This window comes from Fischerella sp., from assembly GCF_013388695.1.
Lineage (GTDB): Bacteria > Cyanobacteriota > Cyanobacteriia > Cyanobacteriales > Nostocaceae > PCC9605.
In genome coordinates this window covers 57,672-101,992 of record NZ_JACAEU010000007.1, presented here as the reverse complement: position 1 = coordinate 101,992, position 44,321 = coordinate 57,672, and the positions used below count along the sequence as shown (strand labels likewise).

The window sequence follows — 44,321 nt, the reverse complement described above, 5'->3', positions numbered from 1 at the left end:
CCCACCAGTACTTCTGGCCCTACTCCCAAACTCTGTAAGTAGTGTGCCAGTTGGTTCGCCTCTTGGTTTAACTGCCTGTAGGTAAGTTGTTCATCTTCAAATACTACCGCCACTGCATCAGGTGTGCGTTCAACTTGCTTTTCAAAAATTTCATGCACGCACAGATGTTTAGTATATGCATGGCTGTCATTCCACTCCTGTTGGATCTGAGATTTGTTGCTCTGAGTCTGACTATGAATCGAATAATTTTGATGATTGTATGAGTTACTATTTTTTATTTGCATATTTATTGATATTAATAGAATTACTCACTATATAAATCGACTGAGTCACCAAATTTCACAGAATGAATACTAGTGCAGAATGGCGGAAATAAAACTACCATTTAAAATAGCAAAAAAGTCCAGAATACAATTCTTCTAAATGCGTGACTATTGACTTACTCGGTAGCGGTACTAGTTACTGAAATTCACAGTCACTTTATAATTAAACATCAGCTGATTACAGCTTATTACGCTGGTTGTGGAAGCAATACTAATTATACATAAGTCTGTAATAAATCAACTTCTTGATGAGTTATATCAAATCCGTTTGATTAGTTATCGTATCTGCCCTCACCCCTCTCTCCCAACTTGGGAGAGGGGCAGGAGTGAGGGTTTTTAATGAACATGAATTAGCCGGACTTGATATTAGATGCTCTCGTGCTAGTATCAGCTCTTGATGCACTTTTTTTAGCTGGCTCTCATCTTTAATCTCATGCTCAAAATACTTTAAATAACTTTCAAGAAATTGAATACGTAAATGTGGTTCTTCCATATTGATGAGAAAAGGTAAATCACTTTCGACCATAAAGCGGATAGCCAACATAGGAATAGGACTTCGGAGTGGACGGAACTTAGAATTATGCAGTCCTGGGCTTTCAGTACGCTTATGAAATTCTCCTAGCATCAACCCTAATTCCACAAAAGAGGGTTTAAGTTTTTTTTGGACACTATCGATGAATTTGCAAGTATCATCGAGAGTAATATCAGGAAATATCAGTAAAAATGTTTTGTACAAAGCAGCTTGTTTTTCACGCGGTTCTGTTTCTAGAAAAAGCTGTCGGTGCTGGATCACAATTTCTTCAATTTGTTGTGGTTCTAAATCTTTTGTATGAATAACTTTAAAGTGAATGTTATTGGACTTGAGCGATTGCGGCACAAAAGGGCAAACAGGGCCAGTTCTACCTAAATCTGGATGATGTTTTGCTAAAAAACTTTTAACCCATTGCATTATTTCAATTAAATAGGGAAGGTCTTGTTGGAACTGCTCAATTTCTATTAGCGTATATAGTCGCATAGTGTTCAGATTATTTGCAGTTACTTGGGTAGTGACTTTACAGTAGTTTACTAGCGACGCGGTATCTGGTTAAACATCTACTAAAAGACAAAATTTATGCTTGTTTTAGTAGTTTTTCTCGGTTTCTATTTAGGGCTATCTACAGAAAGAGACTGTACACATAAGTCGAATGTCGGCATCTTAATTTATTAAATAAATAACCTGAATTATTTAAATTTTATTTATTTAATAATTTAATGCTAATCATCTGAAAACTTGACTAGTAGTTTATATCATTAATTTATGAGGAGCTAAAAATACCCCAAAGTACGTAAAACTCAGAATATGGAAATCAAGTTACTCTTCATCATTAATGACATACTCCAGTGGCTCACCAAATAAATTTTGCGAGATGATTTGGTTTTTTATAACCTCTTTATTCAAAGAAACTCAGTTTATTTGAATCTGGAAGATTTTTATGAAATGTCCACTTGGCTATTAACACCCCTTGTGTAAGAGTTGTTTCTCTTACACTGCAAATTTGTAAATTATATATGTGCTTAATATTATTCTGAACTTGTTTATCCAAAATTTTTATGATATTTAGGTTTAAATACGCACTCTTTTTATCAAGATTGTATAAAACGGCTCTTTTGATTTCAAAAATATATTATAATAATTAATTTTTTGTAGTATCATTTGAGAATTATTGCTTAAACATCGATACTAATTAAATCAGCCAAACACACCCTCAAACAGCCAGCGTTCTTACGTGCCATTAATCTGCCGAGAATTGAGTCGTAAATAAAATGCCAGCTGCGATCGCAAACTTCAATTTGGTTTTGAATCACTTCATTCTGTACATAAGCAAGCTGTTTTTGACTGATATCCCCACTCAATTTCAGGACAATTCTGCAAAACTTCAAACCAGTCGCTTGGTGTCCACATCTGTGGGTTATCTGGAGCCTTTCCAGCTTCGATCGTGAGAATACTTATACCTGAGTCACGAGCGGCAAGTTTTGAGGCAACTATGCTTCCCGCCGATCCCGCACCAACAACAATATAGTCATAATAAACTCTTTTTTCCATCTCGCATAACTCCTTCACACCTAATGCTTATAGATAACTGAAGTTTTGACTGTTTGCAGGCGATCGCCTTTTTCAATCTCTGCGGATGTTTAAAACAAAATTAACTCTATACCTTATAACCACGTACTTATATCTTAAGAGGTACATACGCTACGCTAAGCATAGCCACCATAAAAGACGGAAGTCTTGAGGAAAAATGCTATGGCTACTACTTTATCTGTACCAAGTTCTATCGAATCCTTGTTAGGTCAAGAAGCAGAAGACCTGCTGACCTATAAAGCCAAAGTTTCTAAAGATTTACTACACCTACCAGGCCCCGACTTTGTGGATCGAGTCTGGGTAAACAGCGATCGCCATCCCCAAGTTTTGCGTAATCTCCAGCTACTTTATTCCACAGGCAGACTTGCCAACACTGGTTATCTTTCCATTCTGCCAGTAGACCAAGGGATTGAACATTCTGCGGGTGCATCTTTCGCGCCTAATCCCATGTACTTTGACCCAGAAAATATTGTTAAGTTGGCGATCGCCGCAGGTTGTAATGCTGTTGCCACAACTTTAGGAGTATTGGGAGCAGTTTCACGCAAATATGCCCACAAAATCCCCTTTATTGTCAAACTTAACCATAACGAACTCCTGACTTATCCCAATCAATTTGACCAAATTATGTTCGCCTCCGTCGAACAAGCTTGGAATTTAGGCGCTGTAGCAGTAGGTGCGACAATTTATTTTGGTTCAGAACAATCTTCCCGACAAATTCAGGAAGTCAGCCAAGCTTTTAAACGCGCCCATGAACTGGGAATGGTGACAATCCTGTGGTGCTATCTGCGTAACAGTGCTTTCAAGCAAGATAAAGACTATCACATTGCCGCTGATCTCACGGGGCAAGCAAATCATTTGGGCGTGACGATTGAAGCTGACATTATTAAACAAAAATTACCAGAAAATAACAATGGTTATGGAGCAGTAGCCCAAGCAACTGGTACCAGTTACGGTAAAACCGACAAACGGGTTTATTCAGATTTGACAACAGATCACCCAATTGATTTAACTCGTTACCAAGTGCTGAATTGTTACTGCGGACGTGCAGGGTTGATTAATTCTGGTGGCGCTTCTGGTAAAAACGACTTTGCAGAAGCAGTTCGCACCGCAGTAATTAACAAACGCGCTGGCGGTACAGGATTAATTTCCGGACGCAAAACCTTTCAGCGTCCTTTTGAAGAAGGCGTGAAATTATTCCAAGCTATTCAAGATGTTTATCTGTCAAAAGATGTAACTATTGCTTAGACTGGATTTTTGAGGAGGGTTTAACCCTCCTTAATTTCAGCCAGATATCAATTAGTTCTTGCTTATAACAAAACTCTCTTTCGTCAATCTGCCATGCTTAGCACTTTTTCGGTGAAATCGGATGAGGGGTGATATCCCCTAATTCATGAAATCATGACAAGACGTCAAATTCTCGATCGGGATTCTGAGATATTCTGGAATAGTTGAGAACTTGATCGCAAGAAATCTTGTATTTCAATCGCTCATAGGGATTTGGCTCCCTTAGCTGAATGTATTTTACACCTATTTACGGATAATTTTAGTGACAATGAAGCTGGCAGGACGAGTAAGTCAAGTAACACCCTCTATCACCTTAGCCATCGCAGCGAAAGCAAAGGCAATGAAGGGCGAAGGAATAGATGTTTGTAGTTTCAGTGCTGGCGAACCAGATTTTGATACTCCAGCGCACATCAAAGCTGCTGCACAAAAAGCATTGGATGAAGGCAAGACTAAGTATGGTGCTGCTGCTGGTGAACCAAAGTTAAGAGAAGCGATCGCCAAGAAACTAAAAACCGAGAATGATCTAAATTATAAAGCCGAAAATGTTATTGTCACCAACGGTGGTAAACATTCCCTGTTTAACTTAATGCTGGCAGCGATCGAACCTGGTGACGAGGTAATTATCCCTGCTCCCTATTGGTTAAGTTATCCGGAAATGGTAACGCTCGCTGGTGGTGTTTCCGTAATTGTTCCTACAACTGCATCCACAGGGTATAAAATAACGCCTGAGCAATTGCGACAGTCAATTACTCCCAAGACCAAATTATTTATCCTCAACTCACCGTCTAACCCTACAGGTATGGTGTACACGCCAGAGGAAATTAAAGCCCTAGCAGAAATTATAGTTGAAGCAGATATCTTTGTTGTCTCTGATGAAATTTACGAAAAGATTCTCTATGACGGTGCAAAGCACCTCACCATTGGTTCGCTGGGAGACGAAATATTTGCTCGTACAATTATCAGCAACGGTTTTGCCAAAGCTTACTCAATGACAGGATGGCGGATTGGTTATTTGGCAGGGCCAGTTGACGTAATTAAAGCCACAACTACCATCCAAAGTCACAGTACCTCAAATATATGTACCTTTGCCCAATATGGGGCGATCGCAGCTTTGGAAGATTCCCAAGACTGTGTAGAAAAAATGCGTCAAGCTTTTGCCAAACGCCGCCAGGTAATGCTAGAAAGACTCAACGCCATACCCGGATTGAGTTGTCCCAAACCAGACGGCGCATTTTATCTATTTCCTGATATCAGCAAAACTGGACTAAAATCTTTAGATTTTAGTGATGCTTTACTAGAAGAACAGCAAGTGGCAGTAATTCCCGGTATTGCTTTTGGTGCTGATGACAACATTCGCCTTTCCTACGCTACCGATATGGCAACGATTGAAAAGGGAATGGATCGGTTAGAGAAGTTTGTCAAGTCCCGGATTTAGTCTTTACTTGGTGTCTTAGTGTCTTGGTGGTTTAAACACAAAGACGCTAAGACACCAAGTGCGATCGCGCTTATGAATTACTGACGCGGCTATTTACTGGGATTAGCTTGTTTGTTGAGGAATTTTGGGGTGTTATCAGGTTCTAGGAATCTCACTGCTCGTAAAACAGGTTTAATGATGTTTTTAACTGGCTGAGGGAATGTTCTTTTAACAAATCGAAAAATGGGGCCACGTTTAATTTGTGCAGAATGAACCTTTTTCGGTTCATGCTCAGGAATTTCTGCTTGGGGAGATTGGTTTGTGATTGGTGAAGACAGCACTCTCACAGGTTGACTTTTAATCGCCACATAAGTTTTGCGATCGCTGTGGTAGTTATTTGGCATTACCGGGATATGGCACTCATAAAATGAGGTAAAACCAACACTAGCAATTAAATTGCAGAGGGAAGGCTCGGTCATCCAAAAACTACTGACATTATTGATCGAAGCCCATAAATCTCGTTTCTTATCCTCCTCAGTTGCACCTTCGGCATGTTCCCAATAATCTAAGCCCCAGTAGGTTTTACCTTCAAATTCAACACTCTTGTCATCTCTGATACTGATAAAAGTATCAAACAGAACCAATCTGTCACAGACTTTGTAGATGTTTTTAACAAACTCAAACACATCAGGCGGTTGGAGATGGTAGAGGATTCCCGAGCAAATTACCACGTCAAAGGAGCCGTATTTCTCTTTGCTGAGATTGCGTACGTCATCTTGATAGAAATGAAGATTGTTGAGATTGAGGTGATGTTTGACAAACCGAGCTTTTTCAAGGTTGGCTTCACGGATTTCGATACCTACTACCTCAGCACCGTGCTGGGCAAACTCAATACCATAATGACCTTCGAGGCAGGCAAGATCGAGTACGCGCAGCTGATCCAGCGATTTGCCAACTAAGTCTGAGGTGATCTGAACTAGACGGCGAAGCCGATAATCAACTTGAGGAGGCATCAAGGTGTATTTATCGTTACCAAGGTAAATGGACATAGCAGTCCATTCACCATAGCGCTCCACAACCCGATCTATTGAAACTGATTCATTTAAGTTGGATTCAGACATTTGCACCCTCTTTCAAGGTTTTTATGGGGCATTCTCGACAATATAGAGTTGAAGCTTTGATTTTTACAAGTTTTTTCTTTTGTCAACCAATATTTTAACAGTAGTGTATAAACTGTATAAATGATGTTTTTTGCTGTATTGACATGTGCGGGCAAAAAATCTGCAATTTTTTACCCGTACCGCACCCACGTATAGCCGCAATAGTTTTTGTTTGCATCAGTGCGTGTATGGCGTAGCGATCGCAGTACTTCAGATTGTTAGGCGATCGCCAATTGTTAAAGATTCTTGCTGTGAAACCCTCCCTGCACCTTTAATAAAATCGGCTGCTTTTTCGCCAATCATAATGGTGGGTGTATTAGTGTTTACCGTAGTGAGGATTGGCATAATTGATGCATCAACAACACGCAATCCATCAACACCATATAATCGTATTGAGCCATGAAATTCTCCTTTTGTACTTCTGCTATCTGTAGTTGATTAACCTGAGTCAGGAATGAACGGGAATTGATTGGTTTAACAAGCGATCGCTAAAAAACTTCTGATTCATTCGCTCATAGTGCTGGCAGAGATTCGACAGCTGCAAAATATACTCTACAATTGGGCTTCCATAAGGTGGCTTAATGAAATTGCCAATATATGCATAGGCAGTTGCATCTAAAGTTGTGGGTTCCTCTCCCATAAAAAATGGTTTATCTGCCAGGAAATCTGAGAGTACTTGGAAATCAGCACAGATAATCTGGACGATTTCCTCATTGCTATGACGACCCATCCCATGAGCATACAACTGAGAGAGAATATTGTCGTGGAACCCTTCGAGAAATGGTTCCCATTCTGCTGTCGGAGCATCAGGGAAGAGAATATTTGCTATCACTTCTCGATAGTGTCGCCAGTTTTCTGCCATGTTGTAGCGAATGTGAACTCCTCCCCAGTAAGTGTTTTCTTTGAGCATTCGGCGAAAAGCAAGGGAAATGGCTCGTTCGGCAGAAGTTAAGTTTGCATCAAGATCGATCCCTTCTTTTTCCTTCAGCATCTCGATGATTAAAGTGGAATCGCCGACAAGTTTTCCTTGATAGTCAATGAACGGAACCTTGCCCTTTGGTGCTGCTGCAAACTCTTGGACTGTAGTGATTTCAGCTTTATAAGGAAGCTTTGCCATCCGCAGCCAGGTTTCGAGCTTCATACAGGCTGGGCTAATGCTGGGTAGCCCCCATAGAGACGGTGCGGTGTATAAAGTAATCATCATGATGTTAATTCTGTGTTCTAATTGTCACCAGCTACAAAACAGGTAAAAGAGCAATATTTCCAGAGAGATTTAATGTTCAACCAAGCAAAGTTGATTTGCTTGACTATTAGTAAAGGCAAGCGCATAAGCAGCAAATTTGTCCTTAGCGTAAAACGGAAACTGAATTATTTCGCCGACATCGGGTAGAACAGTCATCTTAGTGGTATATAAATCAGAGGATCGCTTTTGGAGTGCGATCGCTAAATAATGTTACTTCATAACCCGCATCAACAAGACCAATTCCTAAGTGTAGACCTGCTTGACCTGCTCCTATAATTGTAATTCGTCGCATGTTGCCCTCTCCTATAGATTATGTGTAGTTTGTTGTGTGTTATTTTTGAATTTTGAGTATCATTTGCTTTACATGAAACTTCAGCAACTCATAGTCAAGTTCAACCATAGTCCAAAATTCAGCTCCGCAAACACGAGGAATATTCGTGCTTGAAAATGTCCAACTACCACCCGTGCAAAAAGCTGCTGCAAAAAGTCGGTGCTGATGAAGCTCTAATTCACGCCTCGCTCTGGGTACTTGACTTCCCGTGAGTGTGTTGCGCTGTGTCTTAATCTGCACAAACACAGGCAATCCTTTCGCTCTGCACAGAAGAATCGAGTCGATTCCAGTAATCTTAAGCCCAAAATCTTTCTCTGGGCTTACTGCTATGTTTTATTAAAATTACACCGAAAAAGATACACACGTAAAAATCTTTTTAAGCAAGGATTTCAGCCTTACCCCCACAAATCAGGCTGCAACAGGGGCATTTGCTAACTTGCCATCTTCCATGTAAACAATGCGATCGGCTATATCTAAAATCCGGTTGTCATGAGTCACTAAAAGAATCGTACAGCCTTGCTCTTTTGCAAGTTTTTGCATCAGGTTGACCACATCTCGACCAGATTTACTATCCAAAGCGGCGGTAGGTTCATCCGCAAGGACTATTTTAGGATGACTCACCAATGCCCGAGCGATCGCCACCCGTTGTTTTTGTCCACCCGATAAGTCATCTGGGTAATAATTGAGACGATTCTCCAATCCCACCATTTCTAATATCTCGGCGGCGCGGGCGTGCATTTCTTTGGGAGAAAGACTATCGTGCAGTTCTAACCCCATTTTGACGTTTTGCACAGCTGTCAAGCTACCGTGTAGGTTGTGTGCTTGGAAAATATAACCATTACTGCGTCGCGCCAGAGTCAGCGCTTTGTCATTTGCACCGCAGAGTTCTCTTCCCAACACTCGCAAACTCCCTTCTTGGGCAGAACGCAATCCACCTACTAAGGTAAGTAATGTAGTCTTGCCAGAGCCAGACGGGCCTGTCATAATCACAATCTCACCAGCGTTTATCTCTAAGTTGATATCAAATAGGGCTTGTTTACGGAGTTGCCCTTTACCGAAGTAATGATTGAGATTTTGGATAGAAATGACCATAATGGTTAGTAGTTAGTGGTTAGTAGTTAGTGGTTCATAACTAATGACCAATGACAAATGACCAAGTTAAAACATATCTGCGGGGTCAGCGGCTAAGACTTTGCGAGTTGCGATCGCCCCCGAAATCATACACATAATTACGGTCAGTATCTGTACCTGAAATGCTCGTGCTAGGGTCATATATAGTGGCAAATTAGTGGCACTCCGCGTTAGAGCGTAGAGTCCCATAGATATAGTAAATCCCGGTATAAAACCTAACACTGCCATAATAATTGCTTCTTCAAATACCACACCCAGCAAATAGCGGCTGCGATAGCCCATTGCTCTGAAAGTGGCGTATTCTTTCATATGGGCATTTACATCAGTGGAGAGAACTTGATAAACAATAATCACCCCTACTATGAATCCCATTGATACACCCAGACTGAAGATAAAACCGATCGCGGTGTTGGTTTGCCAGTAATATTCTTCAAATTTGATAAATTCTTCCTTGGTCAGAACTTTGACATCTTTTTCATTGCTAAGATAAGTTCTTAAGGCTGTTGCTACCTGCTGGGGGTCATAGCCTGGTTGGATTTGAATCAATCCTAGATTGATACTGCTTGCTTCTCGTCTGGGAAACAATCGCAAAAAGTTTTGATCGCTGGTAATCAAGCTACCATCAGCAATAAAGGAAGCCCCGACTTTAAATAAGCCGCTAACGGTAATTGTGCGGCGTTCGATTTCAGTGGTAACGGTTTTACCCTGGTCAATTTGCGCGATCCTATCCAACCGCACTTTTTGACCGGGACGCACTTTGTTGACGTCACTTTGGTAAACTTCTACAACTGCATACATCTGACCGGTTTGCCCAATCTCGGCGATGCCGTCATTAGACACCAATTCACCCGGACGGGTATATATTTTGAAAACCTGACCAGCTTGGGGCGATCGCACATAAGCCTGTTGCAAATTCGCGTCTGCTCTTTTCACCGCAGCTGTAGCTTTATTCACTTCAGCTTGGGCTGCTGCTACATCCACCGGACGTACTTCGGCGATGCGATTTAAGGTGGCTTTGCCTTCTTCTATTTGTTTTTCTCCGGTTGTTTGGATACGTTCTAGGTTAGCTTTCGCCTCTGCTAGTTGCTCTTGGCGGGATGCTTGAATGCGTTTGAGGTTAGCTTTTGCCTCTGCTAATTGTTGTTGTGCCGTTTGCAAAGTCAAACGCTTACTGTCTTGTGAGGATGCAGAAATCGCACCTTCTTGATACAGGCTTTGATAGCGTTGGTATTCTGCTTGAGCATTATCTAGCTCTGCTTGCAACTTCGCAATAGTTGCTTTTTGTGCCTCGATTTCTGTATTTTTTTCTGCTTCTAGACGAGCGATGGTTGCTTTTTGGGCTACTATTTCTGTACCTCGTTGTGCTTGGAGGCGGTCAACCTGCGCTGTTTGGGCGGCAATTTCGCCCTGTTTAGCCCCTGCTTTCACTTGCTGAAGATTCGCCTTGGCTACTTGCACGGCTTCTTTGGCTTCTTCTAAGGCAGCACCCAAGCGATCGCGACTGTCTAAAATCGCCACTACTTGCCCTGCTTTCACCGTATCTCCTTCTTTCACCAGTAATTGTTCGACTCGGCTTCCTTCTGCCGATGCTGGTGCAGATAATTTAATTACTTCTCCCTTTGGCTCTAATCTGCCCAAGGCTGTGACTGTTTTTACTTGTGGCACTTGAATTACTTGTTGCTGCGCCTTCTTCAATTCCCCACTCCGCGATTGCTGCACAGTATAAACACTGATTCCACCTACAGCGAAAGCTGCAAGCATGGCGATCGCGATCGATGGACAGAAAATTGATTGTGGGGAAAAAGCACCTTCCGATTTCAAGTGTTGCAGCATAGCATCCCTTTTTTGAAAAACTAAACTGTTTAGTTTTATATTACTACTAAACTAAACCGACTAGTTCAGTTTTGCAAGTACTATAATATAAACAAAACTAAACTGTATAGTTTAGTCATGCTCCTTGTAGTTTTCTTTGCCAAACACGGCACGATATCCTCATCGTGCCCGTGTTTCTCCCTTGGGCATGGCAGAATAATGGAAAAACTTTCCCCTACACCCCCATACCCTTATACTCTTAGTGAAGAAAAATTTGCTGGGTGAAGCATAAAGATAAAAGAAATCAGGAATATAAGTTTTATAGATTTTTCTTGATAGTCCTGGATATTAAAGAAAGAGTGTGAAGTGTGCCAACAATTGGTAGATAGCAGGAAACAGTAAAAATGGTACGTGCAAAAGTAAGTGATATAGACCGTGATAATTCAGCCGAGAAAGTTGAACAAATTCTTCAAGGAGCAATGCAGGAGTTCTTGGCGCATGGCTTTGCCGGTACAAGCATGGATAGGGTAGCGGCGGCGGCGGGTGTTTCTAAAGCTACTGTCTACAGCCATTTTGCAGATAAAGAAGGATTGTTTAAAGCCTTGGTTGAACGGCTCGCGCGTAAGAAATTTGAGTCTATCTTTGGTAGTGAATCTCTCGAAGGAGAACCTTCTCAAGTACTGCGTCAGTTAGGAACTAAAGCTTTGCAACTGATGCATGTTGACCAAGAGCATCGTGCATTTATGCGCGTGTTAATTGGAGAGTCTGGTCGTTTTCCAGAGTTGGCTCAGGTTTGTGTTCGTGCCATGCATAAACCTGTGTTGGAGACTCTCACTCAATATATAGCATCTCATCCAGAACTGAAAATAGCTGATCCAGAGGCAATAGCAAGAATTCTAGTTGGCTCGTTAGTGCATTTCCATATTACTCAGGATGTACTGCATGGTAAGGATATCGTACCGATGGAGAGCGATCGCATCATTGATGCATTGATGAACATGATTGTGAAATCTGCTCAATAATTAGAGATGGCACGATCTACAGCGTTAATTTGTTTTCTCTTGTAATGGCGCGATCGCATGGGATGATGTCGGCGATCGCACCACTGCAATGCGATATTTACCAAAGCACCACCAACCTGTATTAGACTGACACTCAAGATATCAAAAGCGTAGATAAAAACCTAAATTTTACCTGAGTTATAAGTGCTTCAGGATAGATTCGGCGTCACGCATTTCCTCATCTGTACCATTTACTATGACTAGATAGTCACCACGGAAGACGCACTGACTATAAACCCTAGCTTGTTCTACTGAAATCCCTGCGTTCATCAAAGCCTCAAGTAAGCCACCACTGGCTACACCAATACCAAAGCCAGCTAGAGATGCGGTTAGTACGGCTTGAGAACTCCCAATTGCTAATACAGCAGATCCAACTCCAGGTACCATTATCAGTCCCAACCCTACTAAGCAGCCGCATATAGCACCAAGCATACTACCTGTAATCGCTGCATATCCTTTTGGTGGAGCTTGGTAGCTAAAAAAATCATTCGTACCAAATTCGTCAAAATGATTAATATCCGATTCGTTAACAACGATAGAAATCTGAGATGTGGAGAACCCGGCATTTATCAGTTCATTCAGCATCCCTTCGGCATCTTGGCGGCTAGAAAATATAGCAACAGCATGTCTATTTTGACTTGATACCATTTTTTCCTCCTTTGAAAGCCCATTCATTGCTCACTTTTCAAAAACACAGCACCCAGATTAGTAGCAGCTAGATCCAGTCCTCCATTTCTGTATTCGTTGGAAAGCAGGAATTGGCAACATTCAGAAACGTCGCGGGGGTGCGGGTTACATCAGGGGCAAACAGCATAATGGATTGAATATGCCCTCTAAAATTCAGATTAAGGGTACGACCTGCAAATTTATTCTCACCTTTAATATTGTTAATAAATGTAGGGAAAATCGAAGTACTCTTAGTTCTGATTGAAGTAATGTCTTTACCAACAATCTGAGTCTGTGCAGGTCTAAAACATAGAAATTTAGTTAGCAGCAGATTCGTTGAGGAGCATCGAAATTGAACAGCGTGTTGGTATAGAAGCGTACTATCTCTGAAACGATATCGATAACTTCCGGTTTGAAGAGATTGTTAATTTAACTCAACTTTAGTCAATCGATTTTAGGTTGACTCTTAACTAAAGGTATCAATTCCGGTTTTCCTGTAGTGGGATTGCGTACTACTTTGACTAAATGGATAGTTGATTCTTGGCGATCGCCATCTTTTTCAAAAGTAAGCTATTCCACATTTAAATTACATGATCTGGGCGGGCAAGTTTCTGGATCGCGTTGTTCTTGCCATGCCTTCTCTAGCAAATTAACAGCAAGTTGGTAATTACCCTCCGGCAAAGGCATTTACTCCTTCCTGCTTTTCTAATATTGTAGAAGTATTCAACAAAACTTCTTCTCCACAGTTCATATCATTGCCTGTTGGAAAATTCCTGATCCAAATCTTTGTACATCCATATTAAAATTTTGATTCGATGACATTAATATATATTATTTACTAATAAAATAATATTTTTGATACCTATATATTTTAATGTATAATAAATTTTTAGTGGTTTTAAACTGCATTTACAACTCATTTTTGCTTTGGCGAAAGTCAGGCCTGGCAAACTCCGCTTCAGCGGACTGAATAAAAAAAGAGATTAATGAAACCAGATTTGGTCTCGGTAATAATTTTGACTTATCACTATTTTCTAGGTTTCACACCCGAAGCTATTTTTCACTCTTTGTTTTATGTCCAAATCTGCAATTACAGTTACCGTTAAATTGTTTGCTGCCTATCAAGAGGTTTATGGAGTGCCGGAACTGGTGCTGGAATTTCCTGAACATACACCAGTTGCCGCAGTTCGCGATCGCCTCATCGCCGAACATCCCGAACTGACTCAATGGCGGGATGTGACGCGGTTTGGGGTTAACTTGATATTTGTCGAACCAGATACGATATTGCAAGACGGTGATGAGGTAGTGTTAATTCCCCCTGTCAGCGGCGGGTGAGATGGGGTGATGGGGAGACAAACAACCACCAACTACCAACTACCAACTAACCACTAACCACTAACCACTAACCACTAACCACTAACCACTAACCACTAACCACTAACTGCCTGTACACTTAGCCAAATATCCGTAATACTACTGTTTCTTTTGTATATGTATACGTATACAAATAAGGAGAGATATACAGTAAGAGCGTTAGCCTGAAACAAAGGAGGATGATGCATGACTAAGGTTAGATACCTGGTTTATGCTCCCTCCTAATTTCTTTTTTTATGTATAAAAAAATAATGCAACATCTATAATATGTGTTGCATTGCATCTATTCAGAGCCTTAAATCCTGTTTATAAATGTGGTTATTTCACCCGTCCACGGAAGCGAATGAAACCATAGGAATTAGTGGGTGTACCGGAAACAGTCGCATTGGGTAAGTCTCCTAAATTGACGACTACTGCACCATTGATATTGGCACCACCACAGTCAACATTAGGATAAAATATTGTCGGATCTTCGCCAGGGGGGAAATACTGCGCGACATCTCCATCTTTGGTGTTGGTAAGAGATTCGGTGTTACCGTTGTACTGCCAGATAATTCCTCGGTCAGCGTTTTGTAAGCCGGCGTTGTTTTTGGTGGCAAAGCTATTAAAGGCGGTGGGTAAGAAAGTGACATTGTTAGGAACGCGATCGCACATCAGTACTTTAGGGGCAGTTGCATCACCTGCGGAGAGGAAGTAAATGGTGTACTCAATTTGATCGTTAGGACGAACTGTACCACCATTGAGTAGACCTTGTAGGTAATTACTAGGCCAATTGGCGTTGTTGTCGTCAGTATCATGAGGTGCTGGTACGTAGTTGGGGGAGTTGGTGTCATTTACTCCGTCGATGAGGTTGGTAAATGATGTTCCATTAATGGCAGTGATCCGCTTCACTAAAAGTAAATCGGGATTGCTGGCAACAGGTTTATCAAACCCAAAGTTTTGATTGTTAACAGAGTTATTAGAGACAGTCACAGCTAAGTTATTGGGTGTACCCAAAGTGTAACCAGGTGGGATATCAGCATCGCTGGTATCGACTTGGATTTTGTAATTGCCGTTGGTGACGTTGGTGAAGATGTAGATTCCATTCGCTGCTGTGGTGGTAGTAGCAACAACGTTATTGTTGGAATCAAGTAGCTTGATGGTGATATTTGCAGGCAAAGTGGATTCCCCACTGTCAAAGTCGTTCCCACCGTCAGTATCTTCATAAAGAGTACCGGAGATGCTGTAAGTGGGTGCAGGCGGGTCAAATCCAAAATTTTGACCTGTAACTAGACTACCGGAGACAGTAACCGCTAAATTATTGGATGTACCTAAGGTATAACCAGCAGGAATATCAGTATCGCTGGTATCGACTTGAATTTTGTAGTTACCGTTGGTAACATTGGTGAAGGTGTAGGTTCCATTTGCTGCTGTGGTGGTAGTAGCAACTACATTATTATTAGTGTCAAGCAGTTTGACAGTGATATTTGCAGGCAAAGTAGTTTCACCATTGTCAAAGTCATCCCCACCATCAGTATCTTCGTAGAGAGTACCAGAAATTGTGGTAGTGGTTGGAGCGATGGTTATCTGGTAATCCTCAACCTCACCATCACTGTTGCTGTAACCCGAAGCCGCAACTCCCGTTGTTGTGGTAAACCGGAATCGCATATATGAAGTTCCACCGCTTGCACTCGCAGGAATAGTGATGGGTACGGAGGTGGTCGAGACGGTGTTACTGGTAATATTGCGATCGCTAATCACCTTCTCACCTACATCGTTAAAATCTCCATCACGATTCAAGTCAATCCAGCCGCTCAAGTAACCCGTACCAAAGGTGGTAATATCTAAATTGCTTGTGTTGCCAGCTGGGAGCGTTTGACCATTCAAAGCTTGACTATTGTATTTAACACCATCCTCGTCATCATACTTGATTGAACTCGCTCCGTCATTATCATCGCTATCCGCATTGGTGGATGCTTGATGAGCTGTTTCATGATCGGGTACTAGTCCATACCCTAAGACAATATTAGAACCGACTGAATGTCCCGTTGAGCCGTAACTGTTCGGGGTATCTCCGTAATCGCTATTATTAGTGACTATTTCATCAAACTTAGAAATCTCAAACGATAATTGCAATAGCCTGTGTGAACTTGTACCAGAAGCCTGACCGTAGGCATTGTCATTTTGAAGCCTGACAGTGACGCTGGAAACTTTATTTACACCATTACTACCATTGATATAGATTGCTCCTCCACGACAGGATACATCAGTAGTAGTTGCTCCATCATCACAATTTCTCGTGCTTGTCCCCTTTAATTTCGCCTGATATTGACCACTGAAAAAAGAACCTTCGCTGTACTGCACTTCGCTATTACTACTGGTATAAACACCATCGGGTAATTTCAGATAGATATCATCTGTGTCAGTACCGCCACCGGGATTAATATCCAAGTCAAAGCCAGTGATTGTCAGCCTATCCACCTCAACAGGCGTTGTTGTATTTTTTTCAACTACCGTAATTTTCAGTTCCATGTAGGCAACATTGTCACCTGCATCGTTATCTCTTAAACGTACTGAAAGTACATTTGAACTTGCGTCAATACATTGACCACCTTGGTACTCGTTATCTTCACTGAGGACTTCCACCAGTAAGTCAAGTTGCTTGCCGTTGAAGGTAGTATTCGTACTGAAACGATAGGTAGCAATGCCGCAATCTGTCCCGCTCAGAACAGTTCGAGTTCCATTCATTTGGATGCTGACTGCCCGCGCATTATTGGTAAAAAAGGGGGATAATAACAGAAGCGGTACCAGCAAGCTAGCGCGTGATAGATGTCTCCAGTTCAATCTGAGAAAATTTTTCATGATAAATTCTTTGCTGACTGTTTGAGCCAGTAATCCAACTTCCGATTTCCACCATTTATCCTGATGGTGTGTTCTTTCTTGAGACTGTGAAACTGTTTGTTGGATGGTGTGTAACTTTCGAGGATGCTTATGTTTCCGTTGGATAAAATTTTTCATCGTTTATATCCTATAAATATCAATGGTGAGTTTCATTAATGTGGTAAATAAATTTACAAATGACAATAGTTTGCTGGAAACACAAGCATCTTCATCAGCCGGATAGTGAATAATACATTGGCGATCGCACTTAGGCTTTCTCCAGTCTTTATATTTCCCAATTTGTACGCAAATCTACCACCTTCACCAACATTTACTGTGGCGATCGCTCTTAGATACTTAAATAAATATTTCATTGCTCAATTTCGGAAAGATGTATTCGTAAAAATTTATGTTTACGTAAAATTACAGTATTTGCTCTCATGAACCTATCTGTTGTAGAGACGTTGCATTGCAACGTCTCTACATTCGGGGGTGTGGGTATCACATCCATAAATTTGCAGGGTTATTTTTGTCTTCTTCCCATTTGGCAGGATTATTAATGATGTATTCGCGAATGCGGTCTAAAGAACCATCAGCACGAATGATGTGGTCGTAGAATCGTGATTGCCAAGCAAAATGGTTATGACCGTTTTCCCGACACCAACGGGTGACAACAGATTTGTATGATCGTGCGATCGCACCTAACGAACCTGGTTTAGGGGAGATGTCAGACATGAATTGACGTTGGATGATGTCGCATGGTGCATCATGTTGTGTAGAGACGTTGCACTGCAACGTCTCTACATTTTTGGGACAGTCGATAACCACAATGCCGTGAACATGATTCGGCATAATGACGTATGCATCTATGTAGGTATCATTAAAATGATTGGGAATATCTGTCCAGAATTGCTGAGCGATTTCTCCAATGGCTGATAGCTGCACCTCACCTGCAATAACATCGCCAAAGAAATGGATGCGATCGCGTGTACAAATGGTAATGAAATACGAACCGTTGGCAGCATAATTGCGGTTTGGCAAACGGGTTGATTCGACTCGGTATTTACCCTTAAATTTCGGTAGGGTCATGGTTACAATTCCATATTTGCGTTGGTAATTCCTCTTGTAGAGACGTTGCAGTGCAACGTCTCTACATTGAATTGGGAATTTCATATCTCACCCCTTTGCACCCCCGTTGTCGCCCTCTTCAATTTCTCCATCAAAGTGTTCACCCCTGATTTTTGTTGCTGACGCGCTATAGGTTTTTGCAATCCAAAACCATCCCACAGTTCGTTAAGTTTGAGTGCTAAACCCAAATAGAGTCCGCCTGCGGAACGAGTACCCGAAAAATCGCGGTCATCAACTTTGCCAAAGGCATAGCCAGCACTTAAGCGCAGATTCGGACTGAGATAGTAACCTGCTTCGACTACAAAGCCCGTTTCAGTGTAATCACTTTGACTAATCACACGCGCTTCACCGACTACATCCATGCTGTATCCCAAGCGATAGGTAGCCCGTAATTGCCCTAAATTTACTGTGCTAGTTCCAACTAAATCTTTAGCTAGGTAAGAGTTACTGTTACGCACGGCAAACTTACCATAAAATTCCCATTGCCAATTGGGGGCGTAGATAGCTTCTACCGCAAAGGTATGATCCTCTGAACCCGTACCACTTCCTAACAGGACTGTGTCAGGAATAGTGGCGGGATTTTTGCGATATTCATAACGCAACAAGGCGTTAAACTTGTCGCTGTGCGGATCGCGATAGGCTAAACCCATTTTGAGACTAGCTGTATCTCCCAGTCCTGTTAGTTTTTGATTGGAAGAATTTGCTTGTTGATAGCGTACCAAGGCTGTGAGTGCAGGCGAAATTTTACCTGTAGCACCAGCGGAAATTACGGTATTGGAACCGCTTGAGGAACTGCGATGTTCATAGCGGGCGCTGGCTTGGAATTTGGGATTATCGGTGTATTCTAGCCCAACGCTGTAGCTATCACCACTGCCAAACCCCAACGAGTAGCCACTTTGACCAACGGCAAAGGGTTGGGAATATCGCTGTCCTGCTCCCGTGCGTCCAAAGAAGTCGCCGAACACGTGTTCATAAGCAACGTTGAGCTTCAAGCCAGGGGCTATAGTCCAACGGTTGTTGAGTCCAATGGCTCCTTGGGTAGTCAGTTCATTTGCCCCACCTAAAATGGTGTAACGACCAGTCAAGGTAGTATCTTTGCCAAGCTTGTGTTCGCCATTCACGCTTAAGCTGGTGATGGAGTTATCTTCGTATTGACCGCGAGTGAAAAACTGTTGCGCCAGACTGACATTGACGCCGGGAACTACAGCCCAATTCAACCCAAAGGCAGTCCGGTCTGGATAAACAGCATCTACATCAGAAGATAGGGTCAGTTCATTCAGTGCTTGGAAAGTGAGGTTATTGGTAATAGGAAATGTGAGACGCGATCGCAATTGATCGGATTTTGTAGAGACGTTGCAATGCAACGTCTCTACACACCCAATCGTTCCTAAACGGTCTTCTCTATCCCGATGCACCCAGTCCACATCCACAGTTGCCTTACCGAAGCGTTGTTGAATACCTGCGGTAATTGTCGTCAGGGAGTTATCAACTTTGCTCCCAGGAACCGCTTCAGTACGAGGTGCAAACAATTCCTCAAAGGTATCGAGGGGTTGGGGTGCAGTACCAAAATTGTCTTCGTGGTCGTATTGGAAGCGCAGGCTAGTTGTTGAAGAAATTTGCCCTGTTAATTGCGCCCCATAGCGGCTTTGACCAGGGACAAAGCTGAGCGTTGCATCATTAGCAAAACCCGCATCAGTAGAGCGATAATAAGCACGTCCTTGCAAACCTTTAAAGATTTCTCCCTGTGCTTCGACACGGTAGGCAGAACCGCTTACCTGTCCCGAAATGTCAGAATGATTGGTAGAACGGGCATATTCTGCAAATAATTTTCCGTTTGAACCCAAGGAAATTTGTGCATCTGCACCGTAGAGTTCAAAGTCGTGCATCCCCTGGTCTTGTTGAAAGTAGGTTGCTGCTAACCAACTTTCTTTGTTGAGGTTGCGCTGAAAATTGTATTGCAGGCGACCAGCGTAGATATTGCTATCAGAACCACTACCTTTGTATTGGTAGGTGGTGACGATACGACGGACTAAAACCTGTCCAAATTTATCTACATCTGTACGCAGGATAGGTTCTCGGAATAAAATAGTGCCGCGATCGTAATCAATTTCATAATCAGAACTCCGGTTTAGCTGTTTGCGTTCCAGTACAGTACCGGGACGGTTGAGTTCTTCTAACTCAATAAAAACATTTTCACTACCTGGAACAAGTAACCTGCGGGAGAGGAAATAGTAACCACTCGTACCATCAGGAGCAATGGTATCTCGTTGAAAAGCTTCGACATTGTTGCCATAGAAGCCAGTGAATTGCAGATTTCCCAGGTTGTAGTTTGCCTTGAAACCATGCAATTGACGTGTCACTGCTGTAAATTGCTGGGATGAACGGCTAAACTCCTGAGTATTGTAGTCACCCCACATGAAATAATCGGGATCGGCACCGGGAGTCTTGGGCGATCGCTCTAACCGTGCATAGACGCTGTCAGTGGAAGGAGTCAGTACTTCTGTTTTGGAACTGTCACCGTAGACGGGATAGTTTTGATCGTTGAACTGAAAAGAACGAAATAATCTGGTATCACAGTTGCAGTCTTCATTCAGGTTGCGAGAACTGTTGTAAGCACCAGTAAACAACCATTCTCCAATCGCCCCAGTTGCAAATACCGACGAGCGTACATTCAACTGAGTGTCATTGTCTTTGTTCGGAGGAAGAAAATCACGAAAACTACCGTAATAATCTGTACCTCTAGCACCCAAACGCACATCCACTACCCCAGTCACCAAACTAGGACGCAGTGCTGTTTCAAATTGTAGTTGAGTATAGGCTTCTAAATCATTGGTAATAGCTCGAATTCTAACAGTTTGGGTATCCAAACTCGATTTGAGGCTAGCGCTAAATAGCCCTTTTTTTGCCTGTACCTGAAATCCAGGTTGGTCTGGTTGGAAGTCTGCACCGACAAACTCACCAGCAGTAGGTATTAGGGTAACAACTGCATCGCGATTGGAGCGGTTGTTATTCTCATCTATGAGTTCACCCTTCACTGTAGCTGTAGAACGTCCATCGGCAGGAATCCGAGTTTCTACGGTTTCCAATTTCAATTGTGTGGGTGCGCCCCGTACCTGTACTTGTAGGCTTACAGGCGGTTCACTAGAACCTACCACCTTGGTAGTAATAGTGTTAGTTCCTTCTTTTAAGGAGACACCATACCATGTCTGCGTTACCAAGTTGGTATTAGCATCAGTTTCTGTCCGTCCCACCAAGGATGGATCTACCAAATCCCCATTTACCCGCAATTCCACACTGGTACCTACGGGAAATTGCAGAATTACTGTGGTTGCTGGCACATCGACTATGGTGTCAGGGGTGGGGGTCAGGATTTTTAGAGAAGGAGTGGGAGATGTAGAGACGCGCCATGGCGCGTCTGGGAGAGGGGGAGTGGAGGAAGATGGATTTTGTGATAGTTGTTGTAAACCTTTTGGTAACTTAATATCGGGTGTTGGTTGAAATGGTTGTATTGCTGGGGATGTTGTAGCAGAATTTATTACATTTGTTAGGTTATCTGTTACTATTTCTTCCTCTTGTGGGACGGACATCTTGCCCGTCAAGGGCGAGTCAGTTGTCTTCGGTTCTGAAAACCTCTGGGCGTCACCGCGTCCCAATTTCTCTGTATCTTCTATTTGTTGTTCCTGTTGGACAACATTGGGGTGTTCTGCTCTAGCTAGGACAGGATACAAAGCCATACTCAAAGTCCCTGCCATCATCCCCATTAATTTGAGGTTGAAACTGGTTGTATTCAATCGTTGAAACTGGCGGAGAAATCGTAAGGACACGGAGACACGGGAGCCACTGCGTTGCGGGTGTACCAAGCGTTGTAGCACGTGGCGTGGACACAAAGGCGTGGTGAACTTCCCCGCGTCTCCATTTATACGATGCAGTCTTTTTTTCATTTCTTAACTTCCTCCTGGAAGGTGGGGGTGACTGCGAAATTCATACGTGCTAAGCCACCAGGTTCTAAACGCACAAGGCGGGATTGACTATTGCGTTCTTTAAACTTGCGATTGGGTGCAAGGGTATAACCGGGAAGGCTGCTGAGATCGAGAACTCCTGTGTGATTTCCAGGCAAGACATTCGCTACAGAAAATAAACCATTTATATCAGTAGTTACACGGTTGCCGTCTTCCATAAAAATCACTGCATTTGGGATACCTGGTTCACCAGGTTGCTGTTCGCCATCAAAGTTCTTATCCACAAATACGCGACCGAGGAGAGTGCCGCAGTCCGTGACAATTCCCGGTCTAATTCGCAACTGATGGCTTGCAGGACCATCCTTAGCCTGAAAACGGTTGTCAGCTCTAAGCACTGTGACGCTTGCCAAGTTGCGTCCCGAACCACGCGCTGCATCTGCTGTTAGTTGGGCAGCATAGGCAATATTTAATACCTTCTCTTGTGGTATCGCAGTATCTGACCGAAATACCACCGATGAACCATTGTGTTCGGCGGTGATAGTGACGGGTTTGCCATCGATTTCTCCTCGGACAGATTTGCGTAAGAAATTAAAACCAAGGGGTAATTTGTCAGTAACAACTACATTGTCTAAACCAGCATCAGCTAAATTTTTGACAGAGAGACGGTAGATAACTGTATCTCCCGGTTCTGCTGTTGCGCGATCGCCAGTTTTGACAATCTGCACCTGCTCTGGCTGACACATATTTGTGGTAAATTCAAAAGCTAATAAATCTAGTCCTTGGAGTTCAGCATTGCTAACTAATACAACCGTTGACTCAGTTTGGGTTTGCCCTGTGAGTGTAATTGGCTGACCATCCAAAGATGTAGCAACATACCGAACAACATTGTTATTCTCTGTACCAGTGCTTTGGAGAATTTGAATCTTGATCCGCCGCTGCTTGTAGATAGAATTTGGCGGTGGATTGACTACAAAAATGTAGGTTCTACCAGGGTCGATTTGACCTAAATTCGGATCGAGTAGGAAGTTGTAAGCACCTAAGGGTGCTGTGTTAGTCAGGAAATAAGGATTGCTATTTTCGATATTCGGTCTTAATCCACCAGGAATCTTGTTGTTGGGAATATCAGGTAACTCTGTGCGAGTTAGGGGTAACAATTTTCCTAATTCTGTCCCTGTGGGATCGCTGGGGTCAGGTTCATAAACAGCAACAGAAAAGCCTGTATAGTCAGGTAAAACATTGCCAGCGCATCCTAAAATTCGTCCCAGTGGGTCAACTAATGGGCTAGGAGTAGCTTGAGTCTTAGCAGAAGCTCCTAGATATTTTTGATTGTTGCTAGGATCTGTATAAGTGTAAGTAGCTTGATTTATAAAATTGGTTAGCGGCTTGCTATTCTCAACTTGAGCGATCGCAGACATCGGAAACTGCAATACACTTGTGACCACAAACGTTGCCGCTATCCGCCTAAACCAGCTACTCTTCGCATGATTCTGGCATTGCGAACTTTGACGGCGCACTAGATTTTCTCCTGTGAAACTTTACGGTTCCGTAACTAGGGACTAGGGAGATAAGGAGGATAATGGAAGGGAAACAGGACAAGGAAGACAAGGGGGAATTTCTCCCTTGCCTCCCTCCTCTCCCTTGTCTTTTCCCAATGCCCGATCCCCAATCCCCATTGCCCCTAATCCCCACTAAGAGCGGTCGTGGGGGCCGGTGAGTTCCCCGATCCCTTCTTACTAAGGAACATAGCCTCAGCGCACCTGTACTTGATAAGTTCCTTTAATTTGTGCTTTGGCGGGAACGGATGTACCGAAATTCCAACGGATGTGGGTATAGGCAACTGCTGGGGCGGGACGAGTTTCCACTTTGCCATTAGGAAGTTTGAGTTGCACGGTTGGCTTGTCTACAAAGCTGCGTCCACCATCAATGCTGTAAGTAATCTTGGCATTGTTGTTAGTATTCACAGTTGCAGAGTTCAGCACATACATCATTCCTTTGGGAATGGGCTGATTGATGACGAGATTTTTTACTGCTTTATCGCCATTGTTGACACCAGTGACTATGTAGCGCAGCACATCTTTTGGTTGCACCACAGCTTTCCCTTGCAATGATTGCCATCTCTTAGTTTGCTTACCGTGCCGATCCTGAGCTACCACTTGCTTTTCTACTTCTAGGCGCAACTGTACTTGTCCTTTAGCCTGGACATTCTGAGCAAAGGCAGCATGAGAATGCCAGATATTGGCGATCGCCGGAATTTGATTCACAAATGGAAGTGTAACAATCAGTGCTACTGCTCCCATACTAGCCGTTGCAAAACGCTTCATTTCAATCACCTCTTCAAAAATTTTCTTTCTCGTTTAGTGAGCGCTTTAGCGCTCAATTCAGGGCTAAAGCGTCAACTCCAAACTATTAGTTCACCTTGCGTTGGAAGGTAAATGTTCTTTGTTCACCTGGTGCAACCTTGCCAGTGACAGTATCTACATACTTAGTAATATCTGCGTCCACTGTGGTTCCAGTTTTGTCAATGGAAGAGTTTGATGCTGGATTACCACTGTAGAAATTGATCGTTGCAGCACCAGAATCTTTCGCTGTACCGACAATATTGCTGGTATCGATTTGACCGTTGGTATCGTTGTCTAGCGCCCAGTTGTTGGGAGCTTGAGTACCATCTTCAGTAATCACAACCTTGTCAGCATTCAGAATCACGTTACCAGTTCCAGATTGAGGATCGGAGATATTTTTGTATCGAATCTGATACTCGATAATGTTGCCTGGGGCTGGTGTTCTAGCTACATCAGCAACGTTGGGATTCGGGTCAATACCATTGACTGCTGGTGTAGATTCAAAGTCATCCTGACCCGCACTTACTGCTGGCCCAGTTCCTGGCAGAACTCGTGACACTTTCACCATCTTCAAGAAGCCAGTGTAGACGCGATCGATAGTGATGTTTTGACCATCAGGATTACCATCTCCGTTGGTATCAATGGAAGCAGTAATGGGTACAGGAAAGCCCCGGTTTATATCAGTTGAGAGGGGAGTATTAGCTGGCAAATTAACTTCTACACCATAGTTGACAGTTGTACCAGGATCTACATTGGGGATTGTAATTGGTGTTGTCGGCCCTGTAAATGTTCCATTGTTGTAGGTATACACTGCTGAACTACTACCATAGGTGATAGTTACCTGAGTACCATTTGGTAAATCTGCGGTATTTGCTGGTGGAGTTGGGACTAATGTAATGGTGCCAGGGTTAATACCACTATTCTTGATAGTGTTGGTGAAGGCAACTCCTGAAGGATCTAGGGTGCTACCAGGTAGGGTACCAGCGGGAACAAGTGAAGATTTATTAGTGAAGTCATCGTTAGTTTGACCTGATGGCCCAGTCGCATCCGGAGCATTTTGTGGACCGTTGAGTACTGCTGAAGCTTCAGGTGCTTGAACTGTGAAGATGTTGGCTTCACCACCTGTTGAGCCATCACCACTGTTGTTATTACTTGGGTCTGTTCCAGTTTCAGGAGATCCTGGGGTATTAATAAAACCATCATCAACCTTGTCAGGCGGCAGAGTATCGGGAACACCATCACCGTTGGTATCCGTATCCGGAAGTGGTGTCATGTTACCTAGAGGCCCATCGTAGTTGCTGGGATTTTGGTCCCCGGATTCGTCGTACACTGGGGCGTTGGTACCAGGAGTTTGACCGAATAATTGAGCGATGTTAGCAACAGTTAATGGTGAAGTTGCGGTTGACTCAACAGCTAGCTGAATCTGGAAGCCATTTACTGTTGTACCAGGAGCGATAGAAGAGATAACAGCTGGCTTGTTAATAAAACCAACTCGGGTTACACTTGCTAGTGAGGCAGGAGGATTTGCAGTAAAGGTTTTCCAACTGGCTGCATTGGCATCAACTGTGGCTGGATTATCTGTTGTATATACAGCTTCCCAATTAGGAGGCGGAGTTGGTGCAACTGCTAAGTCTGTACCAGCAGGGATGGCATCAGAAACTAAGATATAGTTGCCAGGAGTACTATCAACATTAATTGTTGTACCTGTCAGTGCGGCTGGAGTAATTCCCTGACCTGTTGGATCGGTAGACTCAACCCGTAAACTCAAATCGTAGGTGAGCTTATCATCTGTAATTGGGTCTGTGCCAGCGTTGTTGTAACCGCTACGAGTTTTGAGGATGGTCGCTAAAGAGAAGGTCTTGAGGCTGGTACCAACTTTAATTTGCTGGGTGCTGCTAGCTTCACGAACACCATTGATTGGTGCGCCATCTACCTCACCAGGAGTACTACCGTTGGCGTTATCTACAGTGTAAACGTCAGCACCATCCGGACTCCGCAGCTGGTTCTGGGCATCCCCAGGAGTATTACCAAGGGTAACGGTAATTATGTCATTGGTTTGAGCGCCAGCCTGTACGGTAATTGGTACACGCACCAACACCGTGCCACCAGGTACAACTGGATCTGTGAAGGCTTCAGTATTGGTGACATTTTGCCAGGTTGTACCACCGTCGGTACTATATTGTAAGTTATTGGGTGTACCGCCATTAGGTAATGTGCCAGAAACCGTACCTGGCCCAGTCGTTGTTGCCAGGTTAGGAATCCGGAACTTGGTGGGGTCGTTACCGACGTTGGTGAGAGTGTAGGTGTAAATCAGTAAATCACCAACCTGAACGCTACCACCGTTGTTATCTACAACACCAGAGGATGTGACAGTTATACCAGCGACCTCTGCTACAGTCACAGTTACTGTATTAGAAGTAGCATTAATAGTTGTACCTGGATTGTTCGGATCTTCATAGGTTGCAGTTGCGGTGTTACTGATAGATTCACCTGCTGTTGTCCCTTCAGCTAGTACTGGGGCAACAAATTGGAAAATGCCATTGGCAAGCAATGCAGTTACCACCAAAGAACGATACAGCCTTGGTGCTTTTTTGACAAAACGATTGAGTTGTGACATTATTTAGGCCGCTTAATTTATATTCAAAGTGATCCTGTGTAAAAACACAGGATTTTTTTACCCAAAAATTCCTCTTTTTGGGTAATTTACCCGCATCTCCACTTCAGGATTCAGGTTAAACCCAACATAAAAGCTAATTAACTGACTAGCTTTTCATGTTTAAGGTGAGGTAACGCAACACAAAAGGTAGATTTGTTGGTAATTACTTAGAAATGCTTTGCCAAAAGAAACTACCTAAAGATTCTTGCTTTTGAGTATTCATACTTTGTAAATGCACCTAAAAATTTGAGTCCTGTTTGAGTACTGACTTTTGAGCAACCAAATGTTTATCTAGTTTCTCTATCTAAAGAGGGATACTTGGATGTCAATGTCATGCTAATAAAAGTAGCCTTTAACACATAATCATACCAACCGTAAAAATAATGAAATTTCATTTTTTTATACAGACATTTTGTTTTTAAATATACATAAAAGCAGTATTTGCCGCAAAAAATATACTTTATCTTTCAGTAAAAGTACAAACTTATCAGTAATCTTTACAGGATATGCAGCATCAATTTTATGCAATTATTGTTTGTCGCTTAAACCCGACAAATTTTGTCGGATATGTTTGACTGGTATTTTTACTCGTGATAGCATCAAGCGACAGTTGACGGACATCCAGGGAGAGGTAGTTCATGACTCAGGCAATTGATACCCAAAAAGCAGCCACCACTTTGAAATCTTTGAAGTGTAAGGAGTGCGGTGCAGAATACGAACTCAAAGCCAGCCATGTGTGTGAGTTCTGCTTTGGACCTTTGGAAGTAACCTACGACTATAGCGCCCTCCGCAACACGATTAGCCGTGAAACCATCCAGGCGGGGCCTAATTCGATGTGGCGCTATCGGAAGTTTTTGCCTGTGCAGAGCGAAAATCCAATCGATGTGGGAACTGGTATGACTCCCTTGGTGCGTTCCCAACGATTAGCACGTCGCTTGGGTTTAAACAAGCTTTATATTAAAAACGATGCCGTCAATATGCCCACCCTCAGCTTCAAAGATAGGGTGGTATCAGTTGCCTTGACTCGGGCGCGGGAGTTAGGTTTCACTACAGTTTCTTGTGCTAGCACCGGTAACTTGGCAAATTCTACCGCCGCGATCGCCGCTCATGCCGGTTTAGACTGTTGTGTGTTTATCCCTGCCGATTTAGAAGCCGGTAAGATTTTGGGCAGCCTCATCTACAGCCCTACCTTAATGGCAGTCAAAGGTAACTACGATCAGGTAAATCGCCTTTGCTCGGAAGTTGCGAATACACACGGTTGGGGTTTTGTCAATATTAACTTGCGTCCCTACTACTCTGAAGGTTCCAAGACTCTTGGCTTTGAAGTAGCCGAACAACTGGGTTGGCAGCTACCTGACCATATCGTTGCACCTCTCGCATCAGGTTCGCTGTTTACTAAAATCTACAAAGGCTTCAACGAATTTGTCGAAGTTGGTTTGGTAGAAGGCAAGCCAGTCAAATTCAGCGGTGCACAAGCCGAAGGTTGTTCTCCCATTGCCAAAGCATTTAAAGAAGATCGTGACTTTATTCAACCTGTGAAACCGAATACAATTGCTAAATCGATCGCAATTGGCAATCCAGCAGATGGTGTTTATGCTGTCGAAATAGCTAAGAAAACAGGTGGTAGCATTGAATCTGTAACTGATGCTGAAATTGTAGAAGGTATCAAGTTGCTAGCAGAAACTGAAGGTATTTTTACCGAAACTGCTGGTGGCACAACCATTGCCGTGCTCAAGAAATTAGTAGAAGCTGGCAAAATTAATCCAGATGAAACCACCGTGGTGTACATCACTGGGAATGGTTTAAAAACCCAAGAAGCGGTGCAGGGTTATATTGGTGAACCTTTGACAATAGAAGCTAAACTCGATAGTTTTGAACAAGCCCTTGAGCGTTCTCGCACACTTGAACGCTTGGAGTGGCAGCAAGTCCTTGTTTAGTTAGTGGTTAGTAGTTGTTTGTTGTTTGGAACAACCAACAACCAACTACTAACAATCAACCACCAACAATTACCAACAATCAACACCCAACAGACAACTAAATTATGGCTGTAAAAGTTTTAGTTCCTACTGCTCTTCAGACATTTACTAACAACCAAGCAACTCTAGAGTGCGGTGGTAGCACAGTTGCTGAACTTTTAGATTCTCTAGAAAAAAGCTGTCCCGGTATTAAGTCGCGCTTATGCGATGAGAAAGGACAGCCACGACGGTTTTTGAATTTGTACGTTAATAGCGAAGATATCCGCTTTCTAGAAGGAACAGCAACACCTCTAAAGGATGGCGATGAGGTAAGTATTGTCCCTGCTGTGGCTGGTGGTTGATCAAAAATTAGGAATTACCTTTTTTGAACTTTCACTGACTGTGAATAGTTAAAACCCCATCTGAATGTTATTCGGTGGGGCTTTGCTTTCGAGGAAAGATGCAATACCTACTAGCTACAGACTGTTATAAAAATTTATTTCTGGGGAACTATAACAATAGCCACTGAAAACTAAATTACAAATGTACTTGATAGCGTCTATTTTTTAGCTCTGACGCTATGGCGCGGAGCGATCGCTGTTCTGTTCACAAAAGAATGGTGCGTTTGAAATCTGAAGAGGATTTGACTAAATATTGCATTGGTTGTTTGCAAACCTTGATCGATATATATAGACTGGCTGTGCTGTGTCAAAATGAAGATGACTAAGGTGAGCGATCGCTCCCAAAGCTCCCCTAAAGCTAGACAAAGGATTGATCTGAGCAATGGCAGAACAAACCAATCACAATGAAGCGGGAGAGGTAGCTCCCAGCACAGTTGACAAGCAGGTTCCCACTGTCGCCGAACAACACGCTCCCAGCACCGACTCACCGGAAGCGACAGACATTCCAACTTCCAGCGCACCAGATCCCAAAGCGGCAAACCCCGAAACAAATCCAAATGCTGCTAAAACTAAAACTGCACCACCCAAGCGGGAAAAACCAGCTGCCGCAGCGAAAGCAGCAGACGGTGAAAAACCTGCCGCCGCAGCTAAAGCAGCTAAAAAGGAAAAAGCACCAGCAGTTGAAGATAAACCATTTGCAGAGTTTATCCAGCAAGATTACTTGCCTGCTTTGCAAAAAGCTTTAGCCAAAGAAGGGGTAAAAGATTTACAGCTGTCCTTTGTGAAGCAGAATGTTCCTATCAAAGGGATGGAACAACTCGGTGAGTCTTGGCAAATTGTCGGCAATTTTCCAGATGGCGTGCGCCATTTTAACCTGTATTTTCCTGATGAAAACATTCAAGGAAAAAAGGCATTTTCCTGTAATGAAGGAAAACGCCCTAGCACTCTTGAATCATTCTTAATTGATGAACGCAAAACCACACTAGATTTATTAGTGTATGGTCTGATGCAGCGTTTGAACGGTCAAAAGTGGCTGGGGAGAAATTAGCCTAGTTCGTGAAAGTGGTAGGTAACGGCTCCGGTAATAGGATCGTTATCTATCCTCACATAACCTGATTTCAGCATCTCCTTTAAAGCTGCTTCTACATCTGTAAAGCTAGCACCAGTTGCCTTCACTCCTTGAGTTACAGTTAGCATCCCACCCCGCTTTTCTGCCGCTTCGATCAACTTGACTATCAGTTGATTACCCGTGGGCCGGTATACTTCGGAAACAACTACTGGTTGCTCTAGTGGTACACCCAAGGGGGAATAACCTGCTTTTAACCTCAGTCTTAATTCGTGTTCTTCTACCATTTTCGGGATGAAGAACAAATCTACAAACTGCCCCACACCAAATACACCATAGGTTACTAGCCATAACAAACCTGTCCCTATCTTGCCATTGTATAAACGATGCAGGCCTCCCAACCCAAAAAACCAGGCTGCATTCAAGATATAGGAAACAAGCAGGCGCTCTTGATGGTCTTTATTGGTGTTGTTTTCAACATTCATCTTGTGTTCAACCCCTCGGACTCGTCGCTCTTGCTTTTTTAGTTAGACAGTTTTCTTATTCTTTTTTGTTTCTGAAGAAAATAGCCAGTTAGAGTAGTGAAATTGGTCAGCCACTCTATCAAAGACAGAGTAGTTGATAATCCTAAGATAACCAACTTCTCAGAGATTTACAGAAACTGAAGTGGCAAAAAATACAATATATTAATTTTTATGTCACGTTTTCCGATCTGTCGATTGTGTCTCTGTATAAATATGTTGTTTCAGTTAAAACTCACTTAATACCAATATTGAGATTCTGACTATAGATATATCTAGCGATCGCTCTGTCAATTCTAATCACCCCATCACCTTCCTTTCATTTGAAGATTACTGAATCGGTGTTCTAACACTGACTCACCACCAACAAATTCCTAAAGTATAATTTCCTTGCCTTTTTCGGTAAAGCGAACATTTTTAATTCCCCATAGGGGATTGCTTGTTAAAGTTTTGCGAAGACTGCCAAATAAAGCAAACTGTTCGCAACTCGAAAGAGAATTTATTCGCCGCTGGGAATTAGGAGTGACTCGTAAATCTACTGTGGCGACACCATTTTTAAGGTTAACCCGATATCCAGAGAAGCTAAAGTCGGCGCTATCCCGTTGCTCTAAGATTTTACCCACCGCAGCTGTTACAGGTTCTTGTGCTGGTACTGCAACTGTTTGTGGAATTAGCTCTTGACATTGTGTATCACTTGTGTATAAAGTGACGTTCACGGTTTTATCTGCGTTGCTGTTATCGGTAGAGCTTTGTTGAGGTGCGGGTGACTCATTCCTAGGTTGAGGATTGAGTCTTGCTGTACTTTGAGTTGGTGATGATGTAATGTTGGCAGTTGTGCTGTCAGTACTACCAGGGTTTGGGCTAGAACTACAACTGCTCAAACTGGCAACCATTGCCACAACTATTACAGGGAATATATATCTTTTACCGGTGTTTATAGTTTTGTTCATAAATTTTTAGCCGCGGGTTGATTTTATGGCATTGCTGAATCATGCGGATGAATTTACAATTCACGGGTGTGTAGAGACGTAGCATTGCTACGTCTCTACAAAAATGTTTACAAACATAATTCATGACCAAGTTCAGCAACGTCTATTTTATTAAATTCGCTTTCGCTGTTATAAAATCAGCATAAATTTAAGAAATAAGGTAGAACGCATAAATTTGAACTTAGACTAAGTAAAAAAGCATAAATAAACTAAAAGCGGGGCGGGCTAGAAGCCCACCCCAGAATATTATTAAAGCTATTGTGGGGTGGGCATCCTGCCCGCCTGTATAAAATACAAGATATTTTACATTTAATTATGTTGATCTACTTATCAGAGTACGCTCACGAACATCTAGTTAAGCAATGGACACCATTGGCGAGTTTCGATCAAGAGTTTTATTTTGCCAACGAATTACTAAATAATACTATCCAGCCACTTTTTCATCATCTCAATCAAAATGTCAACGAGGGGATGATTAAGCATTGTCCTCAGTCCTTCTATTCCTCCAGCTAGCAGAACAGATAACAACTTTGCTCTTAATTTTGGAACTTCTCTAGTTGTTGATTCAGTTCTAACTAGCTTAATTTCAGCCTGATTGAGATTTGCTCCACTGAGATGAGAAATTATATTTGGATTTTTCCTCTGCTGTTCATTCCAAACATGCACACCTAGCCTCAGTTGTGCAAGATGCTCCCTATTTGACATTACAATTTCTCCCTATACCCGTTGTTTTTACAATAGGGCAACACCAACTTCAAAGCTGCAATCAAACTATCAAAAACTAAACTATCAAACTGTACTATAAAAGCTTCTACGCAGCTTTCCCGACTTTCCTGAACAATAAGAGCATTTCTGTTATTTATATCACCTTGATTTTTTTGTCAATATAAAATTGAGAACACTGATTAAAATGTAGAAATAAAAAGTAAGAAAAAAGTCAGAAATGAATTTTTGATAAAAACTTAAAATCTAGATGCGGTGAGGAAAATCAATGATACGACCACGCAAGGTATTTGCTCAGCATTGGCTCAAAAGTGAAAAGGCACTCGGAGAAATTATTACGGCCGCACAATTAAAACAGAGCGATCGCATTCTGGAAATAGGCCCTGGTACTGGTATCCTGACTCGTCGTTTGTTACTCTTGGTACAATCTTTAGTTGCAGTCGAAATTGACCGCGACTTGTGCGAGCATTTGGTTAAGGAATTGGGTAAGGCTAAAAATTTCTTACTTTTACAAGGAGATTTTTTGGAATTGGATGTACTATCACTCCTAGAAGGTTATCCAGCTTTCCAAAACTCCAATAAAGTTGTTGCTAACATCCCCTACAATATCACCGGGCCGATCGTAGAAAAACTCTTGGGTACAATTGCCAACCCCAATCCACATCCATACGATTTAATTGTTTTGTTAGTACAAAAAGAAGTAGCAGAAAGGCTGGTAGCCAAACCAGGTTCAAAAGCATTTGGGGCGTTGACAGTGCGAGTACAATATTTGGCTGAATCTGAGTTAATTAGTGTAGTGCCAGCAGGAGCGTTTTATCCACCACCAAAGGTAGACTCAGCAGTGGTAAGACTAACACCTCGGAAAATAGAACCAGCAGCTGATGACCCACGCAAATTAGAGACTTTGGTAAAATTGGGGTTTGGAGCAAAGCGTAAAATGTTACGAAATAATTTGCAATCACTTGTAGAACGCGATCGCTTGACCCAATTACTGGAACAATTAGAAATAAATCCCCAAGCTCGTGCTGAAGAACTCAGCGTCAGGCAATGGGTAACACTAGCAAATCAGTTAGTGGTTAGTGGTTAGTGGTTAGTTGTTGGTGGTTAGTTGTTGGTGGTTGGTTGTCTCCCCACCTCCGGTTCTCCCCACCTCCGGTTCTCCCCATCTCCCCATTCTCAAAAATGCGTCATTACACCCTCATCGCCCCTGCTAAAATCAACTTATATCTGGAAATTATTGGCGATCGCCCTGATGGCTATCATGAGTTAGTAATGATACTGCAAAGTATCGACCTTGCCGACCAAATTGATATACAAGCAAGTAGCACTGACGCCATCCGTGTTCGCTGTAACCACCCGCAAGTACCCACAGACAAAAGTAACCTGGCATACCGCGCGGCCGAACTCATGGCTACAGAATTTCCTGACGCCTATGCCAAGTATGGTGGTGTAGATATCACTATTACCAAACGCATTCCGATTGCTGCTGGGTTAGCAGGGGGTTCAACGAATGCAGCAGCAGTGTTGGTAGGAATAGACTTGTTGTGGAATTTGGGACTAACTCAATCGGAGTTAGAAGAATTGGGAGCTATTTTGGGTTCAGATGTACCGTTTTGTGTAGCTGGTGGCACTGCTATTGCTACAGGCAGAGGCGAACAACTTTCTCCCCTACCGAGTTTGGATACTATATATATAGTATTGGCAAAATACCGAAGCTTGGAAGTTTCCACCCCTTGGGCATATAAAACCTATCGCCAAGAGTTTGGCAGTTCGTACCTAAGAGATAAAGATAGTTTGGCAGCACGTGCTAACGCGGTGCATTCTGGAACAATGGTGAAAGCTATCCTGCACAAGGATGCAAGAGAAATCGCTCAAAAGCTGCACAACGATTTAGAGAAGGTGGTATTGCCAGCTTATCCTCAAGTTTTGCAACTGCGAGAGACTTTTGCCAACCAAGAAGGTGTTTTAGGAACTATGATGTCTGGTTCTGGCCCAACTGTGTTTGCACTATGCGAGTCTAAACAGCAAGCAGAACAATTACAGTTGCATGTTAGAGAGGCAATTCCCGATCAAGATTTAGAATTGTTCGTGACTCAGTTAATCACACACGGTATTAAGGTAAGATCGTCGGTTTAGAACATATATCATATCTCTATGGCTATATAACCATAGAGATATGATTAAGCACTTCAGACGCAAAGGATGCTTAAGGAGTAAACAAAGATTTTATGAGCGATCCAAATTTAACGCAACCAACACAGACTCAAACGCAAGTTCAAGCAACTCCCTTACGCAGTTTAATTGGGGCGGTAATTTCGGCTGGATTAGCATTCGCAGCATACTCTCTCATGATTGCTATAGCCACTAGTTTTGCTGCCAAGCCAATTCATTCTCATAATCCTATAGTGCTGAATATTTCCTCTGCTGTGCGTACTTTAGTTTTAGGTGTGGCTGCTTTAGCATCAGGGGTATTTGCGATCGTGGCTGTTGGTTTATTAGCTTTGGCTGTTCAACTTTTATTTCAGCATTTAACAAAGCATCATTGACGGTGATTTATGGTTGGTACAAATTCCAAAATCATCAGCTTATGCTGTGTGTGGCACGTTTTTTTGTGTGCTAATTGGGTTGGTGGGTGGTGTTTTGTCTAGTGAGGTGTGGTGGAAACTTCAAGGTAGGAATTACAATCCTTTTTGTTGCTGGTACGAGCAATTTTAGCAATCCCAAGAGCAATTCACGAACTGATCTGGGGATTGTTTTTTGTGAATATTTTCGGATTCTCAACTGCAATTAGTGCTGAAGAACCAGCGACAATAACTAGTTTAGTGATGCGCGATCGCATAGTTACGATCGCCAATGGCAAAGATGGGCTAAAGTATTCAGTCAAAAGCAAGGACGGTACTGTGTTGAGCTGTGTTGAGTGCCAATATCAGTGAAAACGAACTCGCCCAAAAGCACCCTGATGTGTATGAACAGGTTCGTCCAGCTTATGCTAATGACAAAAAAATCCCTGGTTTACTCATGTGGGTGGGGGACTTGGAAGTTCAGCCTTAAAGTGTGGAGACTCACCTTACCCTTGCCCCCGCTTGTGGCTTCTGCCTTATCTAGTAGTACTCAAATAAGCAGTCAACGCTTCGGAACCGCCAATGTGTTTGCCATCAATAAACACTTGTGGGACTGTTGTTGCACCTGTGATAGCTTTTAAGGAGTGAGTTGTTGCATCTTTACCCAAGACAATTTCTTCGTAATCCAGATCGTTTTGCTTGAGCATTTCTTTGGCACGTGCACAGTAGGGACAACCAGGTTTTGTAAACAAAGAAACCAACTGGGGCTTCGCTGCGTCTGGATTGATGTATTTGAGCATTGTCTCAGCATCAGACACCTTAAAGGGATCGCCTGGTTCCTCTGGCTCAATAAACATTTTGTCAACCACGCCATCCTTTACTAACATGGAATAGCGCCAAGACCGCTTGCCAAAGCCCAAGTCTGATTTATCTACCAGCATACCCATACCCTCAGTGAATTCACCATTACCATCGGGTATGAAAGTTATATTATCTGCTTGTTGATCCTTTGCCCATTCATTCATCACAAAGGTATCGTTGACAGAAACACAGACAATGTCATCCACACCATTTTCTCTGAAAGTTTTTGCTAATTGGTTGTAGCCTGGAACATGAGTTGATGAGCAAGTAGGTGTAAAAGCTCCTGGTAGAGCAAAAACCACTACAGTCTTACCTGCAAATAAATCATCGGTTGTCACATCTACCCACCGATCGTTCTGACGGACACGGAAGGTGACGTTGGGAACTTTTTGTCCTTCGCGATATGGCAACATAACTTTAACTCCTAGCGAATTAGAATTTAGCAATCGTAAATTATTCTAAACAAAGCGTACTCATTTCGAGTACGCCCTGTCAAGATGTTAAAGGTTGTTGTTGGTTGTTTGGAAAGACTACTAACTACCAACCACTAACCACTAACCACCAACAGCGCAAAGTGCTTTAAGATTCCCGTCCCGATGCCCAAGTATCACGCCACTTGACAGTACCCTCACTGGCAATTACCCAACGCCGAGAGACAAGATTTTCCCGCAAAGGAGAACTTCCTTCCCGCCACATGGCATATTTATAGCTGATCAGCTTGCCTGCACTTTCATTAAAGGGAATCTCAGCAAACCAAGTATTAGAGTTGATGTACTCCAAGGGGTATGCTTTGCTAATGTCCCAATTCCCAAGTTCGGGGCAGTCGCCAATTACGACGATGGTTTCTCCCGGTTGGGTGCATACGCCATTGAGTTGTACCCGGACAATGGTTTGCCCTTTGACACGTTCGCCAACATGACTAATGGCGATCGCTTCTTTGGGAGCAAGTTCTAGGTTATAAATTTTGCCATCCTTGACTTCAAACTTGCGTCCCGTTAACAAACAGGTATGTTCTCTATCTGGTAATTCAGTTTCTACCTCTTCTAAGGTAACTGCATCACCTCTGTTCAAGGCGACAAAGCAACGTGAATCACGGTAGCGGCGTACGTAGCAGTAAACATCTGGTGTAATATATTTCTGCCATTGGCTACCCATTGATATGGCTGGGTTGAGACGACGCAGCCCAGAAAGTTTCCGCACATCCCGATAGATAGGAGTATCGGTATCCCATTTCTCCATCATCGGGCGGTTGTAGGGGTCGTTATTACCGTAGATATTGTTATCGCCATTGGTATCATTATGCAGATATTGTTCAGTGCCATAAAACAAACAAGGAATACCGCGAGTTGTCATCAACAAAATCACCGCCAACCGCAGCGTATCGGGATCGGGATTGAGAGTTTGAAAACGGTGCATATCATGGTTGTCGATAAACGTAATCAGTTCCGTCGCACCGTTATAGCGATAGTCCAGATCCAGTACGTTCTGAATCAGATAAAACCCTCGATCGTCGTGGGTTGCTAAAGCTTGCCGAATTGCCATGCACAAGCCAAAATCTAGGATCGTCATGCCAGAGTTATTGGCAAATTCCACAGCGCGATCGCTATCTGGATGGCTGTAAATCCATTCACCAAAAATAAACACATCTGGTTTGTGATTGTACATTTCGCCAGTAAACTCTTGCCAAAACCAGATAGGCATGTGCTTGACTGTATCAACTCGCAGTGCATCAACGCCACGATCTAACCACTGCTTAATAGCAGATTTGATGTAATTACGGTACTGAATATTGTTTTCGTTAAAAGTAGCTAAACCTGAGAGTTCACAGTTTTGAACCTGCCAATCATCTTCCCAGTCTGTAACTTCACCGTAGTGATGATACCAATGGTCTTTATCATCATTAAAGTCAGCAATCTTGACGCCATCATCATACAATTCACCCTTACGACCACCAGTATCAGGGCTGCTATGATTGCAGACTATATCCAGTACCAGCTTCATTTTACGCTGATGTAATTCTGCAATTAAGCGATCGAAAACAGTGTTTCTCTTATCTTGAGTTTTGTTAAGAGAAGGGTCATCATCAGCTGCTATGTAGCGGGGATTTAAACGCTTAAAATCTCTTGTCCAGTAGCCGTGAATAGCAGCACTTTCAATGAATAATTCCTCAACTTGCTCAAATAAAGGGGTTAGCCAAATAGCAGTCACCCCCATATTCTTGAGATAATCTAGCTTGTCAATAATTCCTTGTAAATCTCCACCCCAATACTTACCCCATTCTTCTCGATTGGGATCGTAAAGTTCGGAATTTATACCTACACTGTTATTAGGATCGCCATCATAAAAACGGTCAACGACAATGAAATAAATCGTTTCTTGGCGAAATTCTATGTCTCTTGTGTAGAGAAATTCTAAATCAATATCTGTATCTGAGGTCGGTGCTTTGACAATTGCTTCTACTTCTCCTGTTGGGTTTTCTACTTTGTATTGAGTATCTGAAGTTTGAGATGGAGGATTTGTTACCATAGCCACTTAATCCAAAAAGATGTTGCGAAATGTAAATTTCAAAAAGTCAATTTTACAGAAAAATTATTTCATAATTGCATACATCTTTCAATTGAAATAATCTATTTAAAAGTTAAAATAATAAATCTATCTAAAGTGTTTTTGTATTCGCACTTTAGATAGATTTTCTAATCTGGGAGCGCTATAGTATAATTCCTGGCAATATATTGTCTATAAATAACTATTCATCAATCAATTTCTATCTTCCTTTAGGTTATTTGTGATTGCTTCTTAAGGAGAGCCTAAAAGTAAAATATAATTGCCTATGTTAATGATTATTTGGTTTTCCATATAAAAAGTAAATCATCATTAAGTAAATGATTATTTAATGTATATTAACACAGAGGCTTTCTACATACAATCTGTAAATCTTTCTGGTTAAAAAGTCACTTTTTTAGGTTATAAACGTTCTACCCACTAAATTAATTAAGAGGTAAAAACTTGCTAGCACAGAGTCCAATTATTGCATTCACCATTCTTCTGGTCGTCATCTTTACCGTACCCCCTATTTTTGAGCGGCTGCGATTACCTGGATTAGTAGGTTTATTGATAGCAGGTGTAGTACTAGGTGAAAACGGACTCAACCTTCTTAACTCCGAATCCGAAACCATTAAACTGCTATCGGAGATCGGCAAAGTTTATTTGATGTTCGTAGCAGGTTTAGAAATTGACCTAGAGCAATTTCGCAAAACTAGAAATCGCTCAATCGGTTTTGGTACTCTAACATTCTTAGTACCAATGATTGCTGGCATTATTGTTGGTAGATTATTTAATTTTAGTTGGAATGCTTCTGTCCTGATTGGTTCTTTGCTTGCCTCTCATACTCTCTTGGCATATCCAATTGTCAGTCGTCTGGGAGTGGTGACAAATGAGGCAGTGACAGTGACAATTGGTGCTACGATTTTCACCGATACAGGTGCTTTATTAGTGCTAGCAATTTGTGTTGGCATTCATGGAGGAGAATTCACAGCCCTAAGTTTAATTACGCTTTTGGGTGGATTGGCAATTTACTCTGTGGTTGTTTTATTTGGCTTTGACTGGGCAGGAAAAGAATTCTTTCGACGTTCTGGTGATGAGCAAGGCAACCAATTTTTATTTATCTTGCTGGCGTTATTTTTAGCATCTTTAGGAGCGCAGGTAATCGGAGTTGAGAAAATTGTTGGTGCATTCCTAGCAGGTTTAGCTGTCAATGATGTTTTAGGACGCAGTCCTGTTAGAGAAAAAGTCGAGTTTATTGGTAGCGTTTTGTTTATCCCTTGTTTTTTTGTGGACATGGGATTGCTGATTGATATCCCTGCTTTTATTAAAACCCTCAGTTCAATTTGGCTAACTGTAGCAATTGTAGTGGGGTTGATAGGCAGTAAATTTGTGGCTGCATTTATAGCCAAACTGCTTTACCACTACAATATACCAGAGATGCTGACAATGTGGTCATTGTCACTGCCGCAGGTAGCTGCCACGCTAGCAGCAACTTTGGTTGCTTATGAAACACTCAACAGTGCAGGTGAGCGCTTAATTCATGAAGGTGTTTTAAATAGTGTGATTGTGCTGATGCTGGTGACTGCAATTCTTGGCCCGGTGATTACAGCACGGTTTGCGAGTTCATTAACAGTTTCCCAGACTGACTGGGCAACAGATCAACTATCAACGTGGTGGCAAGCAGATACTTGTGAAGTGGATGGACAAATGCGCTATCCATTCACCGTCGTAGTTCCCGTCTATAACCCCCAAACCCAGCGCTATTTGATTGAAATGGCAGCGCTACTAGCACGTCACGAATCTGGAAAGATTGTACCATTAGCGATCGCCAAATGCCATGTTCAAATGGACGATCCGCGATTAAAAACAGTACTAGATCAAAGTCAGCAACGATTGAAGGGTGTTTTAGAAATTAGTCAAGAATTCGGCGTGGAGGTATCACCAGTCATTCGGATTGATGATGATGTAGCTTTGGGAATTTGTCGCGTCAGTCGCGAACAAAACGCCAGTTTAGTCGTGATGGGATGGTCGCGTCACACAGGCTTTCGCGCCCGCTTATTTGGTAATGTTATTGATAGCGTCTTCTGGTCTTCTCACTGTCCGGTAGCAGTCACAAGATTGCTGAGTAGTCCCACAACAATCCAGCGCATTCTCGTACCAGTTGGAGATTTTACACGGCAAACTATGGGTGCTGTGCGGTTTGCCCAAATTTTGGCTGATGCCAATCAAGCAGAAGTGGTATTGTTACACGTGTGCGATCGCCGAACACCCCCAGTTCAGGTTGATAAGTTTAAGTCTCAACTGTCTGGTATCGCTGCTCAAAGTAAGTTACAAGTAAATACCGATATCCAAACCATTACTAGTGATGATGTGGCTAGAGTAATTATTCGGGAAGCTAAAACCTTTGATTTAGTTGTTTTGCGATCGACTCGCTATCGTACCGCTGGTGGTTTAGCTGTCAGCGAAGTAACAACGCAGGTGGTTAAAGAGTTAACTACTTCAATCGTGTTGCTGGGAGAACCTCATTCGTAATGTCGTCATCCGTCCTTAGTCATTATGTCATTTGTTTCAACTAATGACCAATGACTAATGACTAATGACTAATCACAACCAAATTTGTAAGCCTAGTTGTTTAAGATACCTTAAGCCATAGACAATTTGTTCGCGATCGCCCCAAAGTTCTAGATCAAACCAACCATCATTTTCAGTATTGGTATTGAATAAGGCTCTAACAATGTTAACAGTTATACCATAGCAAGAAACTAGCCCTGCAATTACTGGAAAAGAACGATAGTTTTTGGGAATGCAAACTTGAAACTTAGCGCGGGTTGTTTGTCCTTGGATTGCATTCAAATCATCTACTTTTTTGGGACTATTGAGTAAAATCTGTAAATTTTCCACACATTCTTGGGGAACTGTTTTGAGATTTAGCTGTTCAATTTCTACACCCAGTTCCTGGAGATAGGCAAAACCTGCTTCTAGCTGTTGACAACTTCCTTGAATTTCTAAATTAAACCAACCGTCTTCTTTAGTCTCGGCTTCAAAAGCAGCCGCTGCAATGTTAATTGTTAAGTCGTAGCGAGAAATTAGTCGGGAAACAATCGGTTGACCATAGTATTCCTGAGGAACCCGAATGCGAATGCAATCCAATGTGGGATTAACAGTAGTAGATACATTCATCAGTCCAATCCCCTGAATCATAAAAATTCTCCTGGAATTCAAACAAAGCTAAAATCCTTTGTTTGAATTCCAGTAGCACCTTTGCAATTATTCCATAAAGAACTAACTCTAGTAAATTGATAGTCTTACTGTAGTTTATACTAACACAATAAGTCTCTGCAATGTACAAGCATAAGAATTTGCAATCATAGTAGTTATAAACTCCTGCTTTAGTATATGTTTTTTTCGCTATGCAGATGTCGTATTAATTACCAGTGTTTAATTATGAACTGCAAACCAGCATACCAATGAAAAACATTATTTTTTGCATAAAAATCTTATTCAAGAGGTTTGTTGAAAGCTTGATTTTGACTGTTTACTGAGAGAATTTATATACCAAGCTAATAAAAAGACACTCTCGCTGAGTGTCTTTTCTCTTACAAATTTGAATTTTTTGGAATTTTGCGAATTTGATATTTTGATTTTGATTGCTTAAAACTAGCCCCTAACTTGTTTGATTTGATAAATCTGTTGCAGTTGATACATATGATTAAACAAATTCCAACAATATTCTTCTGGTAATCCGCAGGTAACAGCACCCCGCAAGACTACGTTAAAATACCAGTCGTTGGGTGCATGTTCTTCGGATAACTTGTTAACAACTACATAAGTCCGAACATTTTTGTAAACTCGTCCTTTGCAGTGAATATCTACAAATTCATGTCGATAACCGGCGCGAGGAACTTCTTCTCTTTCATCAAGGCGATCGCTAAATCGCCAAGGTAGCTGGTAAAGTACACCATGTACCGTACTAGCTGGATCTTTGACTATATCCAATACACCACACTTGCGAAATGAAGAATACCGATAAAACCCTAGTCGATAGCCTTTGAGTATTCCAGGTGCAATCACGTAAGAATGGGTCTTTTCACCAAGCGATCGCTTTAAATCCACAGGGCACATGCAAGATCCATAAGCAAAATAGTAAAACATCGGCTCTTGTTTTTGCAGTCCCAAATTTAAGTTCGTAGGATTTTGAGACTGTACCCAGTTGTGGTGTGAGTGTCCACTCTGTTTGCCCATCTATCCTTGCAAGTATCAACTACAATCAGGAATTATACTATAAACTTGCTAAGTATATAAATAAAAACTACTATAATTTGATTGATTAACCGTATTTTAAAAGAGTAAGGGGAAAAGGAAAAAAATCTCTTTTACCTTTGCCCATCCCCCTTTTATCTTTAACTTTTCCCCAACCAAAGATTAACTTTGTGCACTGCTGAGGAGTTGATTCCACGCCTTAAGTACAAACCGTAAATTCTCAGGTAGACGATTTTGAGAAATATCGTTGTATTGAACAGTACCGTCACTGCTAGTGAGGGTGTAGCTCGTGTAATCAGCAGCACCTGAAGGGGCTGGGTAATTCAGATTCTGGAATTCACTAGATCCCTTTTCTTCTAGCAATTTCTGAAATCTCCGCACCTGTTGCTGAGAAACGCGGCGAACGCTGCGTTCAGAGTCGTTAGCGTCACCTATGCGAACGCGAATCAAACGCCCGTCATCTAGCAAAACAGTTTCGTAGGTTCTACCGATAAAACCACCACTAGAGATTTGCCGAAAAACTATACCGCTTTCTAAAGGAGGTGGTAATTCGTTACTGGGTATTGGCACAGGCTTAACACTTTCTTTATTGGTGATTGGTTTGGGTATACTTATGAGGCTTGCAGTTTCATTCAACCTGACTTGAGAACCATCACGATTAGCACGATAAACCAGACGTTGTTTTCCAGCTTGTACAGTTACTTCCCAAGCCTGTTGAGCAATTTGTATACACGCCTCATCAGGACGTGGCAAACCCAGACAGCCATCTGTAGTTAGTTGTCCGACTTTAACAATGCGTAGTTGAGAAGTTGGCAATCCTGTGAATTTGGATGCAGCAGCTAAAACATTATCTCTAACAGAAGTGGGTAAATTATCTGATTGGTTATTTGGGGGAGTATTAGGATTTGCTAAGCGCAAAGAACGTCCATTGCTATTAGTGTGATAAATCCATGTTTGACTACCGTCAGACACCATCACCTGCCAACCCGGAACTAAGGCTTGGGTACAAAATTCACCTGGTTTAGGCAGGTCTAGGCAGCCATTGCGCCAAGTCTTTTGACTAAATTCAGTTATTTCCAATTTGTTGGGTAGAATTCCCTGTGTCCGTGATACATCTCGCAGTACAGCCCTTGCTACTGGTTGCGGTAAACCATTGTTACTAGCATTTACTTTGAGGATTTCATTTGCTGTTTCTGGCAAAATATCTCTAGGAGCAGCTATTGCGCTTTTTAGTAGTGTAAAGCCACTACTAATAGATAAAATGCCAGTTAATATCAAAGCCGTGAAAATTTGCGCTTGTTTGGTGGTACAATAATTTTTCAAGATGGTTTTCATGAGAGTATTGCCAGATTAGTCATTAGTTAGCAAAAATTAGCCAATAATCATAAGTCCAAAAGTCTACTGGTGACTAGAGGTAAAAAGATAAAGGATAAATCAATATATCATCCCATCACTGATTTCATCGGGATAAATTTTACGCCTGTTTTGCAAAGCGCTCATAAGGAGAGACGCTGAACTTTTTATTTTTTGTTCCTTAATTATGACTTAGTTTGAGTATGGCTATCTTAGCCCTCGCTA

At 42.3% G+C, this 44,321-nt stretch carries 39 protein-coding genes and 3 pseudogenes; 13 read left to right on the top strand and 29 right to left on the bottom strand.

What is annotated here, in order from left to right:
- From HXY43_RS01120 to HXY43_RS01105, 4 genes are all read right to left on the bottom strand, one after another.
- A partial coding sequence (locus tag HXY43_RS01120) for an AMP-binding protein (RefSeq protein ID WP_290878882.1) occupies positions 1–284 on the bottom strand: 284 nt, incomplete at its 3' end.
- 292 nt (positions 285–576) lie between these two features.
- A complete protein-coding gene (locus tag HXY43_RS01115) occupies positions 577–1,338 on the bottom strand; it encodes a DUF6875 domain-containing protein (protein ID WP_290878880.1) in 762 nt (253 codons plus the stop codon).
- Between the two features lie 692 nt (positions 1,339–2,030).
- Positions 2,031–2,168, bottom strand: a complete 138-nt coding sequence (locus HXY43_RS01110; protein ID WP_290878877.1) for a hypothetical protein — start codon at positions 2,166–2,168, stop codon at positions 2,031–2,033.
- Between the two features lies 1 nt (position 2,169).
- A complete protein-coding gene (locus tag HXY43_RS01105) occupies positions 2,170–2,406 on the bottom strand; it encodes a lycopene cyclase family protein (protein ID WP_290878874.1) in 237 nt (78 codons plus the stop codon).
- Positions 2,407–2,607: 201 nt separating this feature from the next.
- On the opposite strand from HXY43_RS01105, the gene HXY43_RS01100 reads away from it, so the two are divergent.
- Both HXY43_RS01100 and HXY43_RS01095 read left to right on the top strand, forming a co-directional pair.
- Entirely contained in the window at positions 2,608–3,690 is a 1,083-nt protein-coding gene (locus HXY43_RS01100; RefSeq protein ID WP_290878872.1) for a class I fructose-bisphosphate aldolase, read from the top strand.
- Between the two features lie 307 nt (positions 3,691–3,997).
- Complete coding sequence (locus tag HXY43_RS01095; RefSeq protein ID WP_290878870.1) at positions 3,998–5,164, top strand: pyridoxal phosphate-dependent aminotransferase; 1,167 nt, start codon at positions 3,998–4,000, stop codon at positions 5,162–5,164.
- 89 nt (positions 5,165–5,253) lie between these two features.
- Here the strand turns inward: HXY43_RS01095 and HXY43_RS01090 are convergent, their stop codons facing one another.
- From HXY43_RS01090 to HXY43_RS26915, 7 genes and pseudogenes are all read right to left on the bottom strand, one after another.
- Entirely contained in the window at positions 5,254–6,264 is a 1,011-nt protein-coding gene (locus tag HXY43_RS01090) for a bifunctional 2-polyprenyl-6-hydroxyphenol methylase/3-demethylubiquinol 3-O-methyltransferase UbiG (protein ID WP_290878868.1), read from the bottom strand.
- 249 nt (positions 6,265–6,513) lie between these two features.
- Positions 6,514–6,693: pseudogene (locus HXY43_RS01085) on the bottom strand (GMC oxidoreductase); the annotation flags it as partial.
- A 58-nt stretch (positions 6,694–6,751) separates the two neighbouring features.
- A complete protein-coding gene (locus tag HXY43_RS01080) occupies positions 6,752–7,507 on the bottom strand; it encodes a glutathione S-transferase family protein (RefSeq protein WP_290878866.1) in 756 nt (251 codons plus the stop codon).
- A 370-nt stretch (positions 7,508–7,877) separates the two neighbouring features.
- Positions 7,878–8,117 (bottom strand): hypothetical protein, encoded by a 240-nt coding sequence (locus tag HXY43_RS01075; protein ID WP_290878865.1) that lies wholly within the window; start codon positions 8,115–8,117, stop codon positions 7,878–7,880.
- Positions 8,118–8,285: 168 nt separating this feature from the next.
- Positions 8,286–8,969, bottom strand: a complete 684-nt coding sequence (locus HXY43_RS01070; protein WP_290878862.1) for a DevA family ABC transporter ATP-binding protein — start codon at positions 8,967–8,969, stop codon at positions 8,286–8,288.
- 66 nt (positions 8,970–9,035) lie between these two features.
- Positions 9,036–9,731 (bottom strand): annotated as a pseudogene (devC, locus tag HXY43_RS26920) (ABC transporter permease DevC); the annotation flags it as partial.
- A 6-nt stretch (positions 9,732–9,737) separates the two neighbouring features.
- Positions 9,738–10,841: pseudogene (locus HXY43_RS26915) on the bottom strand (biotin/lipoyl-binding protein); the annotation flags it as partial.
- Between the two features lie 383 nt (positions 10,842–11,224).
- Here HXY43_RS26915 and HXY43_RS01060 point away from each other — a divergent pair.
- Positions 11,225–11,842: a TetR/AcrR family transcriptional regulator gene (locus HXY43_RS01060; protein ID WP_290878857.1), complete on the top strand. Its 618-nt coding sequence runs from the start codon at positions 11,225–11,227 to the stop codon at positions 11,840–11,842.
- Here HXY43_RS01060 and HXY43_RS01055 read toward each other — a convergent pair.
- Both HXY43_RS01055 and HXY43_RS01050 read right to left on the bottom strand, forming a co-directional pair.
- Entirely contained in the window at positions 11,836–11,979 is a 144-nt protein-coding gene (locus tag HXY43_RS01055; RefSeq protein WP_290878855.1) for a hypothetical protein, read from the bottom strand. The genes HXY43_RS01060 and HXY43_RS01055 overlap by 7 nt on opposite strands.
- Before the next feature lie 40 nt (positions 11,980–12,019).
- Positions 12,020–12,529, bottom strand: coding sequence for a DUF1269 domain-containing protein (locus HXY43_RS01050; protein ID WP_290878853.1), 510 nt, complete (start codon positions 12,527–12,529; stop codon positions 12,020–12,022).
- A 1,092-nt stretch (positions 12,530–13,621) separates the two neighbouring features.
- Between HXY43_RS01050 and HXY43_RS01045 the strand changes: the two genes are divergently transcribed.
- Positions 13,622–13,882 (top strand): MoaD/ThiS family protein, encoded by a 261-nt coding sequence (locus tag HXY43_RS01045; protein WP_026735284.1) that lies wholly within the window; start codon positions 13,622–13,624, stop codon positions 13,880–13,882.
- A gap of 357 nt (positions 13,883–14,239) precedes the next feature.
- Here the strand turns inward: HXY43_RS01045 and HXY43_RS01040 are convergent, their stop codons facing one another.
- The 7 genes from HXY43_RS01040 to HXY43_RS01010 all read right to left on the bottom strand — a co-directional run bounded on the left by HXY43_RS01040 (position 14,240) and on the right by HXY43_RS01010 (position 26,823).
- Positions 14,240–16,918: an SdrD B-like domain-containing protein gene (locus HXY43_RS01040; RefSeq protein WP_290878851.1), complete on the bottom strand. Its 2,679-nt coding sequence runs from the start codon at positions 16,916–16,918 to the stop codon at positions 14,240–14,242.
- A 53-nt stretch (positions 16,919–16,971) separates the two neighbouring features.
- Positions 16,972–17,154, bottom strand: a complete 183-nt coding sequence (locus HXY43_RS01035) for a hypothetical protein (protein ID WP_290878849.1) — start codon at positions 17,152–17,154, stop codon at positions 16,972–16,974.
- Positions 17,155–17,281: 127 nt separating this feature from the next.
- Positions 17,282–17,869 (bottom strand): transposase, encoded by a 588-nt coding sequence (locus tag HXY43_RS01030; RefSeq protein ID WP_290878848.1) that lies wholly within the window; start codon positions 17,867–17,869, stop codon positions 17,282–17,284.
- A gap of 80 nt (positions 17,870–17,949) precedes the next feature.
- The gene (locus HXY43_RS01025; protein WP_290878900.1) at positions 17,950–21,669 is read right to left on the bottom strand and encodes a TonB-dependent receptor; all 3,720 of its coding nucleotides are present in this window, start codon (positions 21,667–21,669) and stop codon (positions 17,950–17,952) included.
- 176 nt (positions 21,670–21,845) lie between these two features.
- Positions 21,846–23,381, bottom strand: coding sequence for a hypothetical protein (locus HXY43_RS01020; RefSeq protein WP_290878846.1), 1,536 nt, complete (start codon positions 23,379–23,381; stop codon positions 21,846–21,848).
- 234 nt (positions 23,382–23,615) lie between these two features.
- Complete coding sequence (locus HXY43_RS01015) at positions 23,616–24,188, bottom strand: hypothetical protein (protein WP_290878845.1); 573 nt, start codon at positions 24,186–24,188, stop codon at positions 23,616–23,618.
- 85 nt (positions 24,189–24,273) lie between these two features.
- Positions 24,274–26,823: a hypothetical protein gene (locus HXY43_RS01010; RefSeq protein WP_290878843.1), complete on the bottom strand. Its 2,550-nt coding sequence runs from the start codon at positions 26,821–26,823 to the stop codon at positions 24,274–24,276.
- Between the two features lie 677 nt (positions 26,824–27,500).
- Here HXY43_RS01010 and thrC point away from each other — a divergent pair.
- Both thrC and HXY43_RS01000 read left to right on the top strand, forming a co-directional pair.
- Positions 27,501–28,799, top strand: a complete 1,299-nt coding sequence (gene thrC, locus HXY43_RS01005; protein ID WP_290878842.1) for a threonine synthase — start codon at positions 27,501–27,503, stop codon at positions 28,797–28,799.
- Positions 28,800–28,903: 104 nt separating this feature from the next.
- Positions 28,904–29,179 (top strand): MoaD/ThiS family protein, encoded by a 276-nt coding sequence (locus HXY43_RS01000; RefSeq protein ID WP_026735293.1) that lies wholly within the window; start codon positions 28,904–28,906, stop codon positions 29,177–29,179.
- A 197-nt stretch (positions 29,180–29,376) separates the two neighbouring features.
- Here HXY43_RS01000 and HXY43_RS00995 read toward each other — a convergent pair whose 3' ends face one another.
- Positions 29,377–29,601, bottom strand: coding sequence for a hypothetical protein (locus HXY43_RS00995; RefSeq protein WP_290878839.1), 225 nt, complete (start codon positions 29,599–29,601; stop codon positions 29,377–29,379).
- Here HXY43_RS00995 and HXY43_RS00990 point away from each other — a divergent pair.
- Entirely contained in the window at positions 29,601–30,266 is a 666-nt protein-coding gene (locus HXY43_RS00990) for a DUF2996 domain-containing protein (RefSeq protein WP_290878837.1), read from the top strand. The two genes, HXY43_RS00995 and HXY43_RS00990, sit on opposite strands and share 1 nt — an antisense overlap.
- Here HXY43_RS00990 and HXY43_RS00985 read toward each other — a convergent pair.
- The 3 genes from HXY43_RS00985 to HXY43_RS00975 all read right to left on the bottom strand — a co-directional run bounded on the left by HXY43_RS00985 (position 30,263) and on the right by HXY43_RS00975 (position 32,499).
- Positions 30,263–30,769, bottom strand: a complete 507-nt coding sequence (locus HXY43_RS00985; RefSeq protein WP_026735296.1) for an NINE protein — start codon at positions 30,767–30,769, stop codon at positions 30,263–30,265. The two genes, HXY43_RS00990 and HXY43_RS00985, sit on opposite strands and share 4 nt — an antisense overlap.
- 410 nt (positions 30,770–31,179) lie before the next feature.
- Positions 31,180–31,755 carry a GerMN domain-containing protein gene (locus tag HXY43_RS00980; protein ID WP_290878835.1) on the bottom strand — a complete coding sequence of 192 codons (576 nt, stop codon included), beginning with the start codon at positions 31,753–31,755 and terminating at the stop codon, positions 31,180–31,182.
- A gap of 453 nt (positions 31,756–32,208) precedes the next feature.
- The gene (locus HXY43_RS00975) at positions 32,209–32,499 is read right to left on the bottom strand and encodes a hypothetical protein (RefSeq protein WP_035140260.1); all 291 of its coding nucleotides are present in this window, start codon (positions 32,497–32,499) and stop codon (positions 32,209–32,211) included.
- A 286-nt stretch (positions 32,500–32,785) separates the two neighbouring features.
- Here HXY43_RS00975 and rsmA point away from each other — a divergent pair, with 286 nt between their 5' ends.
- The 5 genes from rsmA to HXY43_RS00950 all read left to right on the top strand — a co-directional run bounded on the left by rsmA (position 32,786) and on the right by HXY43_RS00950 (position 35,568).
- Complete coding sequence (rsmA, locus tag HXY43_RS00970) at positions 32,786–33,604, top strand: 16S rRNA (adenine(1518)-N(6)/adenine(1519)-N(6))-dimethyltransferase RsmA (RefSeq protein WP_290878830.1); 819 nt, start codon at positions 32,786–32,788, stop codon at positions 33,602–33,604.
- A gap of 95 nt (positions 33,605–33,699) precedes the next feature.
- Entirely contained in the window at positions 33,700–34,653 is a 954-nt protein-coding gene (gene ispE / locus HXY43_RS00965; protein WP_290878898.1) for a 4-(cytidine 5'-diphospho)-2-C-methyl-D-erythritol kinase, read from the top strand.
- Positions 34,654–34,745: 92 nt separating this feature from the next.
- Positions 34,746–35,063, top strand: coding sequence for a DUF3082 domain-containing protein (locus HXY43_RS00960; RefSeq protein WP_026735300.1), 318 nt, complete (start codon positions 34,746–34,748; stop codon positions 35,061–35,063).
- A gap of 144 nt (positions 35,064–35,207) precedes the next feature.
- On the top strand, positions 35,208–35,450 hold the full coding sequence (locus HXY43_RS00955; RefSeq protein WP_290878828.1) for a hypothetical protein: 243 nt from the start codon (positions 35,208–35,210) through the stop codon (positions 35,448–35,450).
- Positions 35,428–35,568, top strand: coding sequence for a hypothetical protein (locus tag HXY43_RS00950; protein ID WP_290878826.1), 141 nt, complete (start codon positions 35,428–35,430; stop codon positions 35,566–35,568). Before HXY43_RS00955 ends, HXY43_RS00950 begins: the two co-directional genes overlap by 23 nt.
- Positions 35,569–35,614: 46 nt before the next feature.
- On the opposite strand, the gene HXY43_RS00945 is transcribed toward HXY43_RS00950, so the two are convergent.
- Positions 35,615–36,352 carry a glutathione peroxidase gene (locus HXY43_RS00945; protein WP_290878824.1) on the bottom strand — a complete coding sequence of 246 codons (738 nt, stop codon included), beginning with the start codon at positions 36,350–36,352 and terminating at the stop codon, positions 35,615–35,617.
- Between the two features lie 166 nt (positions 36,353–36,518).
- Positions 36,519–38,465: an alpha-amylase family glycosyl hydrolase gene (locus HXY43_RS00940; protein WP_290878822.1), complete on the bottom strand. Its 1,947-nt coding sequence runs from the start codon at positions 38,463–38,465 to the stop codon at positions 36,519–36,521.
- Between the two features lie 480 nt (positions 38,466–38,945).
- Between HXY43_RS00940 and HXY43_RS00935 the strand changes: the two genes are divergently transcribed.
- Complete coding sequence (locus tag HXY43_RS00935; RefSeq protein ID WP_290878820.1) at positions 38,946–41,015, top strand: cation:proton antiporter; 2,070 nt, start codon at positions 38,946–38,948, stop codon at positions 41,013–41,015.
- Positions 41,016–41,087: 72 nt separating this feature from the next.
- On the opposite strand, the gene HXY43_RS00930 is transcribed toward HXY43_RS00935, so the two are convergent.
- From HXY43_RS00930 to HXY43_RS00920, 3 genes are all read right to left on the bottom strand, one after another.
- The gene (locus HXY43_RS00930; protein ID WP_290878818.1) at positions 41,088–41,684 is read right to left on the bottom strand and encodes an NIL domain-containing protein; all 597 of its coding nucleotides are present in this window, start codon (positions 41,682–41,684) and stop codon (positions 41,088–41,090) included.
- Between the two features lie 456 nt (positions 41,685–42,140).
- The gene (locus HXY43_RS00925; protein ID WP_290878817.1) at positions 42,141–42,725 is read right to left on the bottom strand and encodes a gamma-glutamylcyclotransferase; all 585 of its coding nucleotides are present in this window, start codon (positions 42,723–42,725) and stop codon (positions 42,141–42,143) included.
- A gap of 180 nt (positions 42,726–42,905) precedes the next feature.
- Complete coding sequence (locus HXY43_RS00920) at positions 42,906–44,078, bottom strand: hypothetical protein (RefSeq protein WP_290878815.1); 1,173 nt, start codon at positions 44,076–44,078, stop codon at positions 42,906–42,908.
- Positions 44,079–44,321 lie beyond the last annotated feature (243 nt).

What these genes read in the sequence shown, in the direction of transcription:
- HXY43_RS01115 (WP_290878880.1), bottom strand. Translation starts at nt 1,338, where the DNA reads ATGCGACTATATACGCTAATAGAAATTGAGCAGTTCCAACAAGACCTT.
- HXY43_RS01105 (WP_290878874.1), bottom strand. Translation starts at nt 2,406, where the DNA reads ATGGAAAAAAGAGTTTATTATGACTATATTGTTGTTGGTGCGGGATCG.
- HXY43_RS01100 (WP_290878872.1), top strand. Translation starts at nt 2,608, where the DNA reads ATGGCTACTACTTTATCTGTACCAAGTTCTATCGAATCCTTGTTAGGT.
- HXY43_RS01095 (WP_290878870.1), top strand. Translation starts at nt 3,998, where the DNA reads ATGAAGCTGGCAGGACGAGTAAGTCAAGTAACACCCTCTATCACCTTA.
- HXY43_RS01090 (WP_290878868.1), bottom strand. Translation starts at nt 6,264, where the DNA reads ATGTCTGAATCCAACTTAAATGAATCAGTTTCAATAGATCGGGTTGTG.
- HXY43_RS01080 (WP_290878866.1), bottom strand. Translation starts at nt 7,507, where the DNA reads ATGATGATTACTTTATACACCGCACCGTCTCTATGGGGGCTACCCAGC.
- HXY43_RS01070 (WP_290878862.1), bottom strand. Translation starts at nt 8,969, where the DNA reads ATGGTCATTTCTATCCAAAATCTCAATCATTACTTCGGTAAAGGGCAA.
- HXY43_RS01060 (WP_290878857.1), top strand. Translation starts at nt 11,225, where the DNA reads ATGGTACGTGCAAAAGTAAGTGATATAGACCGTGATAATTCAGCCGAG.
- HXY43_RS01050 (WP_290878853.1), bottom strand. Translation starts at nt 12,529, where the DNA reads ATGGTATCAAGTCAAAATAGACATGCTGTTGCTATATTTTCTAGCCGC.
- HXY43_RS01045 (WP_026735284.1), top strand. Translation starts at nt 13,622, where the DNA reads ATGTCCAAATCTGCAATTACAGTTACCGTTAAATTGTTTGCTGCCTAT.
- HXY43_RS01040 (WP_290878851.1), bottom strand. Translation starts at nt 16,918, where the DNA reads ATGAAAAATTTTATCCAACGGAAACATAAGCATCCTCGAAAGTTACAC.
- HXY43_RS01035 (WP_290878849.1), bottom strand. Translation starts at nt 17,154, where the DNA reads ATGAAATATTTATTTAAGTATCTAAGAGCGATCGCCACAGTAAATGTT.
- HXY43_RS01030 (WP_290878848.1), bottom strand. Translation starts at nt 17,869, where the DNA reads ATGACCCTACCGAAATTTAAGGGTAAATACCGAGTCGAATCAACCCGT.
- HXY43_RS01025 (WP_290878900.1), bottom strand. Translation starts at nt 21,669, where the DNA reads ATGGGGATGATGGCAGGGACTTTGAGTATGGCTTTGTATCCTGTCCTA.
- HXY43_RS01015 (WP_290878845.1), bottom strand. Translation starts at nt 24,188, where the DNA reads ATGAAGCGTTTTGCAACGGCTAGTATGGGAGCAGTAGCACTGATTGTT.
- HXY43_RS01010 (WP_290878843.1), bottom strand. Translation starts at nt 26,823, where the DNA reads ATGTCACAACTCAATCGTTTTGTCAAAAAAGCACCAAGGCTGTATCGT.
- thrC (WP_290878842.1), top strand. Translation starts at nt 27,501, where the DNA reads ATGACTCAGGCAATTGATACCCAAAAAGCAGCCACCACTTTGAAATCT.
- HXY43_RS01000 (WP_026735293.1), top strand. Translation starts at nt 28,904, where the DNA reads ATGGCTGTAAAAGTTTTAGTTCCTACTGCTCTTCAGACATTTACTAAC.
- HXY43_RS00990 (WP_290878837.1), top strand. Translation starts at nt 29,601, where the DNA reads ATGGCAGAACAAACCAATCACAATGAAGCGGGAGAGGTAGCTCCCAGC.
- HXY43_RS00985 (WP_026735296.1), bottom strand. Translation starts at nt 30,769, where the DNA reads ATGAATGTTGAAAACAACACCAATAAAGACCATCAAGAGCGCCTGCTT.
- HXY43_RS00980 (WP_290878835.1), bottom strand. Translation starts at nt 31,755, where the DNA reads ATGAACAAAACTATAAACACCGGTAAAAGATATATATTCCCTGTAATA.
- HXY43_RS00975 (WP_035140260.1), bottom strand. Translation starts at nt 32,499, where the DNA reads ATGTCAAATAGGGAGCATCTTGCACAACTGAGGCTAGGTGTGCATGTT.
- rsmA (WP_290878830.1), top strand. Translation starts at nt 32,786, where the DNA reads ATGATACGACCACGCAAGGTATTTGCTCAGCATTGGCTCAAAAGTGAA.
- ispE (WP_290878898.1), top strand. Translation starts at nt 33,700, where the DNA reads ATGCGTCATTACACCCTCATCGCCCCTGCTAAAATCAACTTATATCTG.
- HXY43_RS00960 (WP_026735300.1), top strand. Translation starts at nt 34,746, where the DNA reads ATGAGCGATCCAAATTTAACGCAACCAACACAGACTCAAACGCAAGTT.
- HXY43_RS00945 (WP_290878824.1), bottom strand. Translation starts at nt 36,352, where the DNA reads ATGTTGCCATATCGCGAAGGACAAAAAGTTCCCAACGTCACCTTCCGT.
- HXY43_RS00940 (WP_290878822.1), bottom strand. Translation starts at nt 38,465, where the DNA reads ATGGTAACAAATCCTCCATCTCAAACTTCAGATACTCAATACAAAGTA.
- HXY43_RS00930 (WP_290878818.1), bottom strand. Translation starts at nt 41,684, where the DNA reads ATGATTCAGGGGATTGGACTGATGAATGTATCTACTACTGTTAATCCC.
- HXY43_RS00925 (WP_290878817.1), bottom strand. Translation starts at nt 42,725, where the DNA reads ATGGGCAAACAGAGTGGACACTCACACCACAACTGGGTACAGTCTCAA.
- HXY43_RS00920 (WP_290878815.1), bottom strand. Translation starts at nt 44,078, where the DNA reads ATGAAAACCATCTTGAAAAATTATTGTACCACCAAACAAGCGCAAATT.